Source organism: Nocardia sp. NPDC049707, from assembly GCF_040674855.1.
Lineage (GTDB): Bacteria > Actinomycetota > Actinomycetes > Mycobacteriales > Mycobacteriaceae > Nocardia.
Genome location: NZ_JBFANN010000030.1, coordinates 1 through 56459, shown reverse-complemented (window position 1 = coordinate 56459; position 56459 = coordinate 1). Strand labels below are relative to the sequence as shown.

General features: G+C 65.4%; 52 protein-coding genes and 1 pseudogene. 28 read left to right on the top strand and 25 right to left on the bottom strand.

Annotated features, from left to right (window positions below; genetic code table 11):
* Window positions 1-223: 223 nt before the first annotated feature.
* The 3 genes from AB0J29_RS24610 to AB0J29_RS24600 form a co-directional block, all read right to left on the bottom strand.
* Entirely contained in the window at window positions 224-2017 is a 1794-nt protein-coding gene (locus tag AB0J29_RS24610; protein WP_364790595.1) for a long-chain fatty acid--CoA ligase, read from the bottom strand.
* A gap of 293 nt (window positions 2018-2310) precedes the next feature.
* Entirely contained in the window at window positions 2311-2784 is a 474-nt protein-coding gene (locus AB0J29_RS24605) for a GNAT family N-acetyltransferase (RefSeq protein ID WP_364790592.1), read from the bottom strand.
* A gap of 237 nt (window positions 2785-3021) precedes the next feature.
* Window positions 3022-4233 carry an FAD-dependent monooxygenase gene (locus tag AB0J29_RS24600; protein WP_364790588.1) on the bottom strand — a complete coding sequence of 404 codons (1212 nt, stop codon included), beginning with the start codon at window positions 4231-4233 and terminating at the stop codon, window positions 3022-3024.
* Here AB0J29_RS24600 and AB0J29_RS24595 point away from each other — a divergent pair.
* Both AB0J29_RS24595 and AB0J29_RS24590 read left to right on the top strand, forming a co-directional pair.
* A complete protein-coding gene (locus AB0J29_RS24595; protein WP_364790585.1) occupies window positions 4226-4390 on the top strand; it encodes a hypothetical protein in 165 nt (54 codons plus the stop codon). The genes AB0J29_RS24600 and AB0J29_RS24595 overlap by 8 nt on opposite strands.
* Before the next feature lie 584 nt (window positions 4391-4974).
* Window positions 4975-6090, top strand: a complete 1116-nt coding sequence (locus tag AB0J29_RS24590) for an ABC transporter substrate-binding protein (protein ID WP_364790582.1) — start codon at window positions 4975-4977, stop codon at window positions 6088-6090.
* Between the two features lie 329 nt (window positions 6091-6419).
* Here AB0J29_RS24590 and AB0J29_RS24585 read toward each other — a convergent pair whose 3' ends face one another.
* The 7 genes and pseudogenes from AB0J29_RS24585 to AB0J29_RS24555 form a co-directional block, all read right to left on the bottom strand.
* The gene (locus AB0J29_RS24585) at window positions 6420-7988 is read right to left on the bottom strand and encodes an ISL3 family transposase (protein WP_364790579.1); all 1569 of its coding nucleotides are present in this window, start codon (window positions 7986-7988) and stop codon (window positions 6420-6422) included.
* 361 nt (window positions 7989-8349) lie between these two features.
* Window positions 8350-8772: a hypothetical protein gene (locus AB0J29_RS24580; protein ID WP_364790576.1), complete on the bottom strand. Its 423-nt coding sequence runs from the start codon at window positions 8770-8772 to the stop codon at window positions 8350-8352.
* 446 nt (window positions 8773-9218) lie between these two features.
* On the bottom strand, window positions 9219-9488 hold the full coding sequence (locus tag AB0J29_RS24575; protein ID WP_364790573.1) for an SDR family oxidoreductase: 270 nt from the start codon (window positions 9486-9488) through the stop codon (window positions 9219-9221).
* A pseudogene (locus AB0J29_RS24570) lies at window positions 9488-10009 on the bottom strand (short-chain dehydrogenase); the annotation flags it as partial. The gene AB0J29_RS24575 and the pseudogene AB0J29_RS24570, both read right to left, overlap by 1 nt.
* A 481-nt stretch (window positions 10010-10490) precedes the next feature.
* Window positions 10491-11963 (bottom strand): catalase, encoded by a 1473-nt coding sequence (locus AB0J29_RS24565; protein ID WP_364790570.1) that lies wholly within the window; start codon window positions 11961-11963, stop codon window positions 10491-10493.
* 419 nt (window positions 11964-12382) lie between these two features.
* On the bottom strand, window positions 12383-13771 hold the full coding sequence (locus AB0J29_RS24560; protein WP_364790567.1) for a mercuric reductase: 1389 nt from the start codon (window positions 13769-13771) through the stop codon (window positions 12383-12385).
* 354 nt (window positions 13772-14125) lie between these two features.
* The gene (locus AB0J29_RS24555; protein WP_364790564.1) at window positions 14126-14470 is read right to left on the bottom strand and encodes a CAP family protein; all 345 of its coding nucleotides are present in this window, start codon (window positions 14468-14470) and stop codon (window positions 14126-14128) included.
* A gap of 220 nt (window positions 14471-14690) precedes the next feature.
* Between AB0J29_RS24555 and AB0J29_RS24550 the strand changes: the two genes are divergently transcribed.
* A complete protein-coding gene (locus AB0J29_RS24550) occupies window positions 14691-15140 on the top strand; it encodes a hypothetical protein (protein WP_364790561.1) in 450 nt (149 codons plus the stop codon).
* Between the two features lie 94 nt (window positions 15141-15234).
* Here AB0J29_RS24550 and AB0J29_RS24545 read toward each other — a convergent pair whose 3' ends face one another.
* Together AB0J29_RS24545 and AB0J29_RS24540 are read right to left on the bottom strand one after the other, a co-directional pair.
* Window positions 15235-16047: a nuclear transport factor 2 family protein gene (locus AB0J29_RS24545; protein ID WP_364790558.1), complete on the bottom strand. Its 813-nt coding sequence runs from the start codon at window positions 16045-16047 to the stop codon at window positions 15235-15237.
* Complete coding sequence (locus AB0J29_RS24540) at window positions 16044-16523, bottom strand: aldehyde dehydrogenase family protein (protein WP_364790555.1); 480 nt, start codon at window positions 16521-16523, stop codon at window positions 16044-16046. Before AB0J29_RS24540 ends, AB0J29_RS24545 begins: the two co-directional genes overlap by 4 nt.
* 267 nt (window positions 16524-16790) lie before the next feature.
* Here AB0J29_RS24540 and AB0J29_RS24535 point away from each other — a divergent pair, with 267 nt between their 5' ends.
* The 3 genes from AB0J29_RS24535 (at window position 16791) to AB0J29_RS24525 (ending at window position 20017) form a co-directional block, all read left to right on the top strand.
* A complete protein-coding gene (locus tag AB0J29_RS24535; protein WP_364790552.1) occupies window positions 16791-17651 on the top strand; it encodes a helix-turn-helix transcriptional regulator in 861 nt (286 codons plus the stop codon).
* A 359-nt stretch (window positions 17652-18010) separates the two neighbouring features.
* A complete protein-coding gene (locus tag AB0J29_RS24530; RefSeq protein ID WP_364790549.1) occupies window positions 18011-18754 on the top strand; it encodes an IclR family transcriptional regulator in 744 nt (247 codons plus the stop codon).
* A 366-nt stretch (window positions 18755-19120) separates the two neighbouring features.
* The gene (locus AB0J29_RS24525) at window positions 19121-20017 is read left to right on the top strand and encodes an IclR family transcriptional regulator (protein ID WP_364790546.1); all 897 of its coding nucleotides are present in this window, start codon (window positions 19121-19123) and stop codon (window positions 20015-20017) included.
* Here the strand turns inward: AB0J29_RS24525 and AB0J29_RS24520 are convergent.
* Window positions 19998-20300, bottom strand: coding sequence for a hypothetical protein (locus tag AB0J29_RS24520; protein ID WP_364790731.1), 303 nt, complete (start codon window positions 20298-20300; stop codon window positions 19998-20000). The genes AB0J29_RS24525 and AB0J29_RS24520 overlap by 20 nt on opposite strands.
* 903 nt (window positions 20301-21203) lie before the next feature.
* Here AB0J29_RS24520 and AB0J29_RS24515 point away from each other — a divergent pair.
* Both AB0J29_RS24515 and AB0J29_RS24510 read left to right on the top strand, forming a co-directional pair.
* Window positions 21204-21905 (top strand): hypothetical protein, encoded by a 702-nt coding sequence (locus tag AB0J29_RS24515; RefSeq protein ID WP_364790543.1) that lies wholly within the window; start codon window positions 21204-21206, stop codon window positions 21903-21905.
* Window positions 21906-22493: 588 nt separating this feature from the next.
* Window positions 22494-23774 carry a GNAT family N-acetyltransferase gene (locus AB0J29_RS24510; protein ID WP_364790539.1) on the top strand — a complete coding sequence of 427 codons (1281 nt, stop codon included), beginning with the start codon at window positions 22494-22496 and terminating at the stop codon, window positions 23772-23774.
* Window positions 23775-23835: 61 nt separating this feature from the next.
* On the opposite strand, the gene AB0J29_RS24505 is transcribed toward AB0J29_RS24510, so the two are convergent.
* A complete protein-coding gene (locus AB0J29_RS24505) occupies window positions 23836-24279 on the bottom strand; it encodes a pyridoxamine 5'-phosphate oxidase (RefSeq protein WP_364790536.1) in 444 nt (147 codons plus the stop codon).
* Window positions 24280-24576: 297 nt separating this feature from the next.
* On the opposite strand from AB0J29_RS24505, the gene AB0J29_RS24500 reads away from it, so the two are divergent.
* Window positions 24577-24957 (top strand): hypothetical protein, encoded by a 381-nt coding sequence (locus tag AB0J29_RS24500; protein WP_364790533.1) that lies wholly within the window; start codon window positions 24577-24579, stop codon window positions 24955-24957.
* 576 nt (window positions 24958-25533) lie between these two features.
* Here the strand turns inward: AB0J29_RS24500 and AB0J29_RS24495 are convergent.
* A complete protein-coding gene (locus AB0J29_RS24495; RefSeq protein WP_364790530.1) occupies window positions 25534-26772 on the bottom strand; it encodes an alpha-hydroxy acid oxidase in 1239 nt (412 codons plus the stop codon).
* 196 nt (window positions 26773-26968) lie between these two features.
* On the opposite strand from AB0J29_RS24495, the gene AB0J29_RS24490 reads away from it, so the two are divergent.
* The 5 genes from AB0J29_RS24490 to AB0J29_RS24470 all read left to right on the top strand — a co-directional run bounded on the left by AB0J29_RS24490 (window position 26969) and on the right by AB0J29_RS24470 (window position 34108).
* Window positions 26969-28300 carry an MFS transporter gene (locus tag AB0J29_RS24490; RefSeq protein WP_364790527.1) on the top strand — a complete coding sequence of 444 codons (1332 nt, stop codon included), beginning with the start codon at window positions 26969-26971 and terminating at the stop codon, window positions 28298-28300.
* An 83-nt stretch (window positions 28301-28383) separates the two neighbouring features.
* Entirely contained in the window at window positions 28384-29148 is a 765-nt protein-coding gene (locus tag AB0J29_RS24485) for a class II aldolase/adducin family protein (RefSeq protein ID WP_364790524.1), read from the top strand.
* A 120-nt stretch (window positions 29149-29268) separates the two neighbouring features.
* Entirely contained in the window at window positions 29269-30960 is a 1692-nt protein-coding gene (locus tag AB0J29_RS24480; protein ID WP_364790521.1) for an FAD-dependent oxidoreductase, read from the top strand.
* Between the two features lie 56 nt (window positions 30961-31016).
* Entirely contained in the window at window positions 31017-32645 is a 1629-nt protein-coding gene (locus AB0J29_RS24475; protein ID WP_364790518.1) for a thiamine pyrophosphate-binding protein, read from the top strand.
* Window positions 32646-32650: 5 nt separating this feature from the next.
* Window positions 32651-34108, top strand: a complete 1458-nt coding sequence (locus tag AB0J29_RS24470; RefSeq protein WP_364790515.1) for an aldehyde dehydrogenase family protein — start codon at window positions 32651-32653, stop codon at window positions 34106-34108.
* 66 nt (window positions 34109-34174) lie between these two features.
* Here AB0J29_RS24470 and AB0J29_RS24465 read toward each other — a convergent pair whose 3' ends face one another.
* A complete protein-coding gene (locus AB0J29_RS24465) occupies window positions 34175-35101 on the bottom strand; it encodes a LysR substrate-binding domain-containing protein (RefSeq protein WP_364790512.1) in 927 nt (308 codons plus the stop codon).
* Between the two features lie 339 nt (window positions 35102-35440).
* Window positions 35441-35734 (bottom strand): putative quinol monooxygenase, encoded by a 294-nt coding sequence (locus tag AB0J29_RS24460; RefSeq protein WP_364790509.1) that lies wholly within the window; start codon window positions 35732-35734, stop codon window positions 35441-35443.
* 191 nt (window positions 35735-35925) lie between these two features.
* On the opposite strand from AB0J29_RS24460, the gene AB0J29_RS24455 reads away from it, so the two are divergent.
* From AB0J29_RS24455 to AB0J29_RS24435, 5 genes are all read left to right on the top strand, one after another.
* Window positions 35926-37362 carry an MFS transporter gene (locus AB0J29_RS24455; RefSeq protein WP_364790506.1) on the top strand — a complete coding sequence of 479 codons (1437 nt, stop codon included), beginning with the start codon at window positions 35926-35928 and terminating at the stop codon, window positions 37360-37362.
* Between the two features lie 36 nt (window positions 37363-37398).
* Window positions 37399-38982: an FGGY family carbohydrate kinase gene (locus AB0J29_RS24450; RefSeq protein WP_364790503.1), complete on the top strand. Its 1584-nt coding sequence runs from the start codon at window positions 37399-37401 to the stop codon at window positions 38980-38982.
* Window positions 38979-40652 carry a glycerol-3-phosphate dehydrogenase/oxidase gene (locus tag AB0J29_RS24445; protein WP_364790500.1) on the top strand — a complete coding sequence of 558 codons (1674 nt, stop codon included), beginning with the start codon at window positions 38979-38981 and terminating at the stop codon, window positions 40650-40652. The genes AB0J29_RS24450 and AB0J29_RS24445 overlap by 4 nt, the downstream gene beginning before the upstream one ends.
* Window positions 40649-42217 (top strand): FAD-binding oxidoreductase, encoded by a 1569-nt coding sequence (locus tag AB0J29_RS24440; protein ID WP_364790497.1) that lies wholly within the window; start codon window positions 40649-40651, stop codon window positions 42215-42217. The genes AB0J29_RS24445 and AB0J29_RS24440 overlap by 4 nt, the downstream gene beginning before the upstream one ends.
* An 83-nt stretch (window positions 42218-42300) precedes the next feature.
* Window positions 42301-42846 (top strand): glycerol-3-phosphate responsive antiterminator, encoded by a 546-nt coding sequence (locus tag AB0J29_RS24435; protein ID WP_364790494.1) that lies wholly within the window; start codon window positions 42301-42303, stop codon window positions 42844-42846.
* Between the two features lie 232 nt (window positions 42847-43078).
* Here AB0J29_RS24435 and AB0J29_RS24430 read toward each other — a convergent pair whose 3' ends face one another.
* From AB0J29_RS24430 to AB0J29_RS24420, 3 genes are read right to left on the bottom strand one after another with little or no spacing between them, the layout of a single operon-like run.
* Window positions 43079-44095, bottom strand: coding sequence for an alpha/beta hydrolase (locus AB0J29_RS24430; protein WP_364790491.1), 1017 nt, complete (start codon window positions 44093-44095; stop codon window positions 43079-43081).
* A gap of 21 nt (window positions 44096-44116) precedes the next feature.
* Window positions 44117-44602: a DinB family protein gene (locus AB0J29_RS24425; protein ID WP_364790488.1), complete on the bottom strand. Its 486-nt coding sequence runs from the start codon at window positions 44600-44602 to the stop codon at window positions 44117-44119.
* Between the two features lie 24 nt (window positions 44603-44626).
* On the bottom strand, window positions 44627-45253 hold the full coding sequence (locus AB0J29_RS24420; RefSeq protein ID WP_364790485.1) for a class I SAM-dependent methyltransferase: 627 nt from the start codon (window positions 45251-45253) through the stop codon (window positions 44627-44629).
* Window positions 45254-45365: 112 nt separating this feature from the next.
* On the opposite strand from AB0J29_RS24420, the gene AB0J29_RS24415 reads away from it, so the two are divergent.
* Entirely contained in the window at window positions 45366-45977 is a 612-nt protein-coding gene (locus AB0J29_RS24415; RefSeq protein WP_364790482.1) for an XRE family transcriptional regulator, read from the top strand.
* Window positions 45978-46955: 978 nt separating this feature from the next.
* Here AB0J29_RS24415 and AB0J29_RS24410 read toward each other — a convergent pair.
* The 3 genes from AB0J29_RS24410 to AB0J29_RS24400 form a co-directional block, all read right to left on the bottom strand.
* Window positions 46956-47969, bottom strand: a complete 1014-nt coding sequence (locus AB0J29_RS24410; RefSeq protein ID WP_364790728.1) for a serine hydrolase domain-containing protein — start codon at window positions 47967-47969, stop codon at window positions 46956-46958.
* Window positions 47970-48386: 417 nt separating this feature from the next.
* Window positions 48387-48584 carry a hypothetical protein gene (locus AB0J29_RS24405; protein ID WP_364790479.1) on the bottom strand — a complete coding sequence of 66 codons (198 nt, stop codon included), beginning with the start codon at window positions 48582-48584 and terminating at the stop codon, window positions 48387-48389.
* A 155-nt stretch (window positions 48585-48739) separates the two neighbouring features.
* Window positions 48740-49234: a class I SAM-dependent methyltransferase gene (locus AB0J29_RS24400; protein WP_364790476.1), complete on the bottom strand. Its 495-nt coding sequence runs from the start codon at window positions 49232-49234 to the stop codon at window positions 48740-48742.
* Here AB0J29_RS24400 and AB0J29_RS24395 point away from each other — a divergent pair.
* The 7 genes from AB0J29_RS24395 (at window position 49227) to AB0J29_RS24365 (ending at window position 53613) form a co-directional block, all read left to right on the top strand.
* Window positions 49227-49400, top strand: coding sequence for a hypothetical protein (locus AB0J29_RS24395; protein WP_364790473.1), 174 nt, complete (start codon window positions 49227-49229; stop codon window positions 49398-49400). The genes AB0J29_RS24400 and AB0J29_RS24395 overlap by 8 nt on opposite strands.
* 12 nt (window positions 49401-49412) lie before the next feature.
* Window positions 49413-49592, top strand: coding sequence for a hypothetical protein (locus AB0J29_RS24390; protein ID WP_364790470.1), 180 nt, complete (start codon window positions 49413-49415; stop codon window positions 49590-49592).
* 220 nt (window positions 49593-49812) lie between these two features.
* Window positions 49813-50121, top strand: a complete 309-nt coding sequence (locus AB0J29_RS24385) for a PadR family transcriptional regulator (RefSeq protein WP_364790466.1) — start codon at window positions 49813-49815, stop codon at window positions 50119-50121.
* Entirely contained in the window at window positions 50118-50474 is a 357-nt protein-coding gene (locus AB0J29_RS24380; RefSeq protein ID WP_364790463.1) for a DUF1048 domain-containing protein, read from the top strand. Before AB0J29_RS24385 ends, AB0J29_RS24380 begins: the two co-directional genes overlap by 4 nt.
* 1 nt (window position 50475) lies before the next feature.
* A complete protein-coding gene (locus tag AB0J29_RS24375; protein WP_364790460.1) occupies window positions 50476-50802 on the top strand; it encodes a DUF1048 domain-containing protein in 327 nt (108 codons plus the stop codon).
* Between the two features lie 807 nt (window positions 50803-51609).
* Window positions 51610-52911: a serine hydrolase domain-containing protein gene (locus AB0J29_RS24370; RefSeq protein WP_364790457.1), complete on the top strand. Its 1302-nt coding sequence runs from the start codon at window positions 51610-51612 to the stop codon at window positions 52909-52911.
* A gap of 432 nt (window positions 52912-53343) precedes the next feature.
* The gene (locus tag AB0J29_RS24365) at window positions 53344-53613 is read left to right on the top strand and encodes a hypothetical protein (RefSeq protein WP_364790454.1); all 270 of its coding nucleotides are present in this window, start codon (window positions 53344-53346) and stop codon (window positions 53611-53613) included.
* Window positions 53614-53795: 182 nt separating this feature from the next.
* Here the strand turns inward: AB0J29_RS24365 and AB0J29_RS24360 are convergent, their stop codons facing one another.
* Both AB0J29_RS24360 and AB0J29_RS24355 read right to left on the bottom strand, forming a co-directional pair.
* Window positions 53796-54230: an RNHCP domain-containing protein gene (locus AB0J29_RS24360; RefSeq protein ID WP_364790451.1), complete on the bottom strand. Its 435-nt coding sequence runs from the start codon at window positions 54228-54230 to the stop codon at window positions 53796-53798.
* A 25-nt stretch (window positions 54231-54255) separates the two neighbouring features.
* A complete protein-coding gene (locus AB0J29_RS24355) occupies window positions 54256-54621 on the bottom strand; it encodes an RNHCP domain-containing protein (RefSeq protein ID WP_364790448.1) in 366 nt (121 codons plus the stop codon).
* A 792-nt stretch (window positions 54622-55413) separates the two neighbouring features.
* Here AB0J29_RS24355 and AB0J29_RS24350 point away from each other — a divergent pair.
* On the top strand, window positions 55414-56028 hold the full coding sequence (locus AB0J29_RS24350; protein ID WP_364790445.1) for a class I SAM-dependent methyltransferase: 615 nt from the start codon (window positions 55414-55416) through the stop codon (window positions 56026-56028).
* Window positions 56029-56459 lie beyond the last annotated feature (431 nt).

Here is a 56459-nt window from a genome sequence, read left to right as displayed (position 1 = left end):
ACCCCAACCCATTCCGGGGTGTCGGCAGGTCGTGGATCGAAGAATGCCGGACCAGCGCGAAGGACGTGACCGACTCCAACCACCATCGCAGCATGTGGTATCTGTCGGACCGGTCGTATACCAACATGCCGGGAAGGTTTCAGGTGGTTGCCTGGGAGGCGACGACGCACCCGTAGCCGTCGAACACCTCGAGTACCTGGTACGAACCCGAGCCGATGCACACTCATGCGCTGTACAGTGCTGCGACTTCGGGGGCGAAGTCGCGGAGCACGATATTGCGCTTGAGTTTCAGCGACGGCGTGACATATCCGTTCGCCTCGGTGAGATCGGTGTGCAGTATGTGGAATTTGCGGACGGCCTCGGCGTGGGAGACGGCCCGGTTGCCGTCGTCGATGGCGGCCTGGATGGTGGCGAGCAGGTCCGGGTCGGCGGTGAGATCGGCGACGGTGGCTTCGACGGGCTTGCCGTGAAGCCGCTTCCAGGTGGGGAAGTGGTCCATGTCGACGGTCACCAGGCAGCTGACGAACGGTTTGCCGTCGCCGACGACGATCACCTCACCGATGATGGCGTGGGCACGGATGCGGTCTTCGATCACCGCGGGCGCGACGTTCTTGCCTGCGGCGGTGACTATGATTTCCTTCTTGCGTCCGATGATGGTGAGGAAGCCGTCGTCGTCGAGGGCGCCGAGGTCGCCGGTGGCGAACCAGCCGTCCCGGAACGCGGCGGCGGTGGCGCCAGGGTTGTTCCAGTACCCGGTGAACACGTTCGGTCCCCGCAGCAGGATCTCGCCGTCCTCGTCGATGCGGATCGAGGACCCTGGCAACGGTTGGCCGACTGTTCCGATCTTCGGCCGGTCATCCGGATTGAACGTGGCAGCCCCGCAGGTCTCGGTCAGGCCATAACCCTCCAACACGGTGAACCCGACGCCACGGTAGAAGTGGCCGAGCCGTGCGCCGAGCGGGGCGCCACCGGACAAGGCGTGCGTGGCGCGGCCCCCGAGCGCGGCGCGCAGACGGCGGTAGACCACACGATCGAACAGCGCATGCCGGATCCGCAACGAGAGCGAGAGCCGGCCGCTGTCCAGCGCGCGGCTGTAAGAGATGGCCGTCGTGGCCGCCAGATCGAAGATTCGGCCGCGCCCGGCGAGTTGGGCTTGCGTGCGGCCGGTGTTGTAGACCTTCTCGAAGACGCGGGGGACACCGAGGATCAGCGTCGGACGGAACGCACCGAGTTCGGCGGTAATGTTCGTGACGTCGCTGACATGGGCGATGCAGACCGGAGCGAACGCCGCCGCGACCTCGGCGATCCGTCCGAGCACATGCGCCAGTGGCAGGAACAGCAACACCGACGACTCACCGGTGCGGAACAACGTCGGTACCCGGGCAATGGTATTGCCCAATTCGGCCAGGAAGTTGCCATGGGTCAGCTGACAGCCTTTCGGCCGTCCGGTGGTGCCGGACGTGTACACGATCGTCGCCAGCGCATCGGCTGCCACAGCAGCCCGGCGATCGGCCACGGCGGTGTCGTCGACCCCTGCACCGTCACGCATCAAGGTGGCGATGGCGTCCGCGTCTATCTGCCAGACGTGCATCAGCTTCGGCAGCTGGTCGCGCAGGCCGGTGACCACAGCCGTGTGGTGGCTGGTCTCGGTGAATATGGCGACTGCCCCGGAATCCGAGACGACCCATTGCACTTGTTCGGCGGAGGAGGTTTCATACACCGGCACTGTGACCGCGCCAGCGCACCAGATCGCGAAGTCCAGCAGCGTCCACTCATAGCGGGTGCGGGATAGGACGGCCACCCGGTCGCCGATCTGAATCCCGTTGGCAATCAGGCCCTTCGCCGTCGCCCACACCTCGGTGCGGAACTGGACGGCGGTCAGATCCCGCCAACGGCCGTCTACCTTGCGGCTGATCACCGCGACGTCCGGATACCGCTCGGCGTTGCGTTCGACCAAGTCGATGAGATTCCCGTCGGGCGGGACGTGATACAGAGCCGGCGCGCCGAATTCCTGCATGGTCACTCCTCGTCAGCGACGCCGCCGGCGGGCGTGTGCGCTCGACCTGGGAAAGCGGCGCATATTTCAGTGTGACCTGCATTACATGTGCGGGCGATGGCCCTTGACAACCCCCGACGAGGACCTAAGTCCTCTCTTGCTCCGGGGTGGCTGACTGTTCGCCCTCATCGAGCTGCCCCGACCAGATCGTGCAGCGGTCTGTGGATGGGCACCGGCGACATGGCGATCGTGAGCCGCTGTCGAGGCCGAAAGCTGTTCTCGGCCCCGGCTCCGCGTCGGGCGCGGCGCCGATCTCACAGGTGAACGCTCACCCGTGCGATGCCGTCATGGCGATGAGCCGTGACCGGGAAGTCGGCATCGATGATCAACCGCATCATCTTCGAATTCGTCGGCATAACATCGGCCACGAACCGATCGATGCCGCGCTCACGCGCCAGCGCCGCCAACCGGTGCAACAGGGCGGTGCCGATACCACGCTCCTGTTGCTCGAGCATCACGACGAGAGCGACCTCCGCAGTTCGAGTGCCCTCCAGCGCAACAAAATTCGCGACGCCCACGAGTCGATCATCGACAAACGCACCCACCGCACCGTGTGCGGGATCATCCTGGGAGATGGCGGTGGCGACCCTGTGCAGATCCCTCGGCGCAGGTGCGAAGAATCGGTAGATGCTGTCCTGCTCATCCATTCCGGCATGCAGGTCCCGAATCGCGTCGGCATCGCCGGGACCGAGGCGGTGGATGGTGATGGTAGAAGCTCGGCTCGGCATCGTCGGCTTCCTCTCGAGGGGTCACTCCTGAATCAGGGTCGCTGTCGAACGGAGATCAGTACAGAGCCGAAAGACCCGGGTATAAGGCCCTTTGGTCGAACCTCAGGTCGACGCTCGTAGGGTTTTCCGTTGGTTTCGCGTAGTAAAGGCTGGTGTCGGCGGCGTCGAGTTCTGACGCACCGAAATTCGGCGAACCGCCGTCGACGCTGTCACCATTCGGCTCGCGCGTACGCACCCTCAGGTTCTGTCGGATGCGGCGTAGTCCTTCACGGCGATCGAATCATGCAGGCGCACGCCCTTGGCGTTGAGTCTGGCGGCTGCGCGACTGACTGGTGCGGGCAAGACGTTGATCAGGCGTACGGCGTTGACCATTGCCCATAGTTCCAAGCGGCTGGCGGGGACGAGCATTTTTGCGGAGGCAACGGCGAGGCTGCGGCTGCGGCGAACGTATTCGCCGATCTCGGTCTCGTATGCGGCGAAGGCGGCAGCGTAGTCGCCGACGTGCGCGGCGAGTTCGCCCGCGAGAATGTAGGCGCCCACCACGGCCATGCTGGCGCTGCCGCCGACGGCCGGGCCCGGGCAATATGCGGCGTCACCGACCAGAGTGACGCGCCCGCGTGACCACGTGTCCAATCGCAGTTGTGTGATCGAGTCGAAGTAGAACGACGGGGTGCGGTCCAGTTCGGCCAGTAGCTGGGGCACCTCCCAGCCCATATCACCGAAGTGGTTGCGCAGCAACTGTTTCTGCTGTTCGGTGTCGCGGTAGTGGTAGTCGAGCGGCTTGGGCGGGCGGAGAAAGAACCCGGCACGCGCATCGTTCACGTGGGCGGCGCTGTAGATGCCCGCTATGCGGCCGACTTCGACGAACATCTCCATCACGTTATCGAGTTCGAGGTAGTTGGGAACGGAGAAAATCGCCAGGTAAGAGCCCAGCCACGTCGTCGAGTCGGACTCCGGGCCGAAGGTTAGTGTGCGAACGTTCGAGTGCAGCCCATCGGCCCCGACAATGATGTCGAAGCGCTGCGCCGGGCTGTATTCGAAGGTGACCTCGCCGTCGTCGCCGATGGCGGAGATCGAGTCGGCGAAGATGTAGTCGACATCGGAGGATGTTGTGTTGTAGAGGATCTCGCTCAGGTCGTCGCGCATGATCTCGACGTGGTTGTCGGATACGGCGGTGAACATCTTGCGCAGATCGAGTGTTACTGGCTTGTGTTCGGGTCGATGAATCACGAGAGCGTCGGTGCCGGTGGCTTTCGCCCGGATCTCTTCGGCGACTCCCATCCGCTCCACGATCTGCATGGCGGGCCGGAACAGGTCCACGGCGTGACCGCCGCCGGTTTTGCGCGGTGTCGGTGTGCGTTCGACGACGGTGACGTCGAAGCCATTGCGGACGAGCCAGTAGGCGAGCACGGGTCCGGCGATGCTGGCCCCGGAAATCAGTATGCGCATCGGTGCACCTCGGTTTATCGAGATCATCGGTCTGGGTTACGGTCCACCGTCGATCCTGCTCCTCTTCAACCGTCTGGTGGGGCGGATCGGCACCCGCGCTTCGTACATGATCGGCCGACTGGCTACGTCGGTGAATTACGACACCGTTGATCGATGAACGTCGGCACCGGCTGTGCGCGGAAGATGTTGGTATCGGTGAATTTTGACACCAGTTGGCGGGTTGCAGTAACAAGATCTTGCTGCTATTACGCTGCAACGCCTGTAGGAGCTGACCTGTGCCGCCGAACCGTTCGAAGGTGCAGCTGTATACGGCGATCCGGCGGGATTCACGCGCGGGGATGTCGGGGCGCGATCTGCAGCGCACGCTGGTCGAAAACCTTCACCGAACCGCGGCTCTGCCCCGGCCGTCGCCTCGCACGAGCAGGGCCCGGTGCCTGAAACATGTCCTGAACAGCGGCTCATCGGCGAAAGGCTGGCCGTCGAGCATCGCCTCGTCGTCGCTGCCGATCAGCTGGAACCGCATCCGCTTCAAGTCCAGTCGCAGATGCTCGACCGAATCCGGTGAGCCCTACACGAACTGAGAAAATGACTCCCGCGCAGCCGGACCCGCAGCCTCGAGCCAGCCATCGAGGAACTTCAGCAGATCAAGCGGCGGCCAGGTGAACGCCCTCATCGGTCACAACCACCAGCATGCACCCGCACGACGGTCGGTTCCAATCCTCACACAGGAGACGTCAACGCATGAATACACCGCCATCACCATCACCCGCAGCGGAACGGACGGACGGATCATCGGTCCAGATCGGCGCTCTCGTTCCGCTGACTCGGCCTGGCTGGATCGAGGCAGGCCGGCACTTGCTCGCCGGACTCGAGCTGGCCGTTGGCGACGTCAACGACGCCGGCGGGATCGGTGGACGACCACTCGAGCTGGTGGTCCGAGACACCGCAGCAGACCCACACAGGGCCGCGGCGGTGGTAGACGAATTGGCTCGCCTGGGCGTGGCCGCCCTGGTGGGGGAATATCACAGTGTCGTCGCTCGCGCCGCGGCCGCCAGGGCCGACGCCCTCGGACTGCCGTTCCTCTGCTCGTCAGCGGTTCTCGACACGCTCACCGAACAGCCAACCGAATGGGTCGCGCGCCTGGCCCCCGCGCAGTCCCATAGCTGGCAGATCTACGCAGAGTTCCTCCTGCGCGCGGGCCACCGTCGAATCGCCATAGCAGCCGAGTCGAGTGTCTACTGGGCATCTGGAGCCCGCATTCTGCGCGCCTACCTCGCGCCACGCGGTGGCACCGTCACCGAACTCGATATGCGCGCACTCACCCCCACTGCCATGTGCGACGAACTCGCCAGCAATCGCGCGACAGCCCTGCTTCTTCTGGTCGGCCACCCGCAGCCGGCCATGTCGATCGTCAAGTCGGTCCGCCGCGACCAGCGCCTCACCGAGATCATGATCGGTGCTCCAGCCGGGCAACCGGAGTTCGCCGAATGGGCGAAGTTGCTGGGCGACGACAGCGCCTCGATCCCGTTCTTGCGCTATCTGCCCGAGCGCCTCAGCCCACTCGGCGCACAAGTCGAGACGGCCCTGCGTGAGCGGCTGGCCGAAGCGCCCTCCTTCGTCGCCTTCGAGGGCTACGACACGGTCGCCGTCCTCACCGATGTGCTGCGTACTCACGGCACGGACCAAGCGCGCACTGCCGAATCCTGGTCGCGCGTCGCGGTCGAAGGCACCCGCGGGAAGATCCGATTCTCCCGCACGCCAGGCATCAGTGTGTGGCAATGGGCTTGGGCACCAATCCAGGTCGTTGATCGAGATCCGATAGAGCCCAATCGCTTTCGGATCCTTCACGCCGGCTGAGAGCCCTGCACTGGGCATTTCCGGACGTTCAGCCGCCGCCGTCGACATGATTGGTCCGCACAGCGGATCCGGAACATGTGTTCTCCCAACGGATCGCCCGCTGTCGGTGGTCCCCCGACTGGCAACGTGGTGGTCCCACAACGGGGTTCTGGCGCACACAGCAGGCTCGGCGCGGTCCGTCACCGCCAGATGGTGACGTCAAATTTCACCGATACAAAAATCGACTGAATCCCGCCCTCGTGACGCCAGAATTCACCGATAAATGGTGTCAGATTTCGGATCTGGCCCACTTTCCGTGACGAAAGTTGTTGCATCGCAGGTCTTTGTCGTCATCGTTGTGCGGCCGTGAGAAGCACGCGTTTGCGTAGCAGTGGAAGACCGGCCCTGCCGAACATCTGCCTCTTGATCATTTTGATGTGATTGACGCGCCCCTCGACGGGACCGGAGTTCCAGCGCATGGTCAGGCCAGCGGTGACGGCGTTCAGGTCGGACTCGAGCCCGTTGGCGAAAAAGGTCAGGCCGGGCAGATCGTCGGCCCGGACGGCGGCGATCCATCCGAGTAGATGTTGGCCCTGCAACATGGTGAGCATTTCGCCGAAGGCGCGAACGTGCCCGGCAGCGGCTCGAAGCTCTGGACACCGCTCCAGCACGGCTTTCAAGCGTGGCCGATCGTCCTCACTGAGCTTGTCGGGGTGGCGGGTGAGCCACCCGGTGACCTGCCGGACGGTCGGTGGCGGCGGGGCGATGGGGTCTGGCTTGGCGCGGTGTTGTTCCAGGTAGACGCGCACCAGTGCATAGCTGCCGGGGTAGCCGAGCTCGGTGATCTCACGGTGGAGCTGTAAGGCGTTGCAACAGCCTGATTCCCAGCGCCGACGCAGGTAGGGCTTGAACGGGTCGAGCTTGCTGGGACGCGGGCCTTTCCATTTGCCATCGACCAACTCCTGCCAGGTGGCAGCGCGAGCGTAGCGCTGCACTGTGCGCTGGCCCCAGCCCAGGCCGCGAGCGATACCGCGGATGCTATGTCCCTGAGCCAGCAGATCGTGCACCTTCGCGTGGTGTCGCTGGGCGCGCTGCGCGAACCTCCCGACGGGCTCCTCGTTCTGATGCTGCGGGTCCGACCGGTCGGTCGACTGAGGCTCGGTGGCGCGAAGGCAGTCGCGGTGGCGAGCAACGCAGCGCTCGACGGCCTTGCCCAGGTTCTGCCAGAGGTGAAACCTGTCCGCGACCTGCATCGCGTCGGGGGCACCGATACGGGCTCCCTCGGCATAGGACCCGGAGCGGTCTCGACATATCACGTCCACCCCGGGGTGTGTGGCCAGCCAGTTCACCAAAGTCTGAGCGTCTCTGCCCGGCAACAACTCCAGTGGTGCACCGGTCTCGCAGTCGATCAGCACGGTGCCGTAATTCTGACCGCGCCGCAACGCAAAGTCGTCCACCCCCAACACCCGTGGCGTTTCCGCTATAGGATCCGGCAACGCCGCGAGCAGCCGCAGCAGAGTAGACCGGCTTGCCGACGCATGCAGCGCGGTGGCCAGTCGCGCACCGGCCCGACCGGCCAGCGCGACCGCGATACCCTCCAGCATCTCCCGCAACAGCGGCGTTCGCCGCCCGTGCCGCACCGTCACACCCTCGACCTGCTCCGCGAAAGTCCTGGCCCCGCAGGACGGTTGATCGCAGAACAATCGCCGCACCCGCAGACGGACCACCAACCGTCGTCCGCCCACCGGCGCGTCGGCCAGGTAGCGCTCGTACCGGCTGTGCACCCTGGTCGCGTCGCACCCGCAGCGCACGCAGGCCACGGCCGCAGCGAGCGCGGACGCCCGGATACACACCACACCGCCGACCTCGGTAACTTCCTCGATGGCCACCCCGGCCAGATGCGGCAGCAGCGACCGCACACCATGATCAACACACAGCCGGACATGATCGCAAGACCCCAACCACCCTCCGAGCTCAGGCCACGTGGTTATTCCAGCGAATGCTGTGACCTCGTTTATCAGTGAATGCCGCCGGCGCCCCAGCATCAGATCGGACCGATCCGATCCGATCGGTGAAATCGGACGTCACCGCAGTACTGGCCAGAGGCTGCATCGGTTGGCCTGTACCTGGCTTGTTACCGGTGGCGGCCGGTTGCCCAACGCTGGAACTACGTGCAGCTGTGGGCGGCTGGTACCGGCCACTGTCGTTCAGCAAGGGCAAGTCGTCCATCGATAGCTCCACGGGGACGGACCTGTGGCCGGTCATGAGTACCGGCCGCGTTCACCGATCGAAGCCGCGGTAAACACCGTCGTCGTCGACGCTGCCGGCGTAGTCCTCGAAGTTCACGTTGGAGAGGAGGAAGTTGACCTCGACCTCGGCCATCGCGATCGGCGCGATCCGGAACACCGGGTCGCCGTCCCCTCGGGCATCCTCGTCGCTGGTATCGACCGCCAGCAGTGGGTGCTCGGGGTCGGTCATCGTGGTGGTGTCGGCGAGGAACACATAGGTCTGGCCATCGACCAGATCACCTAGGTCGGCGGGGGTCAGCCCGTCGAAGGTCACGTCGTCGACGGGTGTCAGCTCTGTCATCGTGTCTTCGTCGTAGGACGCGATGACCGCCGCGAGGGTTTGGGCCCAGGCCGCGTCGTCGGTGAAGTCCGTACGCACCAGAAGCGATTCGCCCTCGGGCAGAGATCGTGCCATACGTCCGATTGTGCACTACGGCAGCCGAACACCATGCGCCACCAACATCACGACGTCAAAAGTCGCCGATACGAAAATCCTCAGATCCGAGGCGACATCAGCTTCCACCGATGGGTGACGTCACAGAGCGCCGATAGAACCAGCCACGCCATCACGAAAAGTGGGCCATATCCCAGATTTCACCCTTACAGCCAGGCCGACCCACTCTGTAGCGAATCGACCCGAAGTCGCCGCCCAGTAGGACGCTGAACTCGTAGAGATCGTCTCGGATGCTGCGCGAGGCGTGGGGGCAGCCGACGAATTGTCGAGGGCGATGCGGGCGTCTTGGTCGGTAGCGAGCCAGTCGCCGAGGAACAGCGGCATCTCGGCGAGTTCGGTGGCGTCAAAGTTGCTGTCGGGCATCGGGTACCGGGGTGCCGGGGGGCGGAGGCGGTCAGGATTGTTTGTTATCGCCAGTGCAGATCACCGATCGCTGTGGTTTCCGATCCTCCGTCGGCGAAGACGATCTGGCCGGTCACGAACCGGTTGTCGGCGCTTGCCAGCCAGCAGATGAGTTCGGCGACCCATTCCGGTCGTCCGGGAAACCCGCCGAACGGCTGCGGTGCGGCGGTCTCGACGGCGTTACGAAGGTCGTCGTTGGCGAGAATGTAGGCCGCCCGGGCGTATCGACGACACCTGATGCGACGACGTTGAGCGCGATTCCGCAGCCGGCCCATTCCGATGTCGGGGCGACCCTGCGTACCCACCGGTTCAATGCGCGCTTGGCGACACCATAGCCGGCCGTCATGCCGCCGAGGGAGGGGTCGGCTTGCAGATGGGCGACAGCGGAAGCCTCGTCGCCGTCCAGGCATGCCTGCATGAGGCGCTCATCGGCCGGTGCAAGCGAGGATGTCGAGGATACGGCCACGGCCCGGGGTGCAGGGCTTTGCGTCAGCAATGGTCGGAGCCCTTGCAGCGTCGCGACGGCTCCGAAGTAATTCGTTTCCAGCATGCCGGTTTTGCCGCCGCCGGCGACGGCGAGTACTGCATCGATCGGACCGTAGGCGCCGACCTGGTCGATCAGCGATTGTCGACCGTCGACTGTGGACAGGTCGGCGTGAATGTCGGCGTCGTGGAGATCGCAGCCGATGACCTCGGCGTCGCGTTCACGTAGCAGCGCTGCTGTCGCCGCGCCGATTCCGGACGCAGAGCCGGTGACGACATATGTTCGTCCAGCGAACCCGTTATTCGACGCCATCATGCTCCCTTTCTAGCCAATTCGCCCCAACACGGTGGCCGTGCCGCCACCGACGCGGTCGTTGCCGGAAGGTTCCATACTCACATGTCGCTATTGCGCGGAGCCCGTGCCAGGGGTGTGATCTCCGCGTCGCAGTGGGATCGACAAGCCGATCGGCTCGAGCCGAGACTGTCGGCGATGAAAGCCGGTGCGACAGAATGTTGTCGCGTTCCTGTTTCTCGGTCTGATTTCCAGATCAATTCCGATACCACCAGGTCTCGAGGAACCGACGGCTCAGCGGATTCGGCGCCGGTTCGAGTGTCGGCGAGAACTTGTCCACCCGCGGGATCCGCCGATGCCCGCAGCGGCATGAGCAGCGGCTTGTCCACCGCGAAGTGCTCACCGACCGTGTGGGCGCGCCGATGCCGTCGGTGTCGTCATTGGCTGTAAGTGGTGTTTCTGCGGGTCGGTCGCCGCGCCGCACAGGAAGATGCGGCGCTGATCAGGACTTACCGGCGTGGACGCCCTTGTGCGCGTGGACGCTCTGCTCGACCCGGTCACCGAGGTTGGTATCGACGTTGCGCAGGTATTCGAAGGTGCGTTTCAGCACCGGCTCTGTCACACCGGCCAGGAGGTGGCTCACGATGTTGTCGACGAGGCGATCGCGGGCGGAGTCGTCCATCACCGTGCGCACCAATGTGCCCGCCTGGACCCAGTCGTCGTCTTCGCGGTGTCGGACGTAGGCGGTGCGCATGATCTCGCCATCGGCGTACCAGCTGGCCGGCTTGTAGTGCTCGCTGTCGGCGCGCGGACCGCCCTTGGAGTTGGGTGCGTAGACCGGGTCGGTGCGGTTCTGGATCCGCATCACCCCGTCTTTGCTATAGGTGTGCACGGGCACGACCGGCGCGTTCACCGGGATTTGCTCGTAGTTCACTCCCAGTCGGGCTCGGTGCGCGTCGGCGTAGGAGAACAGGCGTGCCAGCAGCATGCGGTCCGGGCTCGGCCCGATACCGGGCACCAGATTGTTGGGCTGGAAGGCGAGTTGCTCGATCTGCGTGTGATTGTCGACCGGGTTGCGGTCCAAGGTCATTCGTCCGACCTCGATGAGCGGGTAGTCGCTGTGCGGCCACACCTTGGTCAGGTCGAACGGGTTGAACCGATAGCCGGCGGCGTCGTCGAACGGCATGATCTGCACGAACAGCGTCCAACTCGGGTGCTCGTCATGCTCGATCGCCTCGAACAGATCACGGGTGTGATAGTCGGTGTCGGTCCCGGCGACGAGGTCGGCTTCGGTCTGGGTGAAGAACTGGATGCCCTGATCGGTCTTGAAGTGATATTTCACCCAGAACCGATCGCCCATGGCGTTGATCCACATGTACGCGTGGGAGCCGTAGCCGTTCATGTGGCGCCACGTGCGCGGGATGCCGCGGTCGCCCATCAGCCAGATCACTTGGTGCGCGGTTTCCGGGAGCAGCGTCCAGAAGTCCCACTGCATATCGTTGTCGCGCAGGTTGTTGTCGGCGCGGCGCTTCTGGGAGCGGATGAACTGTTGGAAGTGCAGCGGGTCCTTGACGAAGAAGATCGGTGTGGCGTTGCCGACCATGTCGTAGTTGCCTTCGCCGGTGTAGAACTTCAGCGCGAACCCGCGCAGATCCCGCACTGTGTCGGGGTACCCGCGCTCGCCGGCCACCTGTGAGAATCTGGCCACCAATCGGGTCGAGGTGCCCGGCTGGAACAGCGCGGCCTTGGTATACGCGCTGACGTCACGGGTGACCTCGAACCGGCCGAATGCGCCGCTGCCCTTGGCATGTGGCTGACGCTCGGTGATTCGCTCCCGGTTGAATTGAGCCATTTGCTCGATCAGATAGGCGTCATGCAGCAGAATCGGGCCGCCAGGACCGATGGTCAGCGAATACTCATCACTCTCGACCGGAATGCCCGAATCAGTTGTCAATTTGGACTGTGAGGTGGTCATGTCCTGCCTCTCGTTTGTGCAGAAACCTCCGAAAGTGCCCGATCGCGGCGGCCCGCCCATAGCCCGCAGATCAACCCCCGTCGCGGCATCCAATCGGATAACGCACCGTCACGCCCCGGATCGCCGCACACGGCCACGGCTGACAGCGCCGAATTCGCCGCCGCATCCTCAACTACCCTGCGGGAAGAATCGTACTCTTTCTCGATAGCGTGGCCAGGCACGATGGCTTACGAGTGGGTCCTCAGCCGCAATGGGCTGCGTCTGCCGCGGCGGGCCGCATAACGAGTTTTCCGGGTGTGCCCGGCAGCCGGCTCAGCGGGTGTTCGCCAACGCTGGTCGCCGGGCCGCGCAAAAATCCCGTGTGGTGCGGAGGGATCGGTGCGCCAAAGCTAGTGGGCTGGCTGCGACAACGCGCCGCCTCAGGTATCGAACATCGCGAAGAGGGTATTGAGACCTTCGGCCAGGAGAGGGTGCGTGAAGATCGCGTCCGCCATGGCGGTGTAAGTGAGTTTGCCCAGCATGGCGACCTGGATCATGGTCATGATCTCGCCGCCTTCACTGCCGAGGATCGCGCAGCCCACGATCTGGCCGTTGTCCGCGTCGACGACGGCCTTCATGAACCCGCGTGTCTCCCCGGTTTCGATGGCCCGGATGACGGCGCTCATCGGGAGTTTCGCCACCCTGATCGCGCGGCCTTGCGCCCTGGCCTCGCGCTCGGTCATGCCGACGCGGCCGAGCTGCGGGTCGATGAACACCGTGTAGGGGACGATCCGGTCCCGCGTGCTCGCCTTCTCGTGCCCGATGAGGTTGGCGTGCAGTATCCGGTAATCGTCGTAGGACGAGTGGGTGAAGGCCGGGCCGGCCGTGACGTCGCCCATCGCGTAGACGCCGGGGACACTGGTTTCCAGGTACTCGTCGACCTCGATGAAGCCGCGGTCGTCGAGACGAACGCCGGCCACTTCGGCAGTGAGCGCCTCCGTATTCGGAATGCGGCCGATGGCCGACAGCAGATGCGAGCCTTCGAGCTGTCGCTCACCGTCGTCGGTACGAACGTTCAGCCGTAGGCGACCGCCGTCGGCCGGCTCGACCCGGATCGGCGTCGACGAGGTCGAGACCGTGATCCCGTCCTCGCGCAAGATCGCGGCGACCTCGTCCGAGACGTCCTCGTCCTCACGCATCAGCAGTCGCGCGGCGCGTTGGATGATGGTGACCTCGCTGCCGAACCGGCGGAACATCTGTCCGAACTCCAGCCCGATGAAGCCGCCGCCGAGGATGATCAGATGCTCCGGGAGCTCGTCCAACTCCATGATCGACGTCGAGTCGAGCACGGGGACATCGCCCGCGCCGGTGACCGTCGGCGGTCTGGGCCGGGCGCCGGTGTCGATGACGATCACCGGCGCGCTGATCTGCCGCGTCCCACCGTCGGTCATGGTGATCTCGACCGACTTCGGCCCCGTGAAATGGGCCTCGCCTTCGATCAGGTCGAGCCCGTTGCGCGCCAGACGGCTCGCGTAGTTCTGCCGCGCGCCGGCGACCATGGCCCGTTTCCGCTCGCGCACCGCGGCCAGGTCCACCGATACCGGACCGATACGCACGCCGTACTCCGCGCCGCGGCGCGCCTGGTAGGCCAGGCGCGCGCTGGCGACCAAGGTCTTGGTCGGGGTGCACCCCCTGTTCACGCAGACGCCGCCGAGGTGGTCACGCTCGACGAGCGCCACCTGCTGGCCCGCCTTCGCCAGTTCGATGGGAAGGAACCGGCCGCCCTGGCTGGTCCCGATCACGATTGCGTCGTAGTGCTCATCGGCCATTGCGCTTTCTCCCCTCTCCGTCTTCCGCATCCGACACCAGCTGACGTACCCGTCTGCAGCGCACCCACATCATCGGCTGGTCCCCGACCATGTCGCGATCGACGATCACCGCCAGGTTGGCCGGTACGCCGCGGCCCCCTTTCAGGACTGTAGCCCCGCATTGATTGCCGCCGCTGCCATCACCATGTGCCCGTCGGCGCACTGGGTGTGCGCCGGGCTGGAAGGCGATGAGGAAGTGCGCCACGTTGCGCCGAATTCCCGACGAGATTCACCCCGACCCCGCAGCGCACCGGTATCGGCGAGCACTTCGGACGACTCCCTTTCGCAGCAAAAACAGCTGATCAAACGATGCTGTCAGTGTGGAGAAAGGACGTTCTGGGGAAACTTGCTTTCATAGTTGCCCGGCGGGTCGTAATTCGCCACGACATATGCCGTCGATCCGGTGCATACAATGCCGACCCCGATTTGCTTGCTGCCTTTCCACACCACCTGTGTGAAGTGTCCGGTCTTGTCGCTGAACCCGGGTTCGGTGAAGTTGTAGTCCTTGATCTCGGCGTACCAGTCTTCGACTGCTGTCGCGCCCGTGACTTCCATCCCCTCAGCCATATAAAGATTCTCGCCGTATGGGCCGCCAGAATGCTTGAAGGTCCCCGAGTTGGCCGGGTGAGGGCCCAGCCGCTGCGACGAGGTTGTCGTCATCGAACCTCGCCGATTCCGCGGCGAACATGTGAAACAATCGCACTGACAGTGCCTGTCCTGGTCTTGATTTTTGCGTGAAGAAGATCAATCATCCGAGTTCAGAAGGCGCTTTCGTCATTTCGACGCATACCTGCACCGCATATCACGTCGGTGGATCGAGGCTTGGCAAACAGATCGTCCAGGACGACCAGGTACATCGAGGTCGAAAGGAGACCAAGGCATGGCCGCTGTCGCTGACCTTGCCCTGGGGCTGGCGCCCATTGCCGGTGGAATGGCTCTCGGTGCGGCGGCGGGATATCTGAAGGGGCCCGATGTCCGCAAGGCGATCAAGCAGGATATGGAGCTGCTGGACCATATACCTCCGGAGGACGTGGCGCGGCGAGCCGAACTCCAACGGAGCATCAATAGCCGCATCGATGACCTGGTCGCCACCGTCCACCGATACCGGCCGTTGCGCATAGCGGCCGCCTCCTATCGCGGCGGCTGGCGCGACATCTTGCTGTTCATCAGCGCGATTCTGTTCACGGGAGTCTGGTGGAGCGTCGATCATCACAAGAGCAGCTGGCTACCGCTGTTCGTTGTTCTCATCGTGATTTCGGTATGGGCGGCCGCCTATGCGTTCAGCGGTCTCCTCCGAGTCTTACTGAGTTTTCGGCAATGGAAGGACTGATCCGCAGCATGCTGAGCTCGAGCGCCAGCGTATTCGTCAGGCTGATGGCGCGCCCGTATCGGACGCGCCATCGGCATATTCCAAGAGTGCGCGGCTACTGTAAGCCTGCCTCTAGCGCGCGGCGCAACACGGAATCGTCGTACATCGTGACACCGTCACACACCCGTCCGTCGCGGAAGCGGAAGCGATCAAGCCCCTTGAAACGAACCGGCTGACCGCCGACCGTGCCCGTGGCAACGAACTCTATGAACACAGTGTCGTCCTCGGCCAGGAAATCGACCACCTCGACCTTCAGCCCGGGGATGCGTTGCGTCATCGCGCGGATGTGTTCTTGGTACGCGCCGATGCCGACGATCTCGGCCGGCTGGCCGACCCAGGTGCTACGCAGGTCCTTGGTACCGATCTGCGGAACGAGATCCGGGTCCGGAGCCGCCCAGAACGCTTCATAACCGGGGATGAATCCGCCACCGATGGTGGGGCGCACCGACGCCAGCCGGATTCCGGTCTGTTCACAGAACGTCGCGACATCGAAGTAGCCCACGTCGGATATGAGCAGGCCGTCGTCGCGGAAAGTGCATACAAAGGTGACCGGGATATCGACGACCCGACCGACCTGTGCGCCCAGCCCGAGGAAGTCCGTGGCGATCGTGCCGCCGAACCGTCCCCATGCGACCGCGGTGTTCTCGCCGTAGGCAATTCCTTCGAATTCGCCGTGATAGTTGGGAAGCGCGGTGAACAGCGCCTGGTAGAAGCCTTTCAGCGGCTCGTGGCCCTGGACCGGTTCACCGAATCCGATGCTCTGGTAAACGCCATCGGGCGCATAGGCCGCGGCGACGGCATCCGCGTCATGTGCATTCTTCGCCGCGGCGTACGCCGCTGTCGCGGCGGCAAGTTCACTGCGATTCATGCCGACACCTCCGTTCGGGTCATCCAGGTTCGACTGGTGACGTGCGGATTTTTGGTCATCAGATCGTCTCCTATGTTTGTGGCTCGGATGGAAATCGATTGCCGAGAATGCGATCCGAAGATCTCGAATTCGGCATCGGCCCGCGGCTTGCCCTGCTCGCGCGTCAGCAACGCCATGAATTCCTCGGCATGCTGCTCGATCAGGTCGCCGATCCGGGACACGGCGGCTTGCCGGTCCGCCAGCGGCGTCCGTGACCAATCGAGAAACGCAGTGCGCGCCGCATCGATCGCGTGATCCAACTGCTCCCGCGACGCATCCGGCACCCGTGCGATGTGGGTCCTGTCGGCCGGATTGAACGATCCGAATGTAGTGGGCGCCCCGCAGAGCTGCCCGCCGATCGTCATCAGGTAGTCGCGATGGAAATCAATCTCTGGTGAGCCACGTCGATCCGAAACGACGGCAGCGTCGACAACCACGGCCAGCCTCCTTCTTCATTGTCGGCCAGTGATGACGGACACACTCCCAGACAAAGATAATGCTGTCTATTACCTGGTATGTAATATCTGCGATCCAACGCCCCGGCGGCCCGCATCGTCCTGGGCCGTTCCGCACCCTCCGATCCCAACTCCACTCCTGTGGAAAAGCGACGCATGCGGCGAGAATGCGCACCGAGCGATGTATCTCATCGAAGTAATGGCCGTGATGACTGGTCGAGCCCGAGCTGCCATGAGTACCATGTCGTCATGGCGCCCATCGCACCGCAGCAAACAGTGGGCGGGCTCATTCGCGAGTGGCGTATGCACCATCATCTGAGCCAAGAGGAGCTGGCTCTCCGGTCGGAGCTGTCGCAGCGACACCTGAGCTTCCTGGAAAACGGGCGGTCACAGCCGAGCCGCCGCACCATCGTCCGGCTGGCCACCGCACTCGATCTTCCGCTGCGTCATCGCAATGACCTGCTCTTGGCCGCCGGGTATGCGCCGATGTATGCCGAACGCACGATCGACGATCCGCAACTGGCCTCGATCCGAGAAACGCTCGAACTCATACTCAACGGACATGAGCCCTATCCGGCGTTCGTCATCAACCGGAACTACGATGTGATCGCCGCCAACCGCAGCGTCGAGGTGTTCGTCGAAGATCTCCCGCCCCATCTGCTGTCTCCGCGGCTGAATGTGGTGCGCGCCTGTCTACATCCGGAAGGGCTGGCGCCACGTTTGCTCAACTTCGAAACGGTCCACGCCAATCTTCTTGCCCGCTTGCATCGCGATCTCGCTGCCACCGGCAGCACTTCGGCCCGCGAACTGATAGCGGAGATAAGCCAGTACCCCGGGCCGGATCCCTCGCACGACCCGCTCAGTGGTCCACTCGATATCGCTACCTCGCTGCGCCTGCGAACCAGCCGCGGAGAATTGGCGTTCCACGCCACGATCGCCACCTTCAGCACCGCTTTCGACATCACGGTGGCGGAGTTCGCGATCGAATCGTTCTTTCCGGCCGACGCGGCGACAGCGGCAGCGCTCCGTGCCACGATCGGTCCGACGAGCCAACCGTCGCCGCCCTTGGCGGCGATGGCGTCGCAGGGTGACGGCCGGCCATTGGTATAGGTGATTCCACGGTTTTCGTGTGTCCGCCGTGCGGTTGGTGGCATCGAGATCTTGCGCTGCCGCGGCTGACGCCGCAACGGTCCGCCGCGCTCGACGCGAAGCGCATCGCGACCAACGACGACGTCGCTGGAGCGGGTAGATAGCGAGACCATTCCCCAGCCGCTGCGCTGTTGTTGTGAAATCCGCTGTGCGGATCGACTTCTCAGGTCGAGAGGTGACACGGCGCAGCGGTGCCACCCCTCGATTCACTTCGACACGCAAACCTAGATGTAGGCGCAGGTCCGGGGACAGCACGAAGGTATGGTGAGCAGTCCTGGTCCGGTGAGTGGACCGCCTGGGTGTTTTGGAGGCGTTCGACGATGCAATCGGTACTGGGCAAGGCGCGGTTGCTGCTCGAAGCCTTCGATGCGGATTCGGGGGCGTTATCGCTCACTGAGCTGGCCCAGCGAAGCGGAGTCGCCAAGGCCACGACGCATCGGTTGGCGAGCGCCCTGGTCGAGTGGGGTGTCCTCGAGCGCATCGGGACGAAGTACAGCCTTGGCATGCGACTGTTCGAGCTGGGGCAGTTGGTGCCTGCGCGACGAGTACTCCGGGACGCAGCGCTGCCGTACCTGCAGGAACTCCATGCTGCGACGACCGCGACGGTTCATTTCGCGATCCGGGATGGCTTCGACGTGCTCTACATCGACAAGATCTCCGGGCACGGCGCGGTCGAGATACCGTCGCGTGTCGCGGGGCGGCTGCCGCTGTATGCGACGGCGACGGGCAAGGCGATTCTCGCGTTTTCTGCTGGGGATGTTGTCGAGCAGGTGGTTGGTAACGGGCTTCCCTCGATCACTCGACGAACGGTCGCATCGGCGGCGCATCTGTACCGCCAGCTCGACACCGTCCGGCAGAACAAGCTGGCGGTGGAGGCCGAGGAATTGCTGCTCGGCGTGGTCAGTGCGGCAGTACCGGTGTTCGACCACCATTCGGTGCTGGTGGGAGCGGTCGGACTGTCCACCTCTACCGACCGGATGAACCTCGGCAGGGTGTCCGGTCCGCTGAAGTCCGCGGGTCTCGGGATCAACCGGACACTGAGCTCTCTCGGGCGTTCGGCGTAAGGCACGTTGTGTGCGAACGCCGCCGGCCGGCCATCGCCAGTGCGAAGAACCCAAGCGTCGCGACGCCGTCATCGCCACTGCCACGGCAAGGCTGGTGTTCCCGGTGATCGCAATGGACATGGTGGGTTTCGGCGCCAGCGCTGCGGTGCGAAGCAGCGGCGGTGGCATCGGTGGTGCGGGACTTTCTGGCATCCATCGAGGTCGAGCAGTCGAATGTAGACGCTGCGGAACGGGTCCGTTGACCGGACCATGTGACGTGTCTCTCGTCGCACCGGTCCCGTAGCGTCGCAACATCAGGCGAGCGCACCGCTCCTCAGCACATGTGGAGCGATCCTACTGCTCGCCCGACCCACCAGGAGGCACCCCTTGACGACAGCTACCCGAGGATCCGGTGGACTCGGACCGGTAGTACCCATCAACTCGGCCGGTCAGCAGGCGGGCGGGGACATGTCCTCCGTTCTGGGCAAGGCCCGCCTGATTCTCGATGCCTTCGACAGCGAGCGCAGCGACCTGTCACTGACGGAACTCGCCCGACGCACCGGCGTCGCGAAGGCGTCGGTGCACCGGCTGGCCGGAGAGCTGGTGGAGTGGGGCCTACTCGAACGAGCGGGAACGAAGTATCGGCTCGGGCTGCGACTGTTCGAGCTCGGTCAGCTGGTGCCCCGGCAGCGAATCCTGCGCGACGCGGCACTGCCATACATGGAGGATCTCCTCCTGGCCACGCAGGAGACGGTGCACTTCGCGGTTCGCGACGGTATCGACGTGCTCTACATCGAGAAGATCGTCGGGCATCGCGGACTAGACCAGCAGTCGCGTGTGGCAGGCAGGTTGCCGCTCTACTGCACGGCCGCCGGCAAGATGATCTTGGCGTTTTCGCCCCAGTCCGTTTTCGACGAGGTCGTCGAGCAGGGGTTCACGGCACTCACCAACCGCACCACGATGTCCGTCAGCGTCCTCCGGCAGCAACTCGAGCGGATGCGCAAGGATCAGCTCGCCGTCGAGGTCGAGGAGACCCGACTCGGCTACATGAGCGTTGCCGTCCCGGTGTTCAGTGGCCCTCGGGTGCTGGCGGGCGCGCTATCGGTCACGGCGCCCACCGCCCGGCTCAATGTCAGTCGGATCACCGGCGCTCTCCGAACTGCCGGCGTCGGAATCACCCGAACCCTGCATGCGATGCGATGCACCCATTCGCCGGGCAACGTCGCTGGTGGTGACGGCGCGTACAGCGCGGCGATGTGTTCCTTCAACAGGTGCGGACGATAGCCCCGGCCCGAGAGGTCATCGATCTCGCATCGGTCGGAACCCTTGCCGCGAGGCATCCCAGGTGTCCGGCCGAACACCGCGGAAGCGCAGTTCCTGCTTCCGTACCTTCCCCGTCTCGGTGAGCGGGAGCTCCGCCACCCGGTCGATGTAGCGGGAAGTGCGAAGTAGGCCAGGTTCTGCTCGGCGAAGCGCAACAGATCGGCGGGATCAAGGGTGATTCCGTCCCAGGCACGACCGCCGCCATGACCTCGTCCTCGGCGAGGGTGGATGGCACCGGGACCACCGCCACCCGCCCGACGCCGGGGTGCTGGGACAGTACCGACTCCACTTCGGTCGCCGAGATGTTTTCGCCGCGTCGGCGGATCACGTCGTTGGTGCGATCCACGAATCGGAACCAGCCGTCGGATCCGCGGATCACCCGGTCTCCGGTGTGCAGCCAAGAGCCCTCCGGTGGTCGGGTCACCCGGATATCCTTCGGCGAATCCGCCGCGACGTAGGCTGCGGACCTCCAACTCGTCGACGAGCGGCGGAAGAACGCTCAGGAATTCCGTGATCAACGAGGGGTCGAAGGCGTTAGCTGGCGGACGGTCGATAGTGATCGTCGCGATTCCCTCCGACACGGTTGGTCGGAGGAGCGCGGCCGGGAGTCCGGGTTGCTGGGGCATCGAGTACGTACCTCGATGTGCAGAAGTGACGTTCGAACAGGTTTGTTGACGAGTCGGTATCGACCCATTGGCCGATCTGGGACACGAATGAGGTTCGGTGAGCAAACCACCTGCGAAATCCGGTGGGTGTTCGCGCGTGATCGGTCAGCTGAGCGGACCGAATGACTTGACACGTCACTGTTACCTAGGGCACCGTGCCACGTAAGTGCCGCACGGTAGCGGCGCGGCACGAACCTGACGGAGGCACGCCGATGACCCAGCCCATCGACGGGAGAGTTCGCGCAGATCGTAGTGGTTGCGGCACGGTTGCCAACCGGGCGTGCGGCCGCCTGCCACGAAGTCCGCGACGACGCATGACCGCACCGCATGCGCTTCCGCGATTCAGTGCGACCGATCAGGTCTTGCACCAGGCCACACGGCACACCGTCCAGTAAGAGACCCGTCGGCGCGATCTGTGTCCGGCATGCGGCGTCCTCGGCGCGCCCGACCTTCTTGAGACAGCCGAGAGGAAAGAAACAAAGATGAGGAAAATCGTTTCGTTGGCCGCGGGTTTGGTGGCCGCGGTCGGTATCGCGTCCGGTTCGGCGGGCGCGGAGCCTGGTGTTGAGGACGGTGCGGTCGGTTTCACGGCCAATGCGACCGATACCCAGTCGATCGTCACCACCGATGCGGGTTCGATGGTCGTGGAGGAGGGTATTTTCAAGATCAAGTCCGTGGGCGGCACCACGCTGGCGGGTATGCCGCTGACGTTCCGGGTCGATGACTTCGAGTTCCCGATCGCGGCGGATATCGCTGATCGGACCGCGACGTTGACCCCGCAGTTCGACATGGCGCACGCGAGCTACAAGCCGGTCGCGTTGCCGTTCGAGGACAAGGCGCCGTGGAAGACCGATTACGACCGTGAGCAGGCTGCTTGGTCCCGGATGACGAGCACCATTTCGATGGGTGCCACGATCGGCACCCTGGTCGGTGGTATCGGTGGCGGGGCGGTCGGTTGTGTGCTCGGTGGTATCGCGGGTGCGACCATCGCCGCGGGCACTATCGCTGGTCTGTTCGGTCCGTTCATCCCGGCGGCGGCCGTGGGCTGCCTGGTGGGAATCGCCGCGGTCGGTGCGCTGGGCACCATTGCGGGTCAGCTGTTGGTGACCGGCCCGGTTGCCATTGGTGCGGCCATTCAGTACTTCGCCACTATCTCCGCGCCGCCGGTGGCACCGGCGAAGTAGGTAGTGGGGAAGATCCCAGTGGCGTTCGCTGGGGACACCGGACCCCGTTCGGCCTTGCGGCCGGGCGGGGTTTTCGGCTGTTGGCGGTCGGGATCGCGGCCTGCCCGTGTCGGTTGCGGCGAGGCCGGGCACGCTCCGGAGGCCAGCACGCAGCGCACCGGCCGGACCGCCGGCACGTGGGCCGCTGTCGCCGTCGCAGGTGCACCGCGCCGTAACCTGCCGTCGGAGTCCGCGATCATGTGCCGCCTTGACGGGCTGCCTGATTTGCTGCGGGCAGACCCACCACTTCGGCGTCGGTGCGCAACCGCCCGCGAGACCAACAGCTCATGCCGCAGGACACCAGGTCGAACCGACAATGCCCGATGGACCGATCGCGCCGGAGGCGGGCAGTTTCGTCAGGGCGGGAGCAGTAGATCACCCAGCGCCGTCGCGCCAGTGGATTCGGCTGACGGCGGCATCGTCGCTCGCGAAGGCGCCGATCCGCCTGTCCGGCGGAGTTCAGAGAATGGCTTGCTCACAGGTGCTGTCGGTGTTTACTGGGGGGAGCGGTTCGGGTCGCCCACCCTTCGATGGCGGTTGGAGGTGTGTATGCCGGTATGGCGACTGCGCGAATTTCGTGACGCTGATCTGGATCAGGCGATTCAGATCTGGGAGCAGAGCCGGATAGCCAGTTCAGGTGAGCCGGTGTTCGCTTTGGCGGAGGTGCTGGCGTCCGCTCGTGCTGGGCAGCCAGCGGTGGTAGCCGAGGTCGGCGAGGAGATCGTCGGTATGGCGGTCGCGCAGATCCAGGGCGAGCGTGCGTGGGTCCTGCTGGTGGCGCTGGGGACGCAGTGGCGACGGCGCGGTATCGGCAGTGCGTTGCTGACCGAACTGGAGCGGCGGCTGCGCGCGGATGGCGTGCGGCAGATCTGCGCGCTCGTCCCCGAGGGCGCCACCGGATCGGTCGCGTTCGAGCATTCCGGATACGTACGCAGGACCGGTCTCGTCTACTACGAACTGGTCGAGCCGCTGGCACCCGCCCAGGCCAGTTTGCTGAACGAGCTGGGCGGGCGGCTGCTGCCACCCGGGTTATGGCAGTCGATGGCCGGGATGGACCGGGAGAAAGAGATCATCGAACGACGGATCGTGCTGCCGTTGGCAAACCCCGATGTCGCCGAGCGTTATCGGGTTCGGCCACCCAAGAGCGTGATTTTGTTCGGGCCGCCGGGCACCGGAAAGACCAGCTTCGCGAAAGCGGTCGCCTCACGGCTCGGGTGGCCATTCGTGGAGTTGTTCCCGTCTCGGCTGGCCGCGACGGCGAGCGGTGGGCTCGCGGCGTCACTACGTGAGGTGTTCGCGGAGTTGGGCGAACTCGACGAACTGCTGTTGTTCATCGATGAGGTGGAGGAGATCGCCGGTGCGCGTGAGGGGACGGCGACCAGTCCGGCGCATGGTGTGACGAACGAACTACTCAAGCTGATTCCCGTCTTCCGGGAGGACTACAGCCGCTTGCTGATCTGCGCCACCAACTCGGTCCGCTCGCTGGATTCGGCGTTCCTGCGGCCGGGCCGCTTCGACTACGTGATACCGATCGGTCCGCCCGATGAGCCCGCGCGCAAAGCGATCTGGCAGCGCTACCTCGGCCCCGCAGCCGAGACTATCGACCTCGACCACCTGGTCCGTTCCACAGTCCACTTCACCCCCGCGGACATCGAGTACGCCGCCCGTGCCGGGGCCCAGTCGGCGTTCGAACGCGCGATGCGTGAGGAAACGAGCGAACCCGCCGACGTCGATGACTACCTGACCGCGATCACCAACACCCGTCTGACGTTGACACCGCGGATTCTGACGGCGTTCGAGCAGGACCAAGCGAACTACACCCGACTGTGAGATCCGGCCTTACATTCGGTTCACTCCGAGTCGGTGCATAGCCGCCTGTCCGTTCGCTGCCTCAGCCGTTGCCGTAGATGCGATCCGGGATGACGAGAACGACTGCGCGGCGCTCGGCAGCCATGACCCGGTCATATTCGTCCCAGTCGTCGTGCGTGCCACCCGCCGCAGTGAAAACCTCCCGCAGCAACTGCCGCAGCCGTTCGGCGTCGATGTCCGGCACGGGGTCGTCGGGACCCGCGATCCACACCGATCCCTCAACGGCCGCCCACGCCCAACCGACACGGACGACAACCGTCATCCGCGCCCGAACACGGAGATTGTCCAATTTGCGCGTACCACCCCGGACGACCATGCCCACCACGGGCTCGCCGGTCTGCGGGTGCGCCAACACACCCGCGTTGACGAGCGAGGACTGCACAGTGCCATCGGCCCGCGCGGTCGAGACGACACAAAGGCCGTGATCGCCGGCGATCAGCCGAGCGAAATCCGCGATATCGCTCACGGCCGAAGTCTACGGGCCGCGGGCGGACCATACCCGCCTGCCGCCGCCCATCCGTGCAACCGCATTACGTCGCCGAGGTCTATCTCCGAGCCTGGGCGAAAGCTGCCGGGCAGGTCTCCTACCGCCGCCGGGGCGGCACTGCGATCACACCCGACACGTCACTGTCCGGTCGACACGCGGCCTGGCATAGCGGACGAGTTCGCCGCGTCGGACCGTGATCTTGCCGGACGTGGCGAAGGCGGGATTGCGCGAGGACACTGAAGGCGTAGCCGCGAATTCGACTCCAGGAGCAATGTGATGGCACCTGATGGGCCTTTTGGGATCGATCCGGAAGAATTCGAACGGGCGTTGCGGGAGGCGGGGATCGAATTCCGTGACCTCCTCGGAAAGGCCGCCGAATACATCGATCGCACAAGCGTGAGTACGCTGGCGTCGCTGCTGGGTCAATTTGTTCAGCCGGAGCGCACGCGGCCACCGGAACCGGAGGGCGAGACCACCGGCGAGACCGGCAGTGGAGTGTGGGTCATCTACAGCATCGATGACGTCGGCGAGGCAAGGGTCGAGCAGGTTTTTCCGAGCGAGCTCGAGGCCTTGCGCGCGCATCGCGACAATACCGACGAACGCCGTCGCGTGCGGTTCCTGCCCTACGGTGTCCCCACAACCGCGCTGGGCACCTGAGTGCGGAGCTTTGATTTGGATGGCAGCGCAATAGGTGAGCTGCCCGTGTCAGCGACGCCCACGTACTTCGCCGGCGGACATCGCTGCAGCTAGGACCATGAGCCCGGCAGGCTCGGATGGATATTGCCCTAGTAGGGAGTTCAGGGCTCGGCGCTTGGCTGTTCTGTGCAAGGAGGCGGCGTACCTGCTGCTCGTCGCAGACGATCGCTGAGCCGCTGTACCAGCCGGCGCCGCCGCCATCGGCGGCGCCGGCTGCGCGAATGTGGGCCATCCGCTCTGCGTTCAACGAATATCTACCGTCCATCAGGCTGGTATCGCGACGATCGCTTGAATCCAGCCAGTGCATGTCGATCCACTTCGGTGGGACGCTCACCCCGTCCGGGCTGCTGGCCAAAGATCGGTTTCACCGTTTGTGCCGACGACGGCCTCGGCCCTATGGAACGAAAGTGTGGTGAACGGCCGGAACCCCCTCATCAGGATCCGGCCGTTCACTTCCGCTCTGCAGTTGCGTTCTCCTCGTGTGCCTATCGGCCGATCCGGAAGCTGAATGTTCGCCGTACCGGACCATGTTGTGCGTTACTGCGCGTTCGGTAGCAACTTCACGTGTTCCGGGCATAGTTCATCGACGCTCTTGGCTCCGATCAGCGCCATTGTCGACTCAACCTCGGAGGCGAGGATCTCGATGCACTTGCGGACGCCGGCCTCGCCGGCGGCCATCAACCCGTACAGGTATGCCCTGCCGACCAAGGTGAAGTCGGCGCCGAGGGCGAGCGCGGCAACGATGTCGGCACCGTTGGTGATCCCTGAGTCGAGCAGAATGGATGACCGGCCCCGGAGGGTGGCGGCGACGGCGGGGAGGACGTGCAGAGGGACGGGTGCCCGGTCGAGCTGGCGGCCGCCGTGGATGGACAGGACGATTGCGTCGGCCCCGTGGTCTACGGCCTTGACCGCATCATCGACGGTTTGAATTCCCTTGACGACCAGTTTGCCGGGCCAGTGTTCGCGCATCCACGCGAGATCGTCGAAGGTGACCGAGCTGTCGAGCATTCCGGTCAGTGCTGATTTGTCGAGGTCACCGCTTCCGTAGGCGAAGCTGAGGGGTTCAGTGGTCAGGAAGTTGAACCACCACGCCGGCCGGTAGGAAGCGTTGAGGAGGGTTCGCGGTGTGAGTTGAGGTGGAACCGTCATCCCGTTTCGGAGGTCTCGTAGGCGCCTCCCGGGTACGGGGACATCAACGGTCAGGAAGAGGGTGGTGCAGCCCGCTGCGGCGGCCTCGGTGACGAGCTCGATGCTGCGTTCCCGGTCACCGAGCAGGTAGAGCTGAAACCAGTTGTCACCGTTCGGAGCGGCCTCCTGCACTGCATCGTAAGAGGTCGTACCGAAGCTGGACAGCGTGTACGGGACGCCGTATTCGGCGGCTGCGCGCGCTACAGCGGTCTCGCCGGCCGTGTGCATCATCCGAGTGAAACCCGTGGGTGCGAGACCGAACGGGAGCTTCGCGCGAATACCGAGAACTTCGACCGAGGTGTCGATGGTCGAGACATCGCGCAGGATTCTCGGCTGGAACTCGAGTTCCCTGAAGGCGCGTCTAACGCGCTCGAGGCTCACTTCCTGCTCGGCGGCGCCGTCGACATAGTCGAACGGTCCGGCAGGTGTGCGGCGCCGGGCAAGCCTGCGCAGGTCATCGATGGTGTGAACGCGGCTGAGTCGGCGTCTCGTCGCGTTCATGTCGTGGGACTTGAACTTCAACAGCGGGGCCAGTTCCGCAGGCCGTGGCAGCCGCCGCGTGAGCCGGGGGCTTCGAGGTAATGCCATTCGCACGACGATGCAGGCCACCCGGGTTCCTGACAATGACTACTTTCTCAACAGGTAATTCAGTTGTGCCCTTATACAGCTCGATTCCAACCCCACTGTTGTTTAGTGATCCTCAATAAGTTATCGAGATAATTGTCGTTGCCTGTACATACGCCGGGCGAACAAGATGAGGTTCCAGTCACATCAGGTTAGGGATATGAGCATGGACACAGGGGTCGCCGCTGTCCCCGGCGCAGTAAAGAGCAATACCGCCGACAGGAAGCAGATGAGACGAATTCTCGCCTCGAGCTTCCTGGGTAGCGCTATCGAGTTCTACGACTTTCTGCTCTACGCTACGGCTGCGGCAATTGTCTTTCCGAAGATCTTCTTCCATGGTCTGAGTCCCGCGATGGCCTCGTTCGCTGCCTTCGGCACGTTGGCCGCCGGCTACACGGCTCGCCCACTCGGGGGGATCGTCTTCGGTCACTTCGGTGATCGCGTCGGGCGCAAGGGCGCCCTGATCGTCTCGATGCTCGCCATCGGTTTCGCTACCGTCACCATCGGCCTTCTGCCGAGCACCGCACAGATCGGGCCCACAGCGGTGGTGCTGCTGCTCCTGCTCAGGATCCTCCAGGGTCTGGCCGTGGGCGGCGAGTGGGGCGGGGCGATGCTCATTGCCATCGAACATGCGCCCGGAGGTAAGCGAGGTTTCGCGGCCTCGTTCGCCAACCTCGGAGCCCCCGCGGGGTCGCTGTTGGCGGCCGGCGCCATGCTGCTTGCGAGTCTGCTGCCGGACGAGCAGTTCTTCAGCTGGGGTTGGCGAGTTCCGTTCCTCGCGAGTGTGGTGCTCATCAGCATCGGTATGTTCGTGCGGCTGAGGATTTCCGAGAGCCCGATGTTCCAGCAGTTCGAAGTCGAAGCGGAGAAGCGGCGTATCCCGATCATCGAGGTGCTGACGCGCCACCCGCGCAACGTTGTCCTCGGGCTGCTCGTAGCGATCAGTCAGCTGACCATTTCGGGGATGGTCGCGGTCTGGGCGGTCAACTTCGCCGTGCAGAACGGGGCGGGGAAGACCGATGTTCTGAACGCGAAGACACTGTCGGCGATCGTGTTGTTCCTGTTCACCTTCGTCTCCGCCCGGGCGTGTGATCGGCTCGGGCGCAAGCCGATCATGGGCGCGGGGATCATCGCTGCCATAGCGTTCGCCTATCCCATGCTGTTGCTCGTCCAGAGCGGCTCGGCGTTTTCCTTTGCCATCGCCATCATGGTCGGGCAGGCGATTCAGGGAACGATCCTGGGGCCGCTGGCGGCGTTCCTCGCCGAGCTGTTTCCCACGAAAGTCCGGTTCACCGGCGCATCGCTGTGTTTCCAGGGAGCGTCGACACTGGGCGCCGGCTTCACTCCCGTCATCGCTGCCGCGATCGTCGCAGCGACAGGTGGAAGCGTTGCACTGGTGGGCATCGCGTGGATCGCGGCACTGGTGGTGTGCTTCATAGCTCTGCTGAAGTCGCCGGATGGGCAACGGCAAGACCTCGCCGAAATCCGGTGAATGTAAGTGAATTTCGCAGGAAAGCAAACGTGCACCCGAATCTGCCGGCTTGTTCCAGGGCCGGCAACATGAAGAAGGTTTCGATGGATTATCAGCAGCCACGCAAGGTTCGGCCAGTCGCAAATTCGGTTGAAGAGGAGCGTGCCTGGCGCAAGCAGAGTCTGGCCGCGGCGTTCCGGCTGTTCGCCGATTTCGGGTTCAACGAGGGCGTCGCCGGGCATATCACCGCGCGAGACCCCGAACTCACCGACCATTTCTGGGTCAATCCGTTCGGGATGTCGTTCTCTCTGATCAAACAATCCGATCTCATCTTGGTCGACTCGGCGGGCAAGGTGGTCGAGGGAGACAAACCTGTCAACATTGCTGCGTTCGCTATCCACTCCCAGATCCACGAAGCCCGGCCGGATGCTGTCGCGGCAGCGCACTCCCACTCGCTCTACGGCAAGACGCTGTCGGCGCTGGACCAACGTCTCGAGCCGATCACACAGGACGCCTGCGCCTTCTACCAGGACCACGGCGTGTTCGAAGAATTCAACGGTCTGGTATTCGACCCCGACGAGGGCAAACGGATCGCACACGCGCTCGGCGACGGCAAGGCCGTAATCCTCCGCAACCACGGGTTGCTCACTGTCGGCAACACCGTCGACGAGGCGGCATGGTGGTTCATCTCGATGGAACGCTCATGCCAGGCTCAGCTCGCTGCCTACGCCGCGGGCAAGCCACTGCAGATCCGTCACGAGGTCGCCGAAGCGACCCGCAGCGAGATCGGCACCCCAGGTGCCGGATGGAACTGCTTCCAGCCGCTATACGACCGGATCGTCGCCAAATACCCCGACATCTTCGACTGAACAGCCCTCCGCGCGCACCTGCCGTCCCGTGCGGCCGTTGAGCCGGTCACCGAGGTCGGCTCGGACATGGACGTCCGACGGTCAGACGGCAGGTTCGAACAGGACACCAGAAAGTACTTCATGAACAACATCGTCGAGACGGACGTCGTCATCGTGGGCGCCGGACCAGTTGGACTCACCGCGGCAATGGACCTGGACGCCCGCGGGATCTCCACCGTCGTCATCGAGAAGCGCCGGTTCCTCGAGCCCCCGAACGTCAAATGCAACCATGTATCCGCCCGAACCATGGAGCGCTTCCGGCGACTCGGGATCGTGCAACAGGTCCGCAACGCCGGCCTGCCTGGCGACCATCCGCACGACGTCTCCTTCCGCACCACCATGACCGGCCAAGAATTGACCCGGATCCAGATTCCGGCGCGCCAATTCAGATACACCTCGACCGACGGCCCCGATACCTCCTGGGCGACGCCGGAGCCACCGCATCGCATCAACCAGACCTTCCTGGAACCGATTCTGATGCGCCACGCCTCGGAACTGCCTCATGTCACTCTGCTCAACGAAACGCTCTATCACGAGTTCGATCAGAGCATCAACGGCGTCGAGGTCGCTGTGTCGGATCTGGATGGCACGAACCGGCGTGTGATCCGCGCGCGCTTTCTCATCGGCGCCGACGGTGGTCGGTCGATGGTCCGCAAGCAGATCGGCGCGAAGCTCTCCGGTGATCCGGTCCTGCAATACGTCCAGTCCACATGCATCCGGGCGAAAGACCTCCACAGCGTCATGTCCGGCGAGAAGGCCTGGGGCTACTACACACTCAACCCGCGACGCAACGGACACATCTACTCCATCGACGGTGAAGAGGTCTTCCTTGTCCACAACTACCTGACCCACGAGGAACACGAACGGGAGTCGGTGGACCGCGACCGGGCGATTCGGACAATCCTGGGAGTGGACGATTCGTTCCACTACGACATCATGTCGAAGGAGGACTGGGTTGCGCGTCGGTTGGTGGCCGACAAGTTCCGCGACGGCAACGTGTTCATCGCGGGCGACGCCTGCCACCTCTGGGTTCCCTATGCCGGCTATGGCATGAACGCCGGCATCGCCGACGTGTTGAACCTGACCTGGGTAATGGGGGCCTACCTCGGTGGATGGGCCGACCACGCGATCCTGGACGCCTACGAATCCGAGCGGCTGTCGATCACCGAGCAGGTCTCCAAATTCGCGATGGCTCATCAACGCAAGGTCGCTCAGTCCGACGTCCCGGCCGAAATCGAAGACGCGACCGAACAGGGCCGGAAGGCGCGTGATTCCCTGGGGCGAGCTGTCTACGACCTGAACGTCCAGCAGTTCGCCGCCGCGGGCCTCAACTTCGGCTACAGCTACAACAATTCGCCGATCATCAGCTACGACGGCGATGTGCCGCCCGCCTACACCATGGGCGACTACACGCCGTCCACTGTGCCGGGCTGCCGGGCCCCGCATTTCTGGCTGGAGGGCGATGTCTCGCTGTACGACACCTTCGGCCGCGGCTACACGCTGCTGTGCTTCGGCGCCCGCAGCGAGGCCGAGCCGGTGGTCGAAGCAGCGGCGAGCAGCGGGGTGCCACTCGAAGTGGTCGAGATTCCCATCGGTTGTGCGCCGGAGGTCTACCAGCACCGCTTTGTCATCTGCCGCGAAGACCAGCACATCGCGTGGCGGGGCAATGACCTGCCGTCCGACCCGGGTGCACTCATCGAAATGCTGCGTGGCGGCCACGGGGCCAGTCCAGAGCGGATGTCTCGCGCGACTGCGGATGCGGTGCGGGCCTGAAACACGACGACCCGACACCTGCACACCGTTGATCTGCCGAACAAGAAAGTAGAGAAATGCCCGAAACCGGTGGAGAACTGCTCGTCGAGCAGTTGATCAGGGAGGACGTGAAGACGGTCTTCGGCGTACCCGGCATTCAGCTCGACTACGCGGTCGACGGTTTGGCGCAGCACCGGGACGAAATCCACTTCGTGTCCGCTCGTCACGAGCAGGGCGCAGCCTATATGGCCGACGGCTACGCTCGGGTAGCCGATCGGCCCGGGGTCTGCATGGTCGTCCCCGGCCCGGGCCTGCTCAATGCCGGTGCGGCGCTTTCCACGGCCTACGCGGCGAACAGTCCCGTGGTCTGCATTGCTGGACACATCCCCTCACACACCATCGACCGAGGGCTGGGGATGCTGCACGAGATCGAGAATCAGAGCGGGCTACTTGCCTCGCTGACCAAGTGGAACGGGATCGCCCGAACCCCTAAGGAGATCCCCGGGCTGGTTCGTGAAGCATTTCGTCAGGTGTCCAGCGGACGGCCACGACCGGTCGGTATCGAGATCCCGCCGGACGTGCTTGCCGCTGCGACCACCGCGAAGCCGCTGGAACCGGTCGGCTTCGGACTGGCCGTGCCGGAGGCCGAGGACATCGCGCAGGCCTCGGCGCTGTTGCGATCCGCGCAGCGTCCGGTGATCTTCGTCGGCGGTGGGATTCGTAACAGCAAGTCCTCACGCGCCCTGCAGAACCTCGCGGAGGCGCTCGGTGCACCCGTGGTGATGAGCCGGAACGGAAAGGGCGCGCTGAGCGCCCGGCACCCGCTGGCCCTGTCACGCCTTGCGGGTATGCGAGTGATCGAACACGCGGACGTCGTGCTGGCCGTCGGGACCCGATTCGTGACCATGAACGGGCAACCGGTACTCACACCGGGAAAGCGCCGTGTCATCGCACTGAACGCCGACCCGGCCGACACCGCTGCGCCACGAGAATTCGATGTCCGCATCATCGCCGACGCCTGCGCGGGGCTGGAAGCCTTGACCGCCGAAATACCGGCCGGGCGGGCAATGCCGGACCTGGAGAAGTTCCGCGAGTGGGAGCGAGGGCAGCTGTCGCAGATCCAACCGCAGCTGACCTGGCTAGAGGCGATCCGAGGTGCTTTGCCCGATGACGGTGTGCTGGTAGAGGAACTGACCCAGATCGGCTACGCCGCGCGCCTGGCCTACCCGGTCTATGAACCGGGCACCTACATCACCCCCGGATACCAGGGGACACTCGGCTATGGTTTCCCGACCGGGCTCGGTGCTCAGGTCGGAAAGCCCGGCAGCACCGTCGTATCGATCAATGGTGACGGTGGGTTCGGATGGAGCCTGCAGGAACTGGCCACTGCCGCCAAATACGGCATCGGCTTGGTCACCGTCGTGTTCAACAACAATGCGTTCGGTAACGTGCAGCGGATCCAACAGGAAACCTTCGGCCGCAACATCGGAGTGGACCTGAAGAACCCCGATTTCGCGAAGCTGGCCGAGACATTCGACGTCTCCTTCGAGTCGGCCGCGACACCCGACGCGCTGGCGTCGATCATCCGTGGTGCTCACGGGGCGCGTTCACCGTTGCTCGTCGAAGTGCCGGTCGGCGAGATGCCCTCGCCGTGGAAGCTCTTGGCCGAACCCCCGGTCGGGGCCGCCGAGACGGCGGACAGGTGAAACCTGTGCGCAGCGCAACCGTGACCGCGGACCGCAGCTATATCGATGGCCGGTGGTACTCCGACGACATCGAAGAATTGCACCATGTCGTCGATCCCGCGACCGAGGATGTGTGTGCCACCGTGCGGCTGGCCAGCCGAGCCGCAGCCGACGCTGCGGTCGAGGCTGCCCACCGTGCCCTGCCGTCATGGAGCTCCATCTCGCCCGCCCAGCGCGCGCAGTTGCTGCGGCGCATCGCCGAAGAGATGCGGCTTCGACAGGACGATCTCACCGACATCATCGTCACGGAAGTCGGCATGCCGCGCGCTGCGGCCTATCACGCCCAGGTAGGCGCGGCGATCGCAGCTTTCGAGGATGCCGCCGCATTCCTACCGGATGCACTGGCGGTAGCGGAGGTTGGCAACGCCGTAGTTATCTCAGAACCTGTCGGTGTTGTGGTCGCGATCACACCCTGGAACTTCCCGCTGTTCCAAATTGCACTGAAGGTCGCGCCAGCGCTGGCAGCCGGCTGCACCGTGGTGCTCAAGCCGAGCGAGGTCACTCCATTGAGTTGCCTCGCACTGACGGAGATCGTTGACGGCATCGGGCTACCACCGGGAACGCTCAACGTGGTTCTCGGCCGCGGCCCCGACATCGGTGCCGCGCTTGCGGAACATCCGCTGGTCGACATGGTGTCCCTCACCGGCTCGACTCGTGCTGGCCGTTCGGTCGCCGAGGCCGCTGCGCGTTCACTCAAGCGGGTGTCCTTGGAGTTGGGTGGGAAGGGTGCGTTGCTGGTCCTCGATGACGCCGATCTCCAGGCGGCAGTGCACTACGGCGTCGAGCGTTGCTTCAACAACGCAGGCCAGACCTGTGCAGCGCTGACGCGACTACTGGTACCCGAGGACCGGATCGCCGAAGCAGAGCAGGTCGCGGCCGCGGCCGTCGCCGCGCTGACAGTCGGAGATCCGTGGGAGCAGGAGACCAGAGTCGGGCCACTGGTTTCGCAGGCGCAGCGAGATCGCGTCCGCGGGTTCATCGAACGGGGACTGGCGCAGGGTGCCCGGCTTGTCACCGGTGGGCCCGAGGCGCCCTCGGGTCTGTCTCGGGGCTGGTTCGTCGAGCCCACAGTCTTTTCCGATGTCGGCGAGGACATGGAGATAGCGCGTGAGGAGATCTTCGGGCCGGTTCTGTCGATCCTGACCTACCGAAACGAGGCCGACGGTATCCGCCTTGCCAATAACACCGCTTATGGTTTGGCCTCTGGTGTATACGGGGGTGCCGACACCGACCGGGTGCTACGCGTCGCCCGACAGATCCGAAGCGGCTGCGTATTCGTCAACCATGCTGCCCTCAACATGCAGGCGCCCTTCGGCGGTGTCAAACAATCGGGTTACGGACGCGAACGCGGCCTGCACGGAATCCGTGAGTATCTCGAGACGAAGTCGCTGATCGGCGCTCGTGAGCCATTCTCGGACCGCTAGAACTCTCGGCCGGGAATCCGGGATGCTCGCCCGCTAGGACCGGAACGGACGAGCATCCCCCGCGGGTCACAATGCGCCCATACCGTCGCGAACGCCTTCGGTATCGGCTTCCTTGCCCTCGTGGCCGAATTCGGTGCGACAGAACGACACCAGTGTCTGGATCTTGGTCGTCAGGGTGGTTCCGCTGGGGTAGGCGACCACCACGGCGTTCTCAGGTACCTCGTCTGCGATACGTCGGTAGGCGATGGGGAAGCCATCATAGGTGTAGTCGCCGTAGGGGCGGCCCATGATGATGGTGTACCCGAGGCCCCGGGCAACCATCGAACGGATCGTCTCCACATTAGTACTGCGCCATTTCACGTTCGGCTTCATCCCCGCCGCGGTCATGAGGTCCTCGACGTGCCCGATGGACGGTTGAACTCCTAGCAAGATCGCGTCCTCATTCTCGAGTTCGCGCAGCGGGATCTCTTTCAGGTGTGCCAGGCGGTGCGTGGGTGCCAACGCCAACTGCAGGCGGACGGGAACGATCTCGACGCCGTCGATGCCGGCTTGGAGATGGTTGGCATACAACAGAGCGACATCGAGATTCCCTTCCCGCAGGTCGCGCTGTAACTCCACCGACGTGCCCTCTGCAAGCCGCAGATCCACCCCCGGGTATTCATTTGTGAAGTGCGCGGCGATGCGTGGGAAGAGCCACGGTGACAATGTGCTGAAACATCCGATACGCAGGGGGCCGATCAGCGTGCCTCGAAGCGCTTCGGCGACGTTGGTGATTCCCTCCGCGCCCGTGAGCACCGACTTTGCCTCGTTGTAGACCCATCGACCGGCCGGGGTGACAGCCGCACCGCGGCCACGATGACGCAAGGTCAGTTGAACTTTCAGGGTTCCTTCCAGCTGGCTGAGCGCCAACGACACACCGCCCGGTGAAACTCGGAGGCGTTTTGCTGCCTCGGTGACCGAGCCTTCTTCGACTACGGCGACGAAGAACTCCAACTGTCGGAGGGTGAACTGCATATTACTGATTGTAAATAACTTGTCTTCGCTATTTAGAGATACTGGTGACAAGTGTTCCAGCCGGACTGGTTTCGATCAGCGGTTCTTGTGTTGCAACTAGTTCGCTGAATGAGGTCACGATTGATCGAAGCGGGCGGGGATCCCGCCGCCACCGCGTAGCCCACGATGGCAGCGGGCCGAAGTGGCCCTTGCCGCAGCATCGCGACGAATGTCCGTGTGCCCCTTCGGTATAGGAGGTCTCGGCGGGTAGGGCGAAGTCGATGCCCGCGGTTGGTCGTCAGTCGGACCCCGCGTGCTCGCCTGTCGCTGACGGCGGGATCAGGAGGCGAGAGGGGTGTAGGTGGTGATTTCCCTGGACTCCAGGCGGGCAAGGCAATCGCCTACGACGTGCTCCTGGAAATGATCCGAGGCGCGGTGCGTCTGGAAGGCCGCGGCGTCCACGTACTCCTCGTAGATCATGAATCGTCGCGGGTCGTCGGTGCTGACGTGCGCCTGGTACGCGAGGTTGCCCGGCTCCTGCCGGGACAGCGGGGTGATGAGCCGGATGATGTCGGCGACTGCGCTCTCCTCGCCGTCGCGGGCGGTCCACACGGCTTGTACGACATAGGTCATGGCCGGCGACTCTATGGCGGAGGTCGCACTTTGTCATCTTTGAGCATGATGCTTGACATGTCAGGACGTAGCCGCTTAACGTCTCGTTCACCGACAGCACAGACGTAGACATCCTGTCAGTGGTCTTCCGTCTGTGCTTTCAGTCGTTTCCGTACCGCTGGCAGGGGTTTTCAACCCCGAAAGGCGGCGGCATGAACGACGGCCCTGCAAACACGAAAACGGCGGTCATCCGCAACGCGGGAGATGTTGCCGCTCTCATCGACACTCTCCAGGCCCTGGGCCGCCGCACCAACGCGATCTGGTTTCTCGCGCTGGCGGGACTGTTCCTGGACGCGTACTCCAACGCGGCGCTGGGGGCCGGCCTGTCCCCGATGGTCAAGCAGCTGGGCCTGTCACCCACGCAGGTCGGTGTGCTCACCGCGATGGCCCCGGCCATCGCGATCATCTCCAACCCCTTCGGCGGCTGGCTCGCGGCGCGGATCGGTCGGATCAAGCCGCTGCTGATGACCAAGGTCATCTTCGCGCTCGGCGCGGTGCTGACCGCGGTCGGCTCGGACTTCCAGACGGTCTTCGTCGGGCGGGGCCTGGTTGGCATCGCCTACGGCATCGACTTCGCTGTGGCGATGGCCCTGCTGGCCGAGTACACCCCGGCTTCGCTGAAGGGCAGGCTCAACTTCTGGCAGGGCGTCTGGTACACCGCGACCACCACGAACCTCCTGCTCACCCTGGTGTTCTACAAGTTCGACGTGGGTGCGGACATCTGGCGCTGGTCCGTCGCCTCCTCGGCCGCGTTCGCACTGCTCCTGTTCGTGTTGCAGCTGTTCTTCCTGGTCGAGAGCCCCACCTGGCTGGCGTCCAAGGGCAGGCTGCGGGAGTCCGTGGCGAACCTGCGCCGGATGTACGGGTTCGCCGTGGCGGAGGCGCCGCTGGAGAACGGGCAGGTCGAGAAGGTCGGGCACCAGGTCGGGTTCCGGGACGCGGGCGTGCTGTTCCGCCAGCCCTACCTCCCCCGGACCGTGCTGTCGACCGCGATCTCCCTCACCCAGGCCATGCAGTACTTCGCTGTGGGCTGGTACCTGCCGGTGATCAGCCTCGAGCTGTTCGGCAAGGAGTTCGAGAAGGCGACCCTGGGCGCCATGGCGTTCAACGCGGTCGGCATCGTCGGTGGCTGTCTGTCGGCCTATGCCGGGCGGCGGCTGGGCTTGCGGATCAGCTCGATGACGGGGTACGCGGTGGTGTTCGTCGCGCTGCTGGTCATGGGCGCGACGTTCAAGCAGTTGCCTGTCGGCCTGGCTGCGCTGCTGCCGGTGATATTCATTTTCTTCCACTCGGCGGGCCCCGGCCCCAACGGCAAGTCGATCGCGGCGCTGTCGTACCGGTCCGACATCCGCACGATGGGCACCGGCGTGACCGGCATGCTCGGCAGCCTCGGTTCGGTCGCGGGCCTGTACCTGTTCCCCCAGCTCCAGTCGGGCATCGGGGTGGGCAACAGTCTGATGGTCCTCTCGGTGGTGCCGCTGGTCGGCCTGCTCGTGTGCCTTGCGATCAAGTGGGACCCGACCCGCGTCGAGGTGAACCTGGAAGAGGAGGCCATCCGCCTCCATCAGCGCCAGCCGGTGTCGGCCTGAACGGGCTGAACCGGACCGATGAAAGGACCTTCGCAGATGACCAGGGAGCGCCGCCGAGGCGTACTCAGCATCGATGAGGGCACCACCGGTACCCGTGCCGCCATCGTCCTCGACGACGGCGACACGGCGGCACCGGCGTACCTGCCCATCTCGGTCAGATCGTCCAACCATGTACGCGTCGAACAGGACGCGACGGAGATCTGGGTGAACACCGTCCAGGTCTGCCGCGAGGCGCTGGACTGGGCGGCCGCGCACGGGGTGGAGGTCACCGGCGTGTCCATCTCCACCCAGCGCGCCACGGTCCTGCTGTGGGACACGGTGACCGGCACACCGCTCAGCCAGGCCGTGGTGTGGCAGGACCGCCGGTATGCGTCCCGGCTGCGGGCGTGGGAGCCGGAGTGGGACGCGTACCTCGTGGAGCACACCGGCCGGCCGGTCGGTGCCCGGGCACCGCTGCTGTGGGCGGCGGAGGAGATCACCCGGAACGAGGCCGTCGGCAGGGCTCATGACAAGGGCAGGCTGGCCTTCGGCTCGGTCGACACTTGGCTCGTCTGGAAGCTCACCGGGGGAGCGCGCCACGTCATGTCCGCCACGAACGCGGTGGCTGTGGGCGCCTACGACCTGCGGACAGGAGACTGGCACGAGCCGTGGGTGGAGTTCCTCGGCTGCCCGCGCGACGTGCTGCCGCGGATCGTCGACGAGGATGGCGACTTCGGCGTCACCGACCCGTCGGTTCTCGGCGGGCGGTTGCCGATCCTGTCGGTTATGGGTGACCAGCACGCGGCGATGATCGCGCTCGGCGCCCACCGGCCCGGCCAGGCCACGTGCGTCCACGGAACGGGCACCTTCCTCGATGCCGTTGCGGGCGACCGGCCGCCCACCCACCGCTGCCAGGTGCCCGGCGTGCTCACGCTGGTCGGCTGGCGGTCCCGGGGCGCGTCCATGTTCAGCGTGGAAGGTTACGCCGCGACGACCGGTTCCGCGATGCGCTGGCTGTGCGAAGAGATCGGGCTGTTCGAGTCGCCGAGCCGGCTGGCGGAACTGGCCCGTGAGCACACCGGCCCGACCCATGTGCGGTTCCTGCCCGCTCTGGCGGGACTACGGACTCCCGTCTGGTCGCCGGAGACCACCGGGATCCTCACCGGTCTCAGCCTGTCCACGACCCGGGCGGAGCTGGCCCGAGGCATCCTCGAAGGCTTCGCGCACTCGGTGTGCGACCTGCTGGAAGGCGTGGAGAAGGCCATGGGACAGCCCGTCACCGACCTGTTCTGCGGCGGCGGGCTCGCCACCAGCGACGTGCTGATGTCCAGCCAGGCCGACCTGGTCGGCCGACCGGTGCAGCGCGCCCGCGGCCATGAGACGGCCAGCTTGCGCGGCACCGCCTATGTCGGCGGAGTGCGGGCCGGGCTGTGGCCGAGCGTCGCGGCCGCCGTGGCAGGGCTGCCGGCGGGCCCCGTCTTCGAACCCACACTGTCCGACACCGAGCGCCAGGACGCCCGAGCCGCATGGCGCGATCTGATGGCCCGCCACGTCACGGCCGCCGTCGACCACGGCGCTCGGCCGCAGGGGCGCGGTTCCCGCGGCCCCGAACCCGACTCACAGGAGGAATCGACATCGTGATCCGGCTTCCCGAACGTAAGGCGAGGTCAGAGACGAGGAGCGCCATCCGCCGGACGCCGCTGACGCTCGACCGCCATGAGCAGATCGAACGGCTCGCCTCCAGCACCGTAGACGTTCTCGTCGTCGGTGGTGGTGTGACCGGCTGCTACACCGCACTCGACGCCGTCACCCGCGGCCTGACCGTGGCGCTGGTGGAACGGGACGACTTCGCGTCGGGCACGTCATCCAAGTCGTCCAAGATGGTGCACGGCGGCCTGCGCTACATCGAGCAGGGCAACCTGCCGCTGGTCCGACGCTCGCTGCTGGAGCGGCAGCGCTTCCGCCGCAACGCGCCGCACCTGGTGCAGCGACTGCCGTTCGTCTTTCCCGTGCTCGCCCAGGACGGCGTCTTCGACGCGCGCATCGCCAAAGCCTTCGAGGGTCTGCTCTGGACGTACGACCTTGCCGGCGGGTGGCGCATCGGCAGGCTGCACCAGCGTCTGAGCGTGCCCGAGGTCCTCGCCCGTGCGCCGCGGCTGCGCGCCGATCGGCTGAAGGGTGGGCTGCTCTATTACGACAGCCGTACCGACGACGCGCGCCTGACCCTGACCATCGCGCGAACCGCCGCGCACTTCGGGGCGACCGTGCTCAACGGCGCCACCTGCCGCGGCCTCCTACACGAGGGCGGCAGCGTACGGGGCGCGACCGTCGAGGTCGACGGCCGGGACATCGACGTGCGGGCGGGTGTCGTGATCAACGCCACCGGGGTCTGGTCCGACACGCTGGACGCCCTGTCGGACCCCGGCCACCGACCCAGGATCCGCCCCGCCAAGGGCGTGCACATCGTGGTGCCGTGGACCAGGCTGCCCGTCGACGGCACCGTGACCGTGCCCGTCCCCGGCCGGGCCCGTCGCGCGACCTGCACCCGCTGGGGGGACGTGGTCGTGGTCGGAACGACCGACACCGACTACGACGGCTCCTTGGACGAGGTGCTGTGCACCGTCGAGGAGATGCGGTACCTCCTCGATGGGGCGAACACAGCGTTCGATGCCGACCTCACACCCGCGGACGTGGTCGGTTCGATCGCCGGGCTCCGCCCCCTGGTCGGTGCGAAGGAGGGTGCCACCCTCGACATGAGCCGCGACCACCAGATCTCGACGGACGCGCGCGGGCTCGTCACGGTCACCGGCGGCAAGCTCACCACCAGCCGCCACATGGGCGAGCTCGTGGTCGACGAAGCGCTGAAGGTCCTCGGCCGCCGGGCGCGTTGCCGAACGGTGCGCCTCCCGCTGCTGGGCGGAGCCGGCTACGACACGGAGGCCACCTCGGCCACCGGCGGGCTGGGCGCCCATCTGGGCGAGCGGTACGGCACCGAGGCCAGGTTCGTCGCCGGGCTGTTCGCCGAGGATCCTTCCCTCGCCGAGCCGATCATCGAGGGCACCGCCTACCTGCGGGCCGAGGTCGTCTACGCGGCTCGTTGCGAGTTGGCGCGAACCGTCGACGATGTGCTGTCCCGCCGCACCCGGATGCGGGTGTTCGCCCGTGACCTGTCGGTGGATGCGGCGCCGGAGGTCGGCCGTCTGCTCCAGAAGGAGCTGGGTCTGTCGGATGCCGAGGTCGCCCAGCAGATCGACGACTACATCGCCAGCATCGACCGCGAGAAGAACGTACTGATGAAGGGACTTTCATGATCAGCAGGCAGACCATCACCCATCCGTTCAATCGGGGGGACTACGTCGTCGGCGCGCCAACCCCGCCGCGCTGGGCCGCCGACTGCCCGCCCGGCAAGGGGAGTGCCAGCCTGCAGACTGCCGTAGTCCGGGTTCCCGAGGCGGTCGTCGCCGAACTACGCACGGTCGCCGCCGCCGTGCACACGGACCGGGACGAGGTGATCCTGCGCACCCGCGACTGGTGGGCGGGCACGTCCATCGGCGAGACGGACGGCGCTCCGGCCACCCCGGACGCCGTGATCGTCGAAGCGGCCGACGAGGAGCAGGTGGCCGCCGTGGTCCGGGTCTGCCATGCGCACGGCATCCCCCTGACGGTCTCGGCCGGCCGCAGCAACGTCCTCGGCGCCGCGCTTCCGGTGTTCGGCGGGGTTGTGCTGGACGTTTGCCGCCTCAACCAGATCATCTCGTTCGACGCCGAGTCGATGACCGTCGAGGTACAGGCCGGCATGTTCGGTGACCTGTTCGAGAAGGAACTGCAGGAGGCGCACGGTGCCACTACCGGTCACTGGCCGTCTGCCTTCGCCATCTCCACCGTCGGCGGTTGGGCGGCCTGCCGCGGCGCGGGCCAGCTGTCCACCCGGTACGGGAAGATCGAGGACATGGTCGTCGGGCTCGACGTGGTCCTGCCGGATGGCACCCCTGCCAGCTTCGGCACCTACCCCCGGGCCGCCGTCGGCCCGGACTTGCGCCAGCTGTTCATCGGCTCCGAGGGCACGCTGGGCGTGATCACCCGGCTGCGGCTGCGCACCCACCGGCTGCCCTCCTACGCGGTGGGCCTCGCCTACGGGTTCGGCACCTTCGCCGCAGGGCTGGACGCCTGCCGAGAGATCCTTCAGCGCGGCGCGACGCCCGCCGTGCTGCGCCTGTACGACGCGCACGAGAGCGGCACTCACTTCGGCGAGCCGGACACCCACCTGCTGCTCGTTGCCGACGAGGGCGACCCGGCCCTGGTGGACGCGACCATGGCCATCGTCGAGAAGGTCTGCGCCGAGCGGGCGCCGGTGACGCTCGACGGCGACGCCGTCCTCGCCCGCTGGCTGGACGAGCGGATGCTCGTCGGCAAGTCCGGTGACGGCTTCGACAAGGGCCCCGGCTTCGTCGCCGACACCTGCGAGATCGCTGCGCCGTGGTCGATCCTGCCCGTTGTCTACGACGAGGTGGTGGCGGCCATCGAGGCGGTCCCCGGGACGCTGCGCGCGTCCGCACACCAGTCGCACGCCTACACCGACGGAGCCTGCCTGTACTTCTCGCTACGCGGCGACGTCGAACGGCCCCGCCGCCGCGAGTGGTACCGGGCCGCCTGGGACGCCGCCAACGAGGTGCTCATCCGGCACGGCGCCGCGATCAGCCACCATCACGGCGTGGGCCTGCTGCGCTCGCCGTACGTCGAGCCATCGCTGGGCAGCGGCTTCGGCACGCTGGTAGCGGTCAAGCAGGCCCTCGACCCGGCGGGGATCATGAACCCGGGGAAGCTGGGGCTGCCCAGCCGTTTCGGGTCCGGTACCGGTAAGTCCACGCAGGGTTAGTGCATAAGGTGGATCCGGTGAGCTCTCGTCCGAAACGTCCCGTTGATCAGCGCCTACTAACCGCACTGGCGGAGTATCCCGTCATGGCATCGCTCGTCGGCGTGACGATGGCGGAGCGCTTCGCCACGTCCTCGACCCCGCTCGGCATCCTCGCGTCCGTCCCGCTCGGCGACCTGGAGGCGACGGTCCGCCGCACGGCCGCCGCAGGCAAGATCGTGTTCGTCAATATGGACTCGACACCGGGTCTTGGCCACGACCCTGGCGCCCTGACCTATCTCAAGGGGATCGGGGCGATCGGGATCTGCTCCACCCGGTCGGCGATCATCGAGCGGGCGAGTGGCCTCGGCCTGCTGTCCATGCAGAAGGTGTTCGTGACGGACCGCTCCAACCTGCACCGCAGTATCCAGTCCATCGCCCGATCGAATCCGGACCTGGTCCAGCTCATGCCCGCGATCGTGCTGCGCTACACGGAGCGGCAGGCCAGGGACCTCGGGGTGCCGTATCTCGCGGCCGGGTTCGTCCAGGGGGAGGCGGACGTGGTCGAGGCGCTCCAGCATGGCGCGGCCGGCGTCTGCACCTCGGACGAGGACTTGTGGGAGCTACGCCGCTCGTCCCTGCACACCTTCTGAGTTCTCCCGCCCTCACCGCTGCTCGCTTCGACCCACGCGCAGGCCCGGATCACCTACCCGACGTTCGAGACGTCGGGTAGGTGATCTATGGCCGGTAACAGGGCCCGCGGCGGCCTGGAACGCAGGCGGAAACCTTCGCCGTGCGAATATCCGCAGCGGGGCCTGGTGCGCTGCCATGCGTGCGGCCGCCCATCCGGACCGGCCCGGCTCGAGGCAGCCGGGCCGGGCGTCGTCAGTCGAGGAAGTGTTCGAGTTCGGTGGTGACGAACTGGGGGTTCTCCTCGACGAGCCAGTGCCCCGCGTGCGGGACGTCGACGGCTCGCACGATGTTGGTCAGGCGGGCAGATACGGTGGCTCGGATCGCGTCGAGTTGGCCCTGGGCGGTCATGAGCAGGGTCGGGACGGATGTGGGTGGGTCCGCCACGGTTTCGCGGACGTCCTGGTCGAGAGCGCGGTAGAGCTCGAAGCCGCCCGACAGTGCCGCGGCTCTGCTGTAGGTGCGGGCGAATTCGTCGATCTCGGCGTCGGTGAACGGGGATTGTTCCGAGGTGCCGCCGAATGCCGAGCCGCCGAAGGAGACCTGCGGGTAGAACATGGCCAGGTACTCGCGGACGTGGTCGCCGACGATCGCTTCGGGGATCCGTTGCTGGGAGTGGAAGGCGATGTGCCAGCTCAGCGTGCGGTAGGTGCGTGCATCGATCGCGGGGCCGGGGAGCGGCAGGTCGAGGTAGCCGAGGCGGGCGGTGTCGGCGGGGAACTGGTCGGCGTACTCGAACGCGACGGCGGCGCCGAAGTCGTGTCCGACGACTCGGGCGTCCCGCACGCCGAGCCGGCCGGCGATCAGGGTGTGCACGTAGCGGGCGAGAGTGGCCTTGTCGTAGCCGGTCGGTGCGCCGGTGCTGTCACCGAGTCCGGGGAGGTCGACGGCGTAGACGGTGTGGTGTTCGGCGAGCGCGGGCATGATCGGCCACCAGCCGTACCAGGTCTGGGGCCAGCCGTGGATCAGTACCACCGGGGTGCCGTGGCCGCCGGTCACATAGTGCATGCGGACGCCGTCGACGTCGGTGAACTTGTGCTGAAAAGTGTTCTCGAACTTGGGATCCCCGTGCGTGGCGGCGGCGTAGGAGGGGACGGTGGGGGTTGTCGTGGAGCAGGCCGCGGTCCCCATCGTGAGCAGGATCGCGAGTGCGACGGTGGCGACCGTGCGCGTGCGGCGGAGCAGGCCGTGCGGCCGGGGTGCGGTGATCATGTGGTCCTGTCCTGGATGAACTCAGCGGCCGGTCGTTCCGTCGATCAGTTCGCGGAGGATGTCCGCGTGGCCCGCGTGGCGGCCGGTCTCCTCGATCATGTGCGTGAGTGCCCAGCGCAGGCTGGGAGCGGAAGAGCCCGCCCGCGGAACCGGCGCGCCGAGATCGGTGCAGCCGTCGAGTATTTCGTTGGCCCGCTCGACCGCCTCGCGATAGCTGGCGACGATGTCGGCCACGGTGTCGGTCGGGGCGGCCTGGAACGTCGCCTGCCAGTTGGTGACCCGGTCCCCGAGGAACATCGAGCGCTCGACGAAGGTGAGATGTCGGATCAGGCCGAGCAGGTTCGTACCCGACGGCACCGCGGCCGTTCGCACCTGCGGTTCGGCGGCGTCCTCGACCTTCGCGGCGATCTTGGCCCGCAGATAGTCGAGAAAGCCGCGCAGCACCTCGGCCTCGCTGCTTCCGGTCCGGGGCGGCGCAGTGTCGTTGCGGCGCTTGATGGTTGGCACGGTGGTCTCCTTCCCTGGGTGGGGTCAGGCTGTGCGGCGGATGAGCAGGACGTGATCGGTGACTTCGGTGGTGCGCCCGTCCGGTCCCGTCGCGGTACGGCGGGGCGCGTCGGCGCGCTCGACCGTCCATGTCGCCGGATCCAGGTCGATTCCGGCCGCGACCTCGTGCGGGGACGGGTACCGGACGTCGGGATCCTGATTCCACGACCGGGGCGCGGTCGAGCCGTGGTCGACGACCAGCAGCCGCCCGCCCGGCCGCAGCGCGTAGGCGGCCAGGCGCAGGACGGCGACCCTGTCGAAGTCGAACGGGGTGTGCAGGTAGTGAGCGCAGACCAGGTCGAACCGCCCCGCGGGAAAGGACTCGCGCAGGTCGTGCCGCTCGCCGGCGATCCGGTCGTCCAAGCCATGCGCGCGGGCGAGGCCGGCGAGCCGCTCGATCGCCACGGCCGAGATGTCGACGGCGGTCACCCGCCAACCGTGCTGAGCCAGCCACAGCGCGTCGCCGCCGTCGCCGCAGCCGAGGTCCAGTGCGTCGCCGGGTGACACATCCGGAACCGTCTCGGCGAGAAGAACATTCGGGCGCGGGTTTGCGGGTGCCGGCCGGTCGGCGTACACGCCGTTCCAGAACGTGACCGCATCGGTGGTGGTCATCGAGACTCCTTCTGTCGGAATGGCTTCGGAGACGGCGGGGTGGGTAGGGCCCAGTCTCATCCGGTGCATCGCGATCTGGCACGCAATCTTGCGGTTCCGGCAAGATGGGCGCATGGACCCCGAAACAGATGACGTGCTCGACGCGGTGGGCCCGCGCCTGCGTGCGTTACGGCGCGAGCGCGGCATCACCCTCGCCGACCTCGCGACGACGACCGGCGTCTCCGAGAGCACACTGTCCCGGCTGGAGAGCGGGCAGCGCCGGGCAACTCTCGAGTTGCTGCTGCCGCTCGCTCGCACCTACGACGTGCCGTTGGACGACCTCGTCGGTGCGCCCCGCACCGGCGATCCCCGAATCCATCTGAAACCGATCCGGCGGCACGGGATGATCTTCGTGCCGCTGTCTCGGCGGCCGGGCGGGGTGCACGCGTTCAAGATGATCATTCCCGCGCGTCCGGCACCGCTGGAGCCGACCCCGCAGACGCACGACGGCTTCGAGTGGCTGTATGTACTCAACGGCCGCCTCCGCTTGGTAGTCGGCGAGCGCGACCTGACCTTGCCGCCCGGCGAGGCCGCGGAATTCGACACCTCCGTACCGCACTGGCTGGGCAGCGCCGACGGTGGCACGGTCGAGCTGCTCATCCTGTTCGGCTTGCAGGGTCTGCGATCGCATGTCCACGCCGACCGCATCGCTGAGCTTCCCGGGGAGCCGGCTCTGCGGCGTTGACTGGGTGGGTGAGTTCCTCGCCGCGATGCAATCCGGGCAATACGCCTCGGATGGATCACCCTCAGCAGGTGAAGGACCGGATCGGCGCTCGCAACCATCACCACCAGGGTTCCGGACTGGTGAAGTCGCGTATTCAACTGTCTCCGGTTGTGGCGCATTGCCAGGGCTTTATGAGGTCCGGTTGTGGCCATCGGACCTTTTGTCCCATGTCAGCGCCGTCCCTCGGCCAGATCCTGGTGAGTCGCATCCGATGCGAGAATCTCGCGCCGGATGCGACTGCCCGCGAAACCGCAGGTAACTGAGTCGAATCCGTCCATCGAAGTATCTGGTCGGCATACTCTGTCAACGCCCGCTGTGTCGCCGGATTCCGTTGGCCGCGAGCACCTTCGCCCCCCGAAGCGCGGCTGGCGCAGACGCAGTCGCGAGTTCGCATCCGCTGCAATTGGCGGCAGTTGCAGTAATCGCGCGAAAAACAACGACAATGGCTTGAACAGCAGCGATGTCGCGTTGTCGGTTGGATGCTCGGCTTGGCTGCCGACGAGGTCGGTCGCTGAGCCAACCACCCTCTCCCGCAGCAGAATCAGCCATCATCAGGCGCTACGCCATTGTCCCATCTCGGCGACCATGAGGCATGGCCAGCGGCGGGAGCTGGGCTGCCACAGTTACGTGAGGCTCGCAGCGGCGGTGGTTGTCTCATTGATGTTGAGGCAAGTCATCGAACCCTAGGGCGTCTCGTCGGCGATCTATAACGATCCGCGCGTCCGGTGACGCGCACTGCGGGCATGGTCGCGCGTTCGGCCCTCTGGCATTTGCAACCGTGAGAACGCTCCGTCGCTGTCGTCGTGTCACAGCTGCAGAACTCTGATGCGTTGCCCGACAGTCGAATCTGCCGCAGTGGTGTCGTGTCCGATGTCGAGCAGTCGTTTGGGTCAGGACAGGACGTATCGTGATGCCACTATCCGGGCGCCATTGGGATGGTCACCCACACAGCGCGTGACTGAGCAAGCTGCCGATATCCTGGGGGGAGGGTGTGCCGGTGTAGGAGAACGTGATTGCGCGGGCGGCCGTGGTGGCACCGGAGATGGCGGAGAAGCCGTTGACGTTACCGACGTGACCGACAAATTTTGCGCCGCACGGTAGCTGGGTGTATCCGACGCCGAGCCCATAGGACATGCCGTCACCGTGGCCCATGTCGACCCCGTCGAGCATCTGTTGTAGTTGGGCTCGGGGCACCACCTGCCCAGCCAGCAGCGCGGTGTAGAAGTGGTTGAGGTCGGCGCCGGTGCTGACCAGCGCGCCCGACGTCCACGGTACCGACGGCTCTATGCGTGTCTCGTCGGTGACGGTGCCGTCGACGGTTGCGTAGCCGCTCGGATGTGGGTCGCGCAGACCGGTTTCGCCGGTGGCCGGTAGATAGGTGTCCGACAAGCCCAGCGGGGTGAGTATGCGGTCGCGCAGCTCATCGCTGTAGCGGTGCCTGGTCACTGCCTCGATCAGCATGCCGGCGACGATGTAGTTGGTGTTGGTGTATTTGAATCGGGTACCGGGGGCGAACTGCGCAGGATGCTGCAAGGCGAGGGCGACCTCCTGCTCGGGGGTGTAGGTGCGGCCGGTCTGTGCTGCCGTGTACTCGTTTATCTCCGGGGATTCGGTCGGTTCGGGCAGTCCGCTTCGATGCCCCAGGAGCTGGCGGACGGTAATGGTGCGCCCGTCGACGCCGTCGCCGGTGAGCAGACCGGGCAGATACATGTCGATCGGCTGGTCGAGGTCGATCTTGTGTTCGGCCACCAGTTGCAGCACGATCGCGGCGGTGAAGGTCTTGGTGATGCTGCCGACCCGTACGTGCTGGGGAGGATCGGTTGGGATCGGAGTCCCTGCTGCGATATCGGCGAGACCGGAGGCCACGACGGTGGTGGTGCCGTTTTCGGTGAGGGTGGCGAGGGCTCCGACGGCGCCGGAGCGGATCAGCGCGTCGAGGTCGTCACGCACCATGTCCACGCGGGTGAGAGCACCTGAAGGTACGGGGGCGAGCTCGGCCGGGCTGGGTCTGCAGGCCGACAAAAGCACTGAGGTTGCGCAGATTGCAAGAGTACAGGCTCGGATATGCATGATCCGACGGTAGGAATCCGAGGCCGGTAGCGCATCGGACTGTAGTACAACGGCATATCGGACTGGAGTACTAGGCTCGGATCAGCCTGCGGGCAGCCACGCCCCGCGTTGCCACACACTGTGGGCTCGCCTGGGCTGGGACGCTTGCGCTATCGGTCACTGCCGCGGTGGGGTCATTGCCGATACCCGCCGTCAACACAACCGCTTCGAATACCTGAGGTGCCGGACACCTCAGATCAACGAGACTGCCTCGGGATCAACGAGATGGGACAGCCATATCCGTTGTGTTTTGGGCGATTACTACCGGGACCGCTTGTAGCAGTTTTCGAGACTGGATTTCGAGGGGCTCAGGTAGCGGTGCGGCGAGGTCTTCGGAATGCCGGTCTTGGTTGCGATTTCGCCGAGGCTGTCTCCTTGTTGGCGCAGCAGACGGGCGTAGTCGATTCTGTCGTCGGGGTGGGCGTTTGGCCGGCCGATGCGGCGGTCCTTAATGGTCAATGGCTGCCAGTGCAGGTTTCGTGTGCCTGCTCGGGTTTCACTGCCCAGAACAGGGTGTGTCCGCTGTTGCCTTCGGGAGCGAATTCTTCGCGGAGGACCTCGAGGCCGGCGCCTATGAGCCAGGCCCGGTAGGTGGAGGCGTCGGCCTGGCTCCATCACATGGTTGTGCCGCTCCCGAGCCAGTTGTCGTCGCTGCCCGTCCAGGCTCGATGGCCAGTGGTAGTGACGAGCAAGCCCTGCGGCCGCAGCCATCCGGCGATCTTGGCAAGCAGCGGGAACTGCTGATCCAGTGGCAGGTGGATCAGCATATAGAGGCAGACGACCGCGTCGAACGATTCCGGCTCGAAGTCGATGGCTGTCGCGTCGGCGGGGATGAAGTCGGCGTCCGGCACGAGCCGACGGGCTCTGCCGATCTGAACGTCACTGATATCGACGCCGACCACCCGCCGGCCCGTCGCCGCCAGTACGCGGGCGACAGGGATCCCGGACCCGCAGCCGAGGTCGAGCACCCTTGCCGCGGACGAGATCTGCCGGTCGAGTTCAGCCAGCCATACCCGATATTTGGTCTCCCCGCCGAAGGCCTGGTCGTAGTGTTCGGACAGATGGTCGTAGCCTTGCCGGACCAGCTCTTTGGGATCGTCAGTGCTCACCTCCGGCATCCTGGCATCACCGGATGCTTGCGGAACAACGGTTTTCGCGATCGCACTGATGGTTGGTGCAGCCCTCGCCACCTCCAACATCACCACCGACGCCGCCGCATACTTCGGCCTGCCCGGCGACCGCACCGTCATCGTAGGGTCCCACATCGAGGTATAGGAACCTATCCCTGTGCCCGCTCGTTTCGCGGCCACCTTGCGCGCGTCGGTGCACTCGCCCACACAGCCGAAGCTGATCGAGCACACCAAGACCGGGGTCTGGGCTGCCGTCCCTGGGCCGCGACCGCTGCCGCAATCGCACTGGCCGCCGCGAACCGGCGTCCTCGCCTACCGAGTCGCGAGATGGGGCTGAGCATGGGTGGGATGGTGTCGGCCCGACGGGCGCGATCCCCACGACCGTCGTGAGCGCCGCTGCCCACACCCAACCGTGACCCACGGCCGCTCGGTGACGACCTTGCCTCGCTGCGCGAGGGGTGTCTCGATCTCTACTCTGTGATACAGTCTAGTGGTAGTCACTAGCACTGAATAGTGGATTTCGATGGAAGGGGGCGGCTACGGACAATTTGACGGAGATGCTGAAAGGTACGCTCGAAGGCTGCGTCCTCGAGATCATCGGCACCGAGGAGACATATGGTTATGCCATTACGCGCCGGTTGAACGAACTCGGTTTCGCAGACGTCATCGAAGGGACCGTCTACGCCATCCTGCTGCGGTTGGAAAAGAACGGGCTGGTCGATGTTTCGAAACGACCGTCCGAAGTCGGCCCGCCGCGCAAATTTTACGCACTCAACGATGCGGGACGCAATGAACTCGCGGCGTTCTGGGTGAAATGGGAATACGTCTCATCGCGCATCAATAAGCTCAAGGACAGCGAGAAATGAACTTCTGGGAGACAATCACAGGCAGCGATCTGACCAGGGAATATAAAGCCTTCGAAGCTCGAGTCGAGGCCCTCCCGGCGGAGTATCGAGCAGCATGGGAGGAGGTCAAGATCCATCTCTCCCCCTATTCGGACATCACGGGTCGCCGCCTGATGCCGATTCTCGACGGCGCTCTGGGGCTGCTCGAGGAAGCAGCATCGGATGGCCAGAGTCTCCGCGAGGCGCTGGGCGGCGACATCAAAGGCTTCTGTGCGGCGATTGCCGGCGAAGAAGGAGCCAAGAATTATCGCGACAAGTGGCGCGACCAGCTGAACAAGAACGTTGCAAGGAAACTGGGCCGGCTAGGAGGATAGGGTGGGCATCCGCGACATCATCGAAGGTAAGAGGGAATGGCGGGCGCACATGGCGCGGGTCAAGGCGCTCCCGCCCGATTACCAGATTGTCTACAAAGAGATTCAAAAATATTATTTCAAGATCGGGCCAGTCGAATTGGTCGATGGGAGCTTGCTCTCGGGGATTCTCGATTTCTTCGAGGAAGGGGTCGCAGCCGAGAAAGGGGTCATGGAACTCATCGGCACTGATGTCGCGACTTTCTGCGACGAGCTGGTAAAAGACTCACGGACCTATGTCGACATCTATCAGGAGTCTGTCAGCAAGGAAGTCGGTGACGGGATGAAATGATCTCCGTTGTTCCGCCGGCCACCTGTGGTCGAGTATTGGGTGGGGGAAAGCCTGCCCTCGAGCGGGGGTTTCTATCGTTGTGTCGATTTTCTTTGTCAGCGTGCGCCCGGGTCCGAGACAGGCGGTGAACGTCAAAGTGGCCCGATAGCGGGTGGGGGTCACGGCGGTGACTACCGCCCCATGGTGTCCTCGCGCCGCACCGCTTGGCGCCGCGACCGTCCATGGACGTGCAACGCATCGTCGGCGCCGGTCCGCGGTTCTCGCCCGCGGTTCTAAGGACTTCAGCATTGACGGTCCGGCTCTCGATCAGGTTGTTGGGGTGCATCGAAGATGTCGCGCAAAGCGGCCGAGGTGTCCATCCGCACTCGTTGCGCGGCTGGGTCACAAGCCCGAACGCCTGCCCACGAGAGAGCGATCCCGCGTTCGGCGAGCCGAGATCTGTCGCACTAGTGCCGCCCGCTGAACGTTCGGGCGTGCCGCTGGCCGAAATCGGGAATCTGCTCGACTATCTCTCCCACGTCGAGGGCGGCCTCGATGATCCCCCTTGGTAAATCTCGGCGCTCGGGTGTCCTCTCCGCATGGGGGAGTCCGGCCGCATGCCACCCAGCTGAGATCTGCTGGAACGTGCGGCCGAATCATGTTGTGTCACAACCTGATACACAATAGGAGCGCTAAAGATCCGGTGAGCGCATTGCCTGCCACGGGATGATCGCGACTTGTAACTGCTGGAGGTCTCGCACACCTAGCGATATACGTATACATCTACTTATAAGTATAAAGTGCCTGACAAAACGGAAGGGTAATCACATGCACGCTCAACGCAGGGCCAACACCGACTCGAACAACTCGACCTGGACCGGCAACGATTCCGGGAGCGGTCGTAGTAGCGGTGTCGAAGAAGGCTGGGGAAAGGTTGCCGACGCGTTCCGCGCGAACTTCGAGGGAGAACCCGGCGAGGTGGGGGCGGCGTGCTGCGTCTACGTGGGCGGGCGCCGTGTCGTCGACCTGTGGAACGGCCTCGCTGATCGCCAGGCGAACCGACCGTGGGACGAAGACACCGTCGTCCAGGTCGCCTCCACGACGAAAGGCGCTACCGCCATCTGTGCCCACCTGCTGGCACAGCGCGGTCAGCTGGATCTGGACGCCCCGGTGGTCCAGTACTGGCCGGAGTTCGGCGCTGCCGGCAAGGAGCGAATCCCGGTGCGCTGGTTGCTGTCCCACCAGGCCGGTCTGCCCATCGTCGACGGACCGCTGACGTTCGAGCAGGCGTGCGCCTGGGAACCGGTCATCCGCGCGCTCGAGGCGCAGCAGCCGCTGTGGGAGCCGGGCACGGAGCACCTGTACCACGGCGTCACGTTCGGCCATCTGGTAGGGGAGGTCGTGCGCCGGATCTCCGGCAAGTCGCTCGGCACGTTCTTCGCCGACGAGGTGGCTGCCCCGCTCGGACTGAGCGCCTGGATCGGGTTGCCCGAGCAAGAAGAGGACCGGGTGGCCCGGATCGAATACGCGGCTCCGTTCAGCCTCGAGCAGTTGACCGCCGGGATGATCAAGGCGACCGGGCTCGACGCAGACACGGTCACCGCATGGTTCGAGGCCGGGTGGGGTCCGGACTCGCCCGCGATCCGCGCCGGCTCGCTCGGCGGCGCATTGGACAACCTGGCCGACCCCGCGACCGCGTACTACACCACGCGTGCCTGGCGCGCGGCCGAGTTCCCGGCCGCGAACGGGATCGCCGACGCGGCCTCGGTGGCACGGATGTATGCCGCCACGGTGAGCGAGGTCGACGGCGTGCGGCTGCTCGATCCGTCAACTGTCGAGAGGGCGGCAGCCGTCCAGACCCACAAAACGCGGATGCATGGGCTGCCGCCGGAGCTGAACATCCCGGCCAGCCGCTCCTTCTACATGTCGCTCGGATTCTGGCGAGCCTGCCCGATGCTGCCGATGGTCGGGCCGGGATCGTTCGGCCACCCGGGCTCCGGCGGATCGATCGGCTTCGCGGACCCCGATGCCGGCGTCGGCTTCGGCTACGTCACCAATCTCTGGAACTTCCGGCCCGACGACCCGCGGGCGGCGAGCCTGGCCGAGGCCGTCCGGTCCTGCCTCGGATGACGAGTGGGGAACACGCGCTCTGACAGCAGTCACCCAACCGACACGAAATCCGTTGCTGCGCAACGCTGAACAGACTCGTCGGCACGCGTGTTGGGCTCGCGGCGAACCTGTCGGTGCTGTCAGCGCAGTCCAAACCGCCAGTACAGCAGGGGCTTACCTCGCGCGAAACCTCGCTCAGCGCCGGATTTTCGCTCAGTTGGCCAGCTCAACCCCCGGGCGCGGCGATGATGCCGCGGGGACTCCGGGTAGGGCATCGCGCCACGTCGCCTCGGAGTTTGCGGTCGGTGCCATCCCATATTCGACGCGCTCGTATGCCTCCCTCGGCTTTCGCGGTTTTCGTCAGCTGTCGGTGCGGTCGCGGGCTGTGTGGGGCGTCGGCGGATTCGGTTGCCGCGGTGAGCGCTACCCGCGTCGCAGCGGCATACTTGCGCCATGACCACGGACCAGCCAGGTGAGATAGGCCCAGGAGACATTTACGAGGACTGTCACTTTCACCCTGTGCTGTGCACCCACATCAACGATGGCGATGAGATCGGCGGCATCTCCCTGATCGACGCCACCTCTCCGCGAGCCTGTTCTCTGAGCCACTGCGCGGTCATCAAACTATCCATCGACGATGTGATCGCGGCACGGGCCGACTGGCCCGCCCACCTCGCCCGCCGCAAGGCTGAGTTCGAATCCGAATACTCGCCCTCCCACTGATCTGCCTCCGGAAATCACGTGGCAAGCAGCAGGCGCGGCACGCCTGGACCGGCGCAGCCGCCCCTCAAGGGCAGCGGCGCGTTACGGTGCCCGGCCATGTTCCCCCTGATAAGGCTGGTTGAATCTGGTGGCGGGCCGCGAGAAGGACTGTAATGCCAGTTCTTCCCGCGGCCCTGGCGTCGTCACAGCATGAGCAGCGCGCGGTGGGCGATGCTGGTGCTCCTGCTCTGCAGCGGTCTGAGGACCAGGCGCACCAGCACGAGCGGGTTGTCGTCGCCCGCGATGCGGTTGGTGCTGAGTTCGCCGCAGGTCAGGCACTCGTGGATGAGCATCCATTCGCCGTCGGGGCGTGCGGACATGGACATGGCTTCCATACGGCCGCGGCAGGTGGCGGCCCGGTCGCCCGGGACGCGGGCGTCGACGTGCAGGCTGGCCAGACAGTGGGGGCAGTGGTTGCGGTGCCCGGTGCCTGGTGCGTCGAGAGACACGTCGAGTCGACAGTTGGCGCATTTGAAGTTATGGGCGCGGTGGCCGCCGTGCTCGTGGAGCACGTCCTTGGGTCTCTGCGGGCGGCGGTACACAGAGGACTGCGCTCGGGTGTTGTTGCGTCGCGACATGGTCATCTCCTCCTTCCCGGCCCGGTCACAGGCTGCCGAACGCTTCCAGCGGGAACGGCGGTTGGGCGAGCGGGCGGACGGCCATACGCATCAAGATGAGCTGGTTGTCGTCGGCGCAGACGGGGTTGGAGGTGAGCTCATCGCAGCGTACGCAGCGGTGGATGACCATCCAGTCGCCGGTGCGCAGTACGGCGATGGCGATCGGTGTCATCCGCCCGTGGCAGGTGCTCGGGCCGCCCTCGACGTGGTCGGTGATGTGCTGCGAGTGCAGACAGGATGGGCAGTGGTTACGACGTGTGCCGTCGGCGGTGGTTGCGGACACGGTCAGGCCGCACCACGCGCAGGCGAAGGTGTCGATGTTGGAAGTGTTAAAGGTGCTGTGGGTGGACACCCGGATGCTCCTTGCTGAGAAGTCGGACATGACAGCAAGAGCAGGCCGAGCAGCCTCGATGAGTAGACGCCGCACAGAAACACCTCGCCTTCGCAAGGAAGGGACGCGGAGTTCGGGCGTACCAGGGCACCGGAAACGGACGTCCGGTCGCCGCGCGATAGTGGCGGCAGAGGCAGCGGACGGTTATGCGGTGCGGTGAGGCGCGCTCGGCGCGGGCCGGGTCATAAACACACCCTCTCGAAGGCACAGGGCCCAGTGACCGGGCGATATGGCCCGGTATACGTCAGTGGCACGGACTGCAATGTACTCGCATGCCTGCCGCGGCCGCCAATGATTTTTGAGGGCTTCGCCAGAACGTGGGCAGCAGGGCGAGGTATCGGCTTCCCGGGCCGCCCCGGCCTCACCGTGGCAGCAAGACGGCAGGGACAGACCGAGCAGTCACGGCGATCGGTAACCGCTGCGGTCAGCCTGTGAGGGCGTAGTCCAGGCTGGTCAGGTGGCTGTCGACGGAATTGGGCAGCAGAGTCGAAACTGATTCGCCCAGCATGCATCTGCAGGCGAGACCTGCGGCGCCTCGAATATCGTGCAGAGCGGGTAGCTATGGCGTGCTCTGGTTGAGAACTCGGGTGGTCGGTGCGGTATACATGTGCGAATTCTGACGTCGTTATCCGCCTGAAATGCGGTGTCGATGGGCAGGCTGCGCCGGCGGCGGGCACCATCGGGCCGCGCGCACTGTCTGCGCGGCGGTGGCACAGTGAACCAGAGGCAAGCCCGAGCGAAGAGGAACAGACCATGAGCGGACGTACCCCCAGCCAGTGGGAAGAGCTCACTGCTGCTGATCCTGCGCATTCAACGTGGTATGTGGAGCGGTTCCGGGCAATGGCGGCCGAAGGCACGGATATCGTCGGGGAGGCGCGGCTGGTCGACGCGATGCTCGACCGCAGTGGCCGAGTCCTGGATGCGGGGTGCGGACCGGGGCGTGTGGGTGCGTACTTGCACCGAGCTGGTCACGTCGTGGTCGGCGTCGACGTCGACCCGGTGTTGATCGCCGCGGCGGAGCAGGACTATCCCGGTCCTACCTGGATAGTCGGTGATCTCGCCGAACTGGACTTGCCGAGCCGTGGGATCGCCGGCGACTTCGATGTCATCGTGTGTGCGGGGAACGTGATGACATTTCTGGCGCCGTCCACCCGGGCGGCGGTGCTGGCTGGGTTCGCCCGCCACCTCGCCCCAGCCGGTCGGGTGGTTGTGGGGTTCGGTGCCGATCGCGGTTACGAGTTCCCGCAGTTCCTGGCAGACGCCGACGACGCCGGACTCACGGTGGACTTGCGGCTATCGACGTGGGATCTACGTCCATTTACCGACGAGTCCGACTTTCTGGTGGCGGTGTTCTCGCGCGCGGATTGAAGCCTGCGGCCGCCCTGGGACATCCGCGGCCCGTCGCTCGAGAGCAGCAGTTATGAGGCGCGTGCCGCCTCGCCGGTCACGGACTGTTGGGCGAGGATTTCGAAGGCCCGCGCGTAGGTGGCGACCTCCCGCCGCTGAGTGATGGTCAATTCGGCGGTCAGGCGGGAACCCTACATGCTGTGGTGTGGCGTGCCGGTTGTGATCTCGTGTCGTTGCCTACGGCCGCCGGTGTGCTATCAGGACTGTCAGCGGCGAGTTGGAACTCCCCACTGGCGCCCACATAGCGGGGAGTTATGTGGCCACCACAGCAATTGAGTAGCGACGACGATCCGCCTCGGCGACTCTCCGATTGCGCGGCAACTTATGGTGCATTCCGCCGGCTCAGGATGCTTCCCAGCCGGATGAATTACAGGGCGAGCATGGCGGCGGCG

What these genes read in the sequence shown, in the direction of transcription:
- AB0J29_RS24365 (WP_364790454.1), top strand. Translation starts at nt 53,344, where the DNA reads ATGACCACGGACCAGCCAGGTGAGATAGGCCCAGGAGACATTTACGAG.
- AB0J29_RS24370 (WP_364790457.1), top strand. Translation starts at nt 51,610, where the DNA reads ATGCACGCTCAACGCAGGGCCAACACCGACTCGAACAACTCGACCTGG.
- AB0J29_RS24560 (WP_364790567.1), bottom strand. Translation starts at nt 13,771, where the DNA reads ATGGCCGATGAGCACTACGACGCAATCGTGATCGGGACCAGCCAGGGC.
- AB0J29_RS24385 (WP_364790466.1), top strand. Translation starts at nt 49,813, where the DNA reads ATGCTGAAAGGTACGCTCGAAGGCTGCGTCCTCGAGATCATCGGCACC.
- AB0J29_RS24555 (WP_364790564.1), bottom strand. Translation starts at nt 14,470, where the DNA reads ATGACGACAACCTCGTCGCAGCGGCTGGGCCCTCACCCGGCCAACTCG.
- AB0J29_RS24450 (WP_364790503.1), top strand. Translation starts at nt 37,399, where the DNA reads ATGACCAGGGAGCGCCGCCGAGGCGTACTCAGCATCGATGAGGGCACC.
- AB0J29_RS24475 (WP_364790518.1), top strand. Translation starts at nt 31,017, where the DNA reads ATGCCCGAAACCGGTGGAGAACTGCTCGTCGAGCAGTTGATCAGGGAG.
- AB0J29_RS24590 (WP_364790582.1), top strand. Translation starts at nt 4,975, where the DNA reads ATGAATACACCGCCATCACCATCACCCGCAGCGGAACGGACGGACGGA.
- AB0J29_RS24500 (WP_364790533.1), top strand. Translation starts at nt 24,577, where the DNA reads ATGGCACCTGATGGGCCTTTTGGGATCGATCCGGAAGAATTCGAACGG.
- AB0J29_RS24550 (WP_364790561.1), top strand. Translation starts at nt 14,691, where the DNA reads ATGGCCGCTGTCGCTGACCTTGCCCTGGGGCTGGCGCCCATTGCCGGT.
- AB0J29_RS24565 (WP_364790570.1), bottom strand. Translation starts at nt 11,963, where the DNA reads ATGACCACCTCACAGTCCAAATTGACAACTGATTCGGGCATTCCGGTC.
- AB0J29_RS24495 (WP_364790530.1), bottom strand. Translation starts at nt 26,772, where the DNA reads ATGGCATTACCTCGAAGCCCCCGGCTCACGCGGCGGCTGCCACGGCCT.
- AB0J29_RS24530 (WP_364790549.1), top strand. Translation starts at nt 18,011, where the DNA reads ATGCAATCGGTACTGGGCAAGGCGCGGTTGCTGCTCGAAGCCTTCGAT.
- AB0J29_RS24435 (WP_364790494.1), top strand. Translation starts at nt 42,301, where the DNA reads ATGGCATCGCTCGTCGGCGTGACGATGGCGGAGCGCTTCGCCACGTCC.
- AB0J29_RS24415 (WP_364790482.1), top strand. Translation starts at nt 45,366, where the DNA reads ATGGACCCCGAAACAGATGACGTGCTCGACGCGGTGGGCCCGCGCCTG.
- AB0J29_RS24420 (WP_364790485.1), bottom strand. Translation starts at nt 45,253, where the DNA reads ATGACCACCACCGATGCGGTCACGTTCTGGAACGGCGTGTACGCCGAC.
- AB0J29_RS24600 (WP_364790588.1), bottom strand. Translation starts at nt 4,233, where the DNA reads ATGCGCATACTGATTTCCGGGGCCAGCATCGCCGGACCCGTGCTCGCC.
- AB0J29_RS24515 (WP_364790543.1), top strand. Translation starts at nt 21,204, where the DNA reads ATGAGGAAAATCGTTTCGTTGGCCGCGGGTTTGGTGGCCGCGGTCGGT.
- AB0J29_RS24575 (WP_364790573.1), bottom strand. Translation starts at nt 9,488, where the DNA reads ATGGGCCGGCTGCGGAATCGCGCTCAACGTCGTCGCATCAGGTGTCGT.
- AB0J29_RS24460 (WP_364790509.1), bottom strand. Translation starts at nt 35,734, where the DNA reads ATGACCTATGTCGTACAAGCCGTGTGGACCGCCCGCGACGGCGAGGAG.
- AB0J29_RS24490 (WP_364790527.1), top strand. Translation starts at nt 26,969, where the DNA reads ATGAGCATGGACACAGGGGTCGCCGCTGTCCCCGGCGCAGTAAAGAGC.
- AB0J29_RS24350 (WP_364790445.1), top strand. Translation starts at nt 55,414, where the DNA reads ATGAGCGGACGTACCCCCAGCCAGTGGGAAGAGCTCACTGCTGCTGAT.
- AB0J29_RS24440 (WP_364790497.1), top strand. Translation starts at nt 40,649, where the DNA reads ATGATCAGCAGGCAGACCATCACCCATCCGTTCAATCGGGGGGACTAC.
- AB0J29_RS24535 (WP_364790552.1), top strand. Translation starts at nt 16,791, where the DNA reads ATGGCGCCCATCGCACCGCAGCAAACAGTGGGCGGGCTCATTCGCGAG.
- AB0J29_RS24545 (WP_364790558.1), bottom strand. Translation starts at nt 16,047, where the DNA reads ATGAATCGCAGTGAACTTGCCGCCGCGACAGCGGCGTACGCCGCGGCG.
- AB0J29_RS24410 (WP_364790728.1), bottom strand. Translation starts at nt 47,969, where the DNA reads ATGGTGCGTGACGACCTCGACGCGCTGATCCGCTCCGGCGCCGTCGGA.
- AB0J29_RS24360 (WP_364790451.1), bottom strand. Translation starts at nt 54,230, where the DNA reads ATGTCGCGACGCAACAACACCCGAGCGCAGTCCTCTGTGTACCGCCGC.
- AB0J29_RS24605 (WP_364790592.1), bottom strand. Translation starts at nt 2,784, where the DNA reads ATGCCGAGCCGAGCTTCTACCATCACCATCCACCGCCTCGGTCCCGGC.
- AB0J29_RS24380 (WP_364790463.1), top strand. Translation starts at nt 50,118, where the DNA reads ATGAACTTCTGGGAGACAATCACAGGCAGCGATCTGACCAGGGAATAT.
- AB0J29_RS24580 (WP_364790576.1), bottom strand. Translation starts at nt 8,772, where the DNA reads ATGGCACGATCTCTGCCCGAGGGCGAATCGCTTCTGGTGCGTACGGAC.
- AB0J29_RS24430 (WP_364790491.1), bottom strand. Translation starts at nt 44,095, where the DNA reads ATGATCACCGCACCCCGGCCGCACGGCCTGCTCCGCCGCACGCGCACG.
- AB0J29_RS24485 (WP_364790524.1), top strand. Translation starts at nt 28,384, where the DNA reads ATGGATTATCAGCAGCCACGCAAGGTTCGGCCAGTCGCAAATTCGGTT.
- AB0J29_RS24480 (WP_364790521.1), top strand. Translation starts at nt 29,269, where the DNA reads ATGAACAACATCGTCGAGACGGACGTCGTCATCGTGGGCGCCGGACCA.
- AB0J29_RS24595 (WP_364790585.1), top strand. Translation starts at nt 4,226, where the DNA reads ATGCGCATCGGTGCACCTCGGTTTATCGAGATCATCGGTCTGGGTTAC.
- AB0J29_RS24510 (WP_364790539.1), top strand. Translation starts at nt 22,494, where the DNA reads ATGCCGGTATGGCGACTGCGCGAATTTCGTGACGCTGATCTGGATCAG.
- AB0J29_RS24455 (WP_364790506.1), top strand. Translation starts at nt 35,926, where the DNA reads ATGAACGACGGCCCTGCAAACACGAAAACGGCGGTCATCCGCAACGCG.
- AB0J29_RS24610 (WP_364790595.1), bottom strand. Translation starts at nt 2,017, where the DNA reads ATGCAGGAATTCGGCGCGCCGGCTCTGTATCACGTCCCGCCCGACGGG.